The 57037-nt window shown below is 49.8% G+C and carries 56 protein-coding genes and 1 tRNA gene (2 of these 57 running past the window's edge); 32 read left to right on the forward strand and 25 right to left on the reverse strand.

Going from position 1 to position 57037, the window contains the following annotated elements:
• The 6 genes from ACOI06_RS02685 to ACOI06_RS02710 form a co-directional block, all read left to right on the forward strand.
• Nucleotides 1-300, forward strand: partial view of a YqgE/AlgH family protein gene (locus ACOI06_RS02685; protein ID WP_420660947.1) — the 3' portion only. 264 nt of this gene lie to the left of the window's left edge; only the last 300 of its 564 coding nucleotides appear in the window; the start codon falls outside the window, past its left edge; its stop codon occupies nt 298-300.
• A complete protein-coding gene (gene ruvX / locus ACOI06_RS02690; RefSeq protein WP_420660948.1) occupies nt 293-691 on the forward strand; it encodes a Holliday junction resolvase RuvX in 399 nt (132 codons plus the stop codon). The genes ACOI06_RS02685 and ruvX overlap by 8 nt, the downstream gene beginning before the upstream one ends.
• 149 nt (nt 692-840) lie before the next feature.
• A complete protein-coding gene (pyrR, locus tag ACOI06_RS02695; RefSeq protein ID WP_420660949.1) occupies nt 841-1362 on the forward strand; it encodes a bifunctional pyr operon transcriptional regulator/uracil phosphoribosyltransferase PyrR in 522 nt (173 codons plus the stop codon).
• 3 nt (nt 1363-1365) lie between these two features.
• Nucleotides 1366-2331 (forward strand): aspartate carbamoyltransferase catalytic subunit, encoded by a 966-nt coding sequence (locus tag ACOI06_RS02700; protein WP_420660951.1) that lies wholly within the window; start codon nt 1366-1368, stop codon nt 2329-2331.
• On the forward strand, nt 2328-3626 hold the full coding sequence (locus tag ACOI06_RS02705) for a dihydroorotase (protein WP_420660952.1): 1299 nt from the start codon (nt 2328-2330) through the stop codon (nt 3624-3626). Before ACOI06_RS02700 ends, ACOI06_RS02705 begins: the two co-directional genes overlap by 4 nt.
• Entirely contained in the window at nt 3623-4387 is a 765-nt protein-coding gene (locus tag ACOI06_RS02710; RefSeq protein ID WP_420660953.1) for a lysophospholipid acyltransferase family protein, read from the forward strand. Before ACOI06_RS02705 ends, ACOI06_RS02710 begins: the two co-directional genes overlap by 4 nt.
• A gap of 6 nt (nt 4388-4393) precedes the next feature.
• On the opposite strand, the gene ACOI06_RS02715 is transcribed toward ACOI06_RS02710, so the two are convergent.
• From ACOI06_RS02715 to mpl, 7 genes are read right to left on the reverse strand one after another with little or no spacing between them, the layout of a single operon-like run.
• Nucleotides 4394-5236 carry a symmetrical bis(5'-nucleosyl)-tetraphosphatase gene (locus ACOI06_RS02715; protein ID WP_420661022.1) on the reverse strand — a complete coding sequence of 281 codons (843 nt, stop codon included), beginning with the start codon at nt 5234-5236 and terminating at the stop codon, nt 4394-4396.
• A gap of 14 nt (nt 5237-5250) precedes the next feature.
• Nucleotides 5251-6441 carry an LPS export ABC transporter permease LptG gene (gene lptG, locus ACOI06_RS02720; RefSeq protein WP_420660954.1) on the reverse strand — a complete coding sequence of 397 codons (1191 nt, stop codon included), beginning with the start codon at nt 6439-6441 and terminating at the stop codon, nt 5251-5253.
• 9 nt (nt 6442-6450) lie between these two features.
• A complete protein-coding gene (gene aroE, locus ACOI06_RS02725; protein WP_420660956.1) occupies nt 6451-7329 on the reverse strand; it encodes a shikimate dehydrogenase in 879 nt (292 codons plus the stop codon).
• Nucleotides 7326-8258 (reverse strand): energy transducer TonB family protein, encoded by a 933-nt coding sequence (locus ACOI06_RS02730; RefSeq protein ID WP_420660957.1) that lies wholly within the window; start codon nt 8256-8258, stop codon nt 7326-7328. The genes aroE and ACOI06_RS02730 overlap by 4 nt, the downstream gene beginning before the upstream one ends.
• Complete coding sequence (locus ACOI06_RS02735) at nt 8239-10176, reverse strand: ribonuclease catalytic domain-containing protein (protein ID WP_420660958.1); 1938 nt, start codon at nt 10174-10176, stop codon at nt 8239-8241. Before ACOI06_RS02735 ends, ACOI06_RS02730 begins: the two co-directional genes overlap by 20 nt.
• A 13-nt stretch (nt 10177-10189) precedes the next feature.
• Nucleotides 10190-10789: a YqiA/YcfP family alpha/beta fold hydrolase gene (locus ACOI06_RS02740; RefSeq protein WP_420660959.1), complete on the reverse strand. Its 600-nt coding sequence runs from the start codon at nt 10787-10789 to the stop codon at nt 10190-10192.
• Complete coding sequence (mpl, locus tag ACOI06_RS02745) at nt 10786-12171, reverse strand: UDP-N-acetylmuramate:L-alanyl-gamma-D-glutamyl-meso-diaminopimelate ligase (protein ID WP_420660960.1); 1386 nt, start codon at nt 12169-12171, stop codon at nt 10786-10788. Before mpl ends, ACOI06_RS02740 begins: the two co-directional genes overlap by 4 nt.
• Nucleotides 12172-12296: 125 nt before the next feature.
• On the opposite strand from mpl, the gene ACOI06_RS02750 reads away from it, so the two are divergent.
• From ACOI06_RS02750 to ACOI06_RS02785, 8 genes are all read left to right on the forward strand, one after another.
• The gene (locus ACOI06_RS02750) at nt 12297-12851 is read left to right on the forward strand and encodes a TlpA family protein disulfide reductase (RefSeq protein WP_420660961.1); all 555 of its coding nucleotides are present in this window, start codon (nt 12297-12299) and stop codon (nt 12849-12851) included.
• A gap of 67 nt (nt 12852-12918) precedes the next feature.
• Nucleotides 12919-13377 carry a type II 3-dehydroquinate dehydratase gene (gene aroQ / locus ACOI06_RS02755; protein WP_420660962.1) on the forward strand — a complete coding sequence of 153 codons (459 nt, stop codon included), beginning with the start codon at nt 12919-12921 and terminating at the stop codon, nt 13375-13377.
• Between the two features lie 62 nt (nt 13378-13439).
• Nucleotides 13440-13904 (forward strand): acetyl-CoA carboxylase biotin carboxyl carrier protein, encoded by a 465-nt coding sequence (gene accB, locus ACOI06_RS02760; protein WP_420660963.1) that lies wholly within the window; start codon nt 13440-13442, stop codon nt 13902-13904.
• 2 nt (nt 13905-13906) lie between these two features.
• Nucleotides 13907-15253, forward strand: a complete 1347-nt coding sequence (accC, locus tag ACOI06_RS02765; protein ID WP_420660964.1) for an acetyl-CoA carboxylase biotin carboxylase subunit — start codon at nt 13907-13909, stop codon at nt 15251-15253.
• Nucleotides 15246-16202, forward strand: a complete 957-nt coding sequence (gene prmA / locus ACOI06_RS02770; RefSeq protein ID WP_420660965.1) for a 50S ribosomal protein L11 methyltransferase — start codon at nt 15246-15248, stop codon at nt 16200-16202. Before accC ends, prmA begins: the two co-directional genes overlap by 8 nt.
• Nucleotides 16199-17263 carry a zinc-ribbon and DUF3426 domain-containing protein gene (locus ACOI06_RS02775; RefSeq protein ID WP_420660966.1) on the forward strand — a complete coding sequence of 355 codons (1065 nt, stop codon included), beginning with the start codon at nt 16199-16201 and terminating at the stop codon, nt 17261-17263. Before prmA ends, ACOI06_RS02775 begins: the two co-directional genes overlap by 4 nt.
• A gap of 65 nt (nt 17264-17328) precedes the next feature.
• A complete protein-coding gene (locus ACOI06_RS02780; protein ID WP_420660967.1) occupies nt 17329-18264 on the forward strand; it encodes a carbohydrate kinase family protein in 936 nt (311 codons plus the stop codon).
• Nucleotides 18265-18327: 63 nt separating this feature from the next.
• Complete coding sequence (locus ACOI06_RS02785) at nt 18328-18831, forward strand: glycine zipper 2TM domain-containing protein (protein ID WP_420660968.1); 504 nt, start codon at nt 18328-18330, stop codon at nt 18829-18831.
• 128 nt (nt 18832-18959) lie between these two features.
• Here ACOI06_RS02785 and ACOI06_RS02790 read toward each other — a convergent pair whose 3' ends face one another.
• The 5 genes from ACOI06_RS02790 to yjgA all read right to left on the reverse strand — a co-directional run bounded on the left by ACOI06_RS02790 (nt 18960) and on the right by yjgA (nt 23095).
• The gene (locus ACOI06_RS02790) at nt 18960-19523 is read right to left on the reverse strand and encodes a YggT family protein (RefSeq protein ID WP_420661023.1); all 564 of its coding nucleotides are present in this window, start codon (nt 19521-19523) and stop codon (nt 18960-18962) included.
• A gap of 146 nt (nt 19524-19669) precedes the next feature.
• Nucleotides 19670-20041 (reverse strand): histone, encoded by a 372-nt coding sequence (locus tag ACOI06_RS02795; RefSeq protein ID WP_420660969.1) that lies wholly within the window; start codon nt 20039-20041, stop codon nt 19670-19672.
• 297 nt (nt 20042-20338) lie between these two features.
• Nucleotides 20339-21751, reverse strand: a complete 1413-nt coding sequence (gltX, locus tag ACOI06_RS02800; protein ID WP_420660970.1) for a glutamate--tRNA ligase — start codon at nt 21749-21751, stop codon at nt 20339-20341.
• 61 nt (nt 21752-21812) lie between these two features.
• Entirely contained in the window at nt 21813-22490 is a 678-nt protein-coding gene (locus ACOI06_RS02805) for an alpha/beta hydrolase (protein ID WP_420660971.1), read from the reverse strand.
• A 5-nt stretch (nt 22491-22495) separates the two neighbouring features.
• Complete coding sequence (gene yjgA, locus ACOI06_RS02810) at nt 22496-23095, reverse strand: ribosome biogenesis factor YjgA (RefSeq protein WP_420660972.1); 600 nt, start codon at nt 23093-23095, stop codon at nt 22496-22498.
• Nucleotides 23096-23170: 75 nt separating this feature from the next.
• On the opposite strand from yjgA, the gene pmbA reads away from it, so the two are divergent.
• The 4 genes from pmbA (at nt 23171) to argC (ending at nt 26817) form a co-directional block, all read left to right on the forward strand.
• Nucleotides 23171-24526 carry a metalloprotease PmbA gene (pmbA, locus tag ACOI06_RS02815; protein WP_420660974.1) on the forward strand — a complete coding sequence of 452 codons (1356 nt, stop codon included), beginning with the start codon at nt 23171-23173 and terminating at the stop codon, nt 24524-24526.
• 179 nt (nt 24527-24705) lie between these two features.
• Nucleotides 24706-25134 (forward strand): 50S ribosomal protein L13, encoded by a 429-nt coding sequence (rplM, locus tag ACOI06_RS02820; protein WP_420660975.1) that lies wholly within the window; start codon nt 24706-24708, stop codon nt 25132-25134.
• An 11-nt stretch (nt 25135-25145) separates the two neighbouring features.
• Nucleotides 25146-25538 (forward strand): 30S ribosomal protein S9, encoded by a 393-nt coding sequence (gene rpsI / locus ACOI06_RS02825; RefSeq protein ID WP_420660976.1) that lies wholly within the window; start codon nt 25146-25148, stop codon nt 25536-25538.
• Between the two features lie 214 nt (nt 25539-25752).
• On the forward strand, nt 25753-26817 hold the full coding sequence (gene argC / locus ACOI06_RS02830; protein ID WP_420660977.1) for an N-acetyl-gamma-glutamyl-phosphate reductase: 1065 nt from the start codon (nt 25753-25755) through the stop codon (nt 26815-26817).
• Here argC and ACOI06_RS02835 read toward each other — a convergent pair.
• Entirely contained in the window at nt 26796-28250 is a 1455-nt protein-coding gene (locus tag ACOI06_RS02835) for an amino acid permease (protein WP_420660978.1), read from the reverse strand. The genes argC and ACOI06_RS02835 overlap by 22 nt on opposite strands.
• A gap of 339 nt (nt 28251-28589) precedes the next feature.
• On the opposite strand from ACOI06_RS02835, the gene erpA reads away from it, so the two are divergent.
• Entirely contained in the window at nt 28590-28958 is a 369-nt protein-coding gene (gene erpA, locus ACOI06_RS02840) for an iron-sulfur cluster insertion protein ErpA (protein WP_420660979.1), read from the forward strand.
• 75 nt (nt 28959-29033) lie between these two features.
• Here erpA and ACOI06_RS02845 read toward each other — a convergent pair whose 3' ends face one another.
• Entirely contained in the window at nt 29034-30194 is a 1161-nt protein-coding gene (locus ACOI06_RS02845; protein WP_420660980.1) for an anhydro-N-acetylmuramic acid kinase, read from the reverse strand.
• 21 nt (nt 30195-30215) lie between these two features.
• Nucleotides 30216-31586 carry a peptidoglycan DD-metalloendopeptidase family protein gene (locus tag ACOI06_RS02850; RefSeq protein ID WP_420660981.1) on the reverse strand — a complete coding sequence of 457 codons (1371 nt, stop codon included), beginning with the start codon at nt 31584-31586 and terminating at the stop codon, nt 30216-30218.
• A 301-nt stretch (nt 31587-31887) separates the two neighbouring features.
• On the opposite strand from ACOI06_RS02850, the gene tyrS reads away from it, so the two are divergent.
• The 8 genes from tyrS to ACOI06_RS02890 all read left to right on the forward strand — a co-directional run bounded on the left by tyrS (nt 31888) and on the right by ACOI06_RS02890 (nt 38739).
• Nucleotides 31888-33069, forward strand: a complete 1182-nt coding sequence (tyrS, locus tag ACOI06_RS02855) for a tyrosine--tRNA ligase (protein WP_420661024.1) — start codon at nt 31888-31890, stop codon at nt 33067-33069.
• A 50-nt stretch (nt 33070-33119) separates the two neighbouring features.
• Nucleotides 33120-33755: a YbhB/YbcL family Raf kinase inhibitor-like protein gene (locus ACOI06_RS02860; RefSeq protein ID WP_420660982.1), complete on the forward strand. Its 636-nt coding sequence runs from the start codon at nt 33120-33122 to the stop codon at nt 33753-33755.
• A gap of 255 nt (nt 33756-34010) precedes the next feature.
• Nucleotides 34011-35255, forward strand: a complete 1245-nt coding sequence (gene glyA / locus ACOI06_RS02865) for a serine hydroxymethyltransferase (protein ID WP_420660983.1) — start codon at nt 34011-34013, stop codon at nt 35253-35255.
• Nucleotides 35256-35273: 18 nt separating this feature from the next.
• On the forward strand, nt 35274-35747 hold the full coding sequence (gene nrdR, locus ACOI06_RS02870) for a transcriptional regulator NrdR (protein ID WP_420660984.1): 474 nt from the start codon (nt 35274-35276) through the stop codon (nt 35745-35747).
• Nucleotides 35748-35786: 39 nt separating this feature from the next.
• Nucleotides 35787-36944, forward strand: coding sequence for a bifunctional diaminohydroxyphosphoribosylaminopyrimidine deaminase/5-amino-6-(5-phosphoribosylamino)uracil reductase RibD (gene ribD, locus ACOI06_RS02875; protein WP_420660985.1), 1158 nt, complete (start codon nt 35787-35789; stop codon nt 36942-36944).
• 43 nt (nt 36945-36987) lie between these two features.
• Nucleotides 36988-37623 carry a riboflavin synthase gene (locus ACOI06_RS02880; protein WP_420660986.1) on the forward strand — a complete coding sequence of 212 codons (636 nt, stop codon included), beginning with the start codon at nt 36988-36990 and terminating at the stop codon, nt 37621-37623.
• Nucleotides 37624-37765: 142 nt separating this feature from the next.
• Nucleotides 37766-37856 (forward strand) — tRNA-Ser (locus ACOI06_RS02885).
• Between the two features lie 547 nt (nt 37857-38403).
• Nucleotides 38404-38739 carry a hypothetical protein gene (locus ACOI06_RS02890; protein WP_420660987.1) on the forward strand — a complete coding sequence of 112 codons (336 nt, stop codon included), beginning with the start codon at nt 38404-38406 and terminating at the stop codon, nt 38737-38739.
• 32 nt (nt 38740-38771) lie between these two features.
• On the opposite strand, the gene ACOI06_RS02895 is transcribed toward ACOI06_RS02890, so the two are convergent.
• From ACOI06_RS02895 to ACOI06_RS02920, 6 genes are all read right to left on the reverse strand, one after another.
• Nucleotides 38772-39029, reverse strand: coding sequence for a hypothetical protein (locus ACOI06_RS02895; protein WP_420660988.1), 258 nt, complete (start codon nt 39027-39029; stop codon nt 38772-38774).
• Between the two features lie 345 nt (nt 39030-39374).
• Entirely contained in the window at nt 39375-41897 is a 2523-nt protein-coding gene (locus tag ACOI06_RS02900; RefSeq protein ID WP_420660989.1) for a DUF3987 domain-containing protein, read from the reverse strand.
• Nucleotides 41897-42202 carry a hypothetical protein gene (locus ACOI06_RS02905; protein ID WP_420660990.1) on the reverse strand — a complete coding sequence of 102 codons (306 nt, stop codon included), beginning with the start codon at nt 42200-42202 and terminating at the stop codon, nt 41897-41899. The genes ACOI06_RS02900 and ACOI06_RS02905 overlap by 1 nt, the downstream gene beginning before the upstream one ends.
• 145 nt (nt 42203-42347) lie before the next feature.
• Complete coding sequence (locus tag ACOI06_RS02910; RefSeq protein WP_420660991.1) at nt 42348-42533, reverse strand: helix-turn-helix transcriptional regulator; 186 nt, start codon at nt 42531-42533, stop codon at nt 42348-42350.
• Nucleotides 42534-42613: 80 nt separating this feature from the next.
• Nucleotides 42614-43309 carry a hypothetical protein gene (locus ACOI06_RS02915; protein WP_420660992.1) on the reverse strand — a complete coding sequence of 232 codons (696 nt, stop codon included), beginning with the start codon at nt 43307-43309 and terminating at the stop codon, nt 42614-42616.
• A gap of 1 nt (nt 43310) precedes the next feature.
• The gene (locus ACOI06_RS02920; RefSeq protein ID WP_420660993.1) at nt 43311-44579 is read right to left on the reverse strand and encodes a tyrosine-type recombinase/integrase; all 1269 of its coding nucleotides are present in this window, start codon (nt 44577-44579) and stop codon (nt 43311-43313) included.
• A 913-nt stretch (nt 44580-45492) separates the two neighbouring features.
• Between ACOI06_RS02920 and ACOI06_RS02925 the strand changes: the two genes are divergently transcribed.
• From ACOI06_RS02925 to ACOI06_RS02940, 4 genes are all read left to right on the forward strand, one after another.
• Nucleotides 45493-45831: a helix-turn-helix transcriptional regulator gene (locus tag ACOI06_RS02925; protein WP_420660994.1), complete on the forward strand. Its 339-nt coding sequence runs from the start codon at nt 45493-45495 to the stop codon at nt 45829-45831.
• A gap of 1 nt (nt 45832) precedes the next feature.
• Entirely contained in the window at nt 45833-47197 is a 1365-nt protein-coding gene (locus ACOI06_RS02930; RefSeq protein ID WP_420660995.1) for a type II toxin-antitoxin system HipA family toxin, read from the forward strand.
• Nucleotides 47198-47518: 321 nt separating this feature from the next.
• Nucleotides 47519-48526, forward strand: coding sequence for a Fic family protein (locus ACOI06_RS02935; protein WP_420660996.1), 1008 nt, complete (start codon nt 47519-47521; stop codon nt 48524-48526).
• A gap of 75 nt (nt 48527-48601) precedes the next feature.
• Nucleotides 48602-48817, forward strand: a complete 216-nt coding sequence (locus tag ACOI06_RS02940; RefSeq protein ID WP_420660997.1) for a hypothetical protein — start codon at nt 48602-48604, stop codon at nt 48815-48817.
• Between the two features lie 65 nt (nt 48818-48882).
• Here ACOI06_RS02940 and ACOI06_RS02945 read toward each other — a convergent pair whose 3' ends face one another.
• The 4 genes from ACOI06_RS02945 to ACOI06_RS02960 form a co-directional block, all read right to left on the reverse strand.
• The gene (locus ACOI06_RS02945; protein WP_420660998.1) at nt 48883-51156 is read right to left on the reverse strand and encodes a 2OG-Fe(II) oxygenase; all 2274 of its coding nucleotides are present in this window, start codon (nt 51154-51156) and stop codon (nt 48883-48885) included.
• A gap of 272 nt (nt 51157-51428) precedes the next feature.
• A complete protein-coding gene (locus ACOI06_RS02950; RefSeq protein ID WP_420660999.1) occupies nt 51429-52736 on the reverse strand; it encodes a cytochrome c in 1308 nt (435 codons plus the stop codon).
• Between the two features lie 12 nt (nt 52737-52748).
• Entirely contained in the window at nt 52749-53291 is a 543-nt protein-coding gene (locus ACOI06_RS02955) for a (2Fe-2S)-binding protein (protein ID WP_420661000.1), read from the reverse strand.
• A complete protein-coding gene (locus ACOI06_RS02960) occupies nt 53288-56224 on the reverse strand; it encodes a xanthine dehydrogenase family protein molybdopterin-binding subunit (protein ID WP_420661001.1) in 2937 nt (978 codons plus the stop codon). The genes ACOI06_RS02955 and ACOI06_RS02960 overlap by 4 nt, the downstream gene beginning before the upstream one ends.
• A 796-nt stretch (nt 56225-57020) precedes the next feature.
• On the opposite strand from ACOI06_RS02960, the gene galU reads away from it, so the two are divergent.
• Nucleotides 57021-57037 carry the start of a UTP--glucose-1-phosphate uridylyltransferase GalU gene (gene galU, locus ACOI06_RS02965; protein ID WP_420661002.1) on the forward strand. Its footprint extends 823 nt past the window's final position, so the window shows 17 of its 840 coding nt (coding positions 1-17); it begins with the start codon at nt 57021-57023; its stop codon lies beyond the right edge, outside the window.

A 57037-nucleotide genomic window follows, 5' to 3' on the forward strand; every position in this document is an offset into this window, starting at 1 on the left:
CCTGTGATGTCCTACAACTCTTCCTTGCATTTAGACGGTGATATCGGGCTGACTACATCGCGTGATGTGCTTGAAAACCTAGGCAAAGGCACTGGTCCGTCTGATTTGTTGGTGGCATTAGGCTATGCCGGCTGGGGAGCAGGTCAGCTTGAGCAGGAAATGGCTCAAAACGTTTGGCTTTCTGTCCCTGCAGACGAAGAGATTATCTTTAATCTGCCACCTGAAGAGCGTTATCCGACAGCCATGCGGTTACTTGGCTTTGACCCGGCGATGCTCACCGGCGAAGTGGGCCATGCCTGAATACACGGTACTTGCGTTTGACTTTGGTCGACGTAAGATCGGTGTGGCTGTTGGCAATACCTTATTGCGCCAAGCGCAACCGCTAGAGATTATTGACACTGAAGTGAAAGCACAGCGCTTTGCGCGCTTGGATGGTCTCTTGGCAACTTGGCAGCCGACCCAGCTCGTGGTGGGTTTGCCGCTCACGGCAGGAGGTGCAGAACAAAAAGCCACGCATGAGGCTCGTCGTTTTGCGAATCAGTTGCGAGGCCGCACGGGCTTGCCCGTTGAGCTTGTGGATGAGCGTTATTCCAGCATGCAGGCACAAGCGCACACCGGGAATGATCCCGATGATGCGGTGGCTGCAGCCATTATTTTGCAGCGATATTTCGACGGTTACACAGGATTCTGATTCGACCCTGAAAATTCCATGCAGAGTGGGCGTTGTGCGTCTAAAATTACGGCGTTTAACGTGGTTTACGTGGCAAATTGAGTACCCTCTGAGTGCGCGGTTTGTTTGCGACTCGTTTGCGCATTGCTGATAACTGAAGGATATCCATGGTGTCTATACCGAAAACAGATCAGAGCTTGCCTGATGCACAAGACTTGTATGAACGTTTGCGTCAGGCCGTTCAAGAAACCGTGCAATCGTTAGATGGACAACCGGTCCATTTGGTGGGCATTCATTCTGGCGGTGCTTGGCTTGCTCGGCAGATTCAGACGGATCTGAACTTGCCTGGTGAGATGGGGACGCTGAATATCAGTTTTTATCGAGACGATTTTGATCGTATCGGGTTACATAGCCAGACGGAGCCTTCAGAGATTAACTTTGCCGTTGAAAAAGCACATTTGATCTTGATTGACGATGTGCTCTACACCGGTCGCACGATTCGTGCCGCAATGAATGAGTTATTTGACTATGGTCGACCAGCCTCTATTCGCTTGATGGTGTTGGTGGATCGCTGTGAACGTGAATTACCCATTCAAGCCGATTTTTCTGCTTGGACGCCCGAGCAAGTCCCTGAGCAGGATTATGTGCTCGAACAGATGGATAGCGGCCAGTTCCGTTTGTTCTTGGAATAAAGGATGGTCATGCTAAAGAACAATCCCCAACTCAATCGACATGGTGAACTAACGCATCTGATCACCACCGAAGGTTTGCCCAAAGACATCATGACGCACATTCTGGATACAGCCAGCAAGTTTGTGCCGTTAGCAGACCGTGATGTGAAAAAAGTTCCCCTACTGCGCGGTAAAAGCGTTTTTAATCTTTTTTTTGAAAACTCAACGCGCACGCGAACCACCTTTGAAATTGCCGCCAATCGCCTGTCGGCCGATATTCTGAATCTCAATATCAATGCCTCATCGACTTCCAAAGGTGAGTCCTTGCTCGATACGATTGCCAATTTATCGGCAATGCAAGCTGATATCTTTGTGGTGCGCCATGAAGCCAGTGGTGCGCCGTATCTGATTGCCCAGCATGTTGGGCCAGACATCCACGTGATTAATGCGGGTGATGGACGCCATGCGCATCCGACTCAGGCGTTGCTGGATATGTACACCATCCGGCACTTTAAAAAAGCCTTTGAGGGTTTAACGGTTGCGATTGTGGGTGATGTCATGCATTCACGGGTGGCACGTTCAAATATTCATGCATTGACGACTTTAGGCGTGTCTGAAGTTCGGGCAATTGGACCTCTGACATTGCTGCCGAGCGGCCTTGAGCAAATGGGTGTCAGACCTTTTACCTCAATGGAAGAGGGTTTGCGCGATGCGGACGTGATCATCATGTTGCGCCTACAAAACGAGCGCATGCGGGGTGCTTTACTGCCTTCGGCACATGAGTATTACAAGCATTTTGGGTTAACTGAGAAAAAGTTGGCCTATGCCAAACCCGATGCGTTGGTGATGCACCCTGGACCCATGAACCGTGGCGTGGAGATCGCTTCTGAAGTGGCCGATGGTCCGCATTCGGTGATTTTAAATCAGGTGACATTTGGCATTGCCGTTCGCATGGCGGTGATGAGTATCGTTGCAGGAGCCAGCGAATGAGTCTTTTATTGACAGGAGGCCGGGTGATCGATCCGGCAAATGGTGTCGATGCCGTCATGGACATTTTGGTGCAGGACGGTTTGATTGCACAAATAGGTGACTTGCGCACGAAAGTTCAGGCCGAACGCGAGTTGGATGTGTCTGACAAGCTGCTGATTCCTGGTGTGGTGGATTTATGCGCACGTTTGCGTGAGCCGGGGTTTGAGTACCGAGGCACGCTTGAGTCGGAACTGACAGCAGCGATGTCTGCTGGGATCACTTCATTGGTCTTGCCACCGGACACCGACCCGTGCCTAGATGAACCTGGCTTGGTAGAAATGTTGCGCCATCGCACACGTCAGTTTGGTCAGGTGCGTGTGTTTCCGTTGGCCGCGATGACGGTGGGCTTGAAAGGCAAAAACATTACAGAAATGGGGCAGTTGACGGAAGCCGGGTGTGTGGGCTTTTCTCAGGCAGATCAACCCATTGAGGACAGCAACGTGTTGCTGCGAGCCATGCAGTATGCGCGCTCTTTCGGCCATGTTTTATGGTTAAGACCGCAGGATTTCTGGCTCAGTGGCTCTGGCGTGGCTGCCTCAGGTCCCTATGCGTCACGTCTGGGGCTTGCGGGTATTCCCGAGCAAGCTGAAACGGTGGCTTTGCATACGTTTTTTGAGTTGCAACGAGCCACTGGCGTGCGATTACATATCTGCCGACTTTCAAGTGGTGCGGGTGTTGAACTTGTGCGTCAAGCCAAGGCCTCGGGTTTGCCCGTGACATGTGATGTGTCCATTAACAACCTTCATTTGACGGATTGGGACATTGGGTTTTATGACAGTCGCTGCCGATTAGAGCCCCCTTTGCGCCATCAAAACGACCTCGCCGCACTGCGTCAAGGACTGGCCGACGGCACGATTGATGCGGTTTGCTCGGATCACACGCCAGTGGACGAAGATGATAAACAGAAGCCATTTGCAGAAGCCGAAGTTGGTGCAACCGGTCTGGAACTTCTGTTGTCGTTGACCTTGAAATGGGCACAGGACGACAAGCTGGATCTGTCCAAAGCGATTGCGCGACTCACAAATGGACCTGCTCAGGTCCTACATCAGTCCGGCCTGCAAGCGCCTGTGCTAGGTTCTCTAGCGGTGGGGAGTGCAGCGGATTTGGCGGTTGTGGATTTGAAAGATCACTGGATTGTGGGTCAACAAACTATTCGCAGTCAAAGCTGGTACACGCCATTTGAAGGATGGGAAATTCCAGCACGCGTGAGTGCGACGGTGGCACGCGGGCATTTAGTCTGGGAGCGCGACGCTTGAAACACTGGCGGGTTGGGTGGCGAACGTTTTGGCTTGCCTTGTGGGTCGTCAATGGACTCTTAGTGCTAGGCCTAGTTTTTCCACTGAGCCCGCTGTCGGTGCGTTTGGCGTTGAAACGTCAATGGTCGCGTGTGCTTTTGCATTTGTGCGGTGTTCGTTTGAAAGTCTCAGGCGAGCCTGCAGAACAGGGCGCAGCACTCTGGGTCATGAATCATGTGTCTTGGCTCGACATATTTGTGACCAATTATGTGCGTTCCACGACGTTTGTTGCCAAACAAGAGATTCGACACTGGCCTGTTTTAGGTTGGCTAGTGGCGGGTGCTGACACGATTTTTGTGCAACGAGGTTACCGGCAGGCTGTCCATCGTGTCGGTCTGGACATGGAATCGCGATTCTCACGAGGACAAACAGTCGGTTTGTTCCCAGAAGCGACCACATCTGATGGTTTTGATGTGTTGCCTTTCTATGCCAATTTGTTTGAGCCTGCTAAGCGCAGCGGTGCACCAGTGCAGCCAGTAGCCTTGCGCTATTACCATCGGGGCGTGCGTAGTGATTACGTGGCCTTCGTGGGTGAACAGACTTTTATGGACAACCTTTGGCGTGTTTTGGGAACGACTGGGGTCACGATTGAGTTGTTGTTCTTAGATGCCATGGACGCTGATGAGACAACGACTCGCAACCGCCATGAAATTGCCCTATGGGCGCGTGAAACGATACAAGATGCTTTGCGGGAATCCTGTAGTGATAGTGCGCGCGAATAGTGAAAATTAGTCTGCCACCGCAAAAGGATCACGGTGGGCTTGGCAAGGGATTTGAACCACGAGCCGATCATGCTGCCGAATAGCCGTGAGCTGTCCACCCCAAACACACCCGGTATCCAGACCGATCACATCGGGTCTCAGATATAAACCCAATGTTGACCAATGCCCAAAAACCATGGTGACAGTGCTCGTCTTACGATTGGGCATATCAAACCATGGAATCAGGGTGTCGCTGTGTGCTTGAGGTCCGGATTTGACGGATAAAGCCATGCGTGCATCGGGTGTACACATCCGTAATCGAGTTAAGGCGTTGATGATGACGCGTAGGCGTTTGGCGCCTGTGAGTCCTTTTTTCCAGTGATCGGGCTCATTGCCAAAGACACCAGACAGGGTTTCTTTCCAGTTAGGTGCTTGTAAAGCCGCTTCTACTTCAGCAGCGAGTCGGCGCGTCTTTTTAGGACCCCAGCAAGGCAGGACGCCCGCATGGACCATCAAATGGTCGTTTTCTAGATGAGCCAGTTTTTGGTGACGCAACCATTCAATAATCTCGGCTGCGTCGGGTGCATCAAGTAAGGGTTGGATGGTGTCATTTTTTCCGAGATGACGCACGCCTGCCGCGACGGCCAGAAAGTGTAAGTCGTGATTCCCTAAAACAACTTCGCACCGATCCTGCATGGCCATGATACGACGGATGGTTGCCAGTGACGATGGACCCCGATTGATCAGGTCGCCTGCAATCCAGAAACGCGCTTGCGGATCTTGTGCAATGCTGGGATGGTCAAGCAATGCGCACAGTGCTTCATCGCAGCCTTGAATATCTCCGATCATCCAGATTGAGGGGGTATTCATCGGTGGGAGATCACTCACAGGGAGGGTTCCAGCGGTTCAGCCCGAACGGGATCAGACAGTTTTTTAGATTCTTTGGGACCCAGACGTCTTTCCATCCGTAGTAGTGTGAAGATGGCGAGTATGAGCGCAATGCCGTTGGGTAGGAGCGCGGTGAGTATTGGGTTCCATCGATACAGTGTGCCGACGTTTAGTGAAAGCTGGCTAATCATAAAAAAGATTGTCCCCACCAGAATCCCGACAAAGATCTTACTGGCCACACCACCGCGTCGTATTTGCAGGTAGGCAATCGGTGCCGCAATAGAAAGCATCACCAAAATGGTAAATGGGTAAGCGAGCTTTCGCCAGAGCGCAACCTCTTGCCGATCTGTAGTGAGCCCGTTGGCTTTCATGTACTGGGTGTAGTCCCAGAGCGACAAGAGCGACATGCGTTCGGGCACCAAGATGCGCGCAACGAGTCGTTCTGGTGTCAGAGAGGACGCGAATTCAACAATCGGCTCTTGTGTCAGCATCATGAGGGGTTGATCTAAGGGCTTTGCTTCTGACAGGGACTGCATGGCATCGCTTGGCAGCTTATTGATCGTTGCGTCTTTAAGCTGAATGCGGTCGTTTTTAACAGAGGCTGTGCCTGCTTTCGTCAGCGTCAGGAATTTGCCTTCCGGATCAAATTCGTACAGCATGACATCACCGACGTCACCAGAGGACAAGAGCTGACCAATGTTGATGATGCGATAGCCACCTGTTTCTGTGGGCTCCTTGAACCAATAACCACTATTGAATCGCCCGCCCTCAACGCGACTTCGCATCATGAGGTTGGCTTCGCTATAACGGACATCAGCGGCTGGCGTGAGTACTTCGGATAAGAGCAAAGCAAATAGAATCACTGGAATCGACGTGATCCAAAGCATACGCAATAGGCGATAAGAGCTCATGCCTGAAACGCGTAAAATCGTGAGTTCGTTGCGCTGCGCTAAGCCCGCTAATGCAAGAACGGCGCCCACGAGAATACCGAGCGGTAAAAGCTCATAGAGACGACTGGGTAGCGCCAGTGTTTCCAAATAAAGTAAGGCACTCATTGGAAAGTTATCGCTCACCGTATCGAGCTGATCCACCAATGAAAAGAAGGTGAAAAAGCCCAGTAAGGCTACAAGCACAATGAGGCTAGAGCGATAAATCTCCCGGGCCAAATAACGACGGGCAGTGGACATAGTTGAAGTTTAACCGACTCGCCCTGAGAGTTCAGCACGGATGTGTGCAATCACAGGTTCTACTTGAGGGGTCGCGCCATTCCAGATCCGAAAGCTTTCAGCGGCCTGACAGACCAGCATGCCCAAGCCATCGCTCACGAGACGGGCTTGGCGTTGCTGACTGTCTTTTAGAAATGCAGAAAGTTCGCTGCCATACATCATGTCGTAGACCGCTGTGTGGGTTGTGATGGCCTGCTCAGGTAACACGAGGGTTTGCGCACCCAAACTGGTGCTGGTGGCATTAATAATCAGATCCCAGGGCTGATTGAGTTGATCGTCATCGAGTGTGCAGACTTGTAATCGAGCCAGATCATCCGGGTGACGCTTAACCCAGTCATCACGTAGTGTTTCGGCGCGTGCGAGAGTACGGTTGGCAATGCAGATAAGGGCGCAGCCCGTATCCAGCAATGGACCAAGTACACCGCGTGCGGCACCACCTGCCCCCAATAACAAGATGCGTTGGTCAGGGCCAAGCATATGCTGGCGTTCAAGATCCATCACTAAGCCCACGCCATCGGTGTTGCATCCATGAATCTGACCTTCTTCCATCCACAACGTATTGACGGCAGCGGCATCTTGCGCACGTGGACTTAGATGTTGTTTGCTGAGCTCATAAGCGGCTTCTTTGTGGGGGACGGTGACGTTCATGCCACGACCACCTTGTGCAAAAAAAGCGGTGACGTCCGTCACGAAGTTTTCTGGTTTGACATCGAGTCGGTCGTAAGTCAGTGCAATGCCGGTTTGTTTGCCAAACGCAGCGTGCACACTGGGTGAGCGACTGTGCGCAATAGGGTGACCAATCACCGCAAAAGCGGGAATGGCAGGGTTTGTGGAGTTTGTTGATTTCATGGAGCTCTCGTACTTAGCTGTCCAGGTTGAAAAGACCAGGTTCGGGTGATGACCAGCTGATCAATAGATTGTAGGAATTCAGGTGGAAAGGGTGCAAAAGGTGCGGCCAGTTGCAAAATTCGGCTCACCGCCTGATTGAGTCTGGGGTCGCTCGCAGGGCGGACAATCTGGCTTTCAATAACCTGACCTGTGGCATCCAGAATGACAGTGACTTGCACTTCACCCGTTGGGCGATCATCGTCTTGCCCCGGGTAATGTTCGGAGCCTGTGCGCTCAACGGCCTCACGCCAACTGTCGACATAATGGGCATACGGATTGGCAATGGCTGAAGGCGCATCGAAGTGTCGCCGTGGTCGAGCGTTGTAATGTTGAATGTCTTCCAGTATGGCGGCAATGCGAGCATTGAGTTCCACGGCTTGTTGATCCGTCGGATCGTTGCCTTGGACTGGGTCGGTTGGATCGATTTGACCTTCAGACAAATCCATCGGTTGTTGCCAGCTGGCATCGAGTTGCGTGAGTAGCTCGCTTTGAAGCGTTTCGAGTTGTCGCTTTTGTTGCGTCATGGCTTCAAGCGAGACGTCATGTGATTCTTCACCTTGCCGCGGTGCAGGATTAGAGGCCAAACCGCTTAGCTGGTCGCCACCACCTTCTAAGCTCGCTTGCGCAATCACATCGGGGGTCAGCGGATCATCGACATCAAATGTATTGATCATGACCACTTCAAGCTGGGGCACCACTTTGGGCACGGGTTTTGCAGCGGGCATGGCCCATGCCAGCAAAAGCGCATGAATCAATAATGAAAACGCAATCGCCCAGCGCAAAAAGTTTTGTGCCGGCGCCCTGAGCCAAGCTAACCAAGCCCAGCGTACAGTGGCAGATGTTGTGCGTGTGACCATGGAAGCGGCGTGCTTAGGTTGTTTGTGATGCATCGTCCACGGGCGCCTCGTCCGATTCTGTGACGGGTAACTCATGGGCAACCAGGAACTTGGCTTGAATCTCTAGCGTCAGCTCATCATGCTCGATGATTTCCACTTCAACCGGTGTGTGGCGCGGCAAGATCGGCATCCCCGAGACTTGAATTACCAAGGGTAGGCCATCGAGTCGGACCAAATCATCACGAATCACTTGACCAGTTAGGTGAGACTTTTGGTTTTGAACGAGCCAGCGTATGCACCAATAGCGCTCGATTTGTCGCTGAAAATTCTGCCAAATCCCGTGTTGTGCTTCAAACGCACTGATTAACGCGTAAAGGTCTGCATCACGCGGTTGATATGGTGCAACCAATGCCGCTGAAACGCCATGCTGTGCCAGTGCAACGAGTTGTCGTTGGTTGACCAGATCGACATAACGCCTCAGAGGGGAGGTGCACCAAGCGTAGTGCGTCACCCCCATGGCGTCATGCGGGAGTGCGTGCGTACTCATGCGCACTCGCATTCCTTGTTGTGATCTAAAGATTCCCGGTAAATTATGCGTATCCAGTAACCGTGCCCAAGTGGCGTTGGCCAAAATCATGTATTCCGAGACCATGAGATCCAAGGGGGCTTGGCGCTGTCTGGGTTCAATGCGCACTGGGGTGTTTGGATCGTCGGCTGGTCCATCGAGGTAGAAGCTGTAATCGATCCGGTCATTATTCTCTGGCTTGCCGCGTCGCTCATCGCGCACTGCGCTAAGAGCCTTGGAGAGCGTCCAGAGGGGGCGAAGAATCTCACCATAGGCCAAGGGTTGAGTAGGATCGTCGAGGGCTTCAGGGGTGACTTGTGCGTCAAGTTCGTTGTGTCGCAGGTTTTCTGTGACTGCAATGCGTTCAATCGCAACACGCTCTTGGCGGATTTCACCGGTTTGTGCGTTGGCTTGAACGTAAAGCGACAGAGCCGGAACGGGTTTGCCAGCCACTAAAGAATATGTGTCGATGAGAGACGAGGGTAGCATTGGGATTTTTTGTCCCGGCATATAGACGGTTGCCATGCGGGCGCGAGCCAATTCGTCTAGTTGGTTGTCGCGAATCACCGATAAAGCAGGTGCCGCAACGTGGATACCCACCTCAAGCCAGCCGTCTTCCAGTTCACGCACTGACAAGGCATCGTCAATCTCTGTGGTATTGACGTCATCGATGGAATAAGCCTGTACATCAGCCAGTGGCAGTGACTCAGGATCGAAATCCAAAGAAACCTCGGGAAATTCGATGCCTTTCGGAAAATTCGCCGCAAAAAAGCGCGCACGGTGTAACGCCAGTGCATTGGGCCAGGCTCCGCATGCCAACAATAGATCGTCAACGGATTGCCCAGTTTGTTGGCTGGCCAACTCAATGGCTTTCCAAGCTTGTGAGTTTTTATCGGGGCGTGTCACCAGCGTGAGAGGATCGCCATCAAAGTCTTCAGGTAGTACGCCTTGGGCGAGTTGCTCAGCCCAGTGTTGTTGTTGCGCCAGTTGTTTTTGTTTTTTCTCTTGAGCGGCCAGTGCAGCTTGTAAAATCTCTTCAGGTGCACGTCGATACAGACCTTTGCCTCGACGATGAAAGTAGATCGGTGCCTGGTGGACTGCCAAAAGTAGTGCGACAGTCTCCAGTGTGCTGGGCTTGTGGCCGTAATACTCTTGTGCGAGTGCTTGGATATCAAACTCATCTTCAGGTGCGACTTCCCAAAGAAACTCGATATCAAACTCTTCGCTCAACGGTTTGGCGTCATCCAGTAATGTTTGTGCGGGATGGTCATTAAAAGTGAATAAGGTATTGTTGCGCTTGATTTTACTGCGCTTGCCCGAAGGCATTTCAATGTGAAGGCTGCTGTCAGCCTCCGATTTAATTTCAGCGGCTTTGAACTGACCGCTCTCTTCAAAAAGTACAAACATGCAAGTCGCCTGATTATTTCTGAGTGTTGGCGTCAACAAACGCCATGACATCGGTAAGGTGTTGTTCGAAGTCGGACAGTCCGTGATCGCTGCCGGCGATGATTTTTTGTGGGCTCTGCGCAAACATGGCTTGCATTTCACGCCAGTTCAGCACTTCATCGCCTGTGGCGGCGATTAAAAAGTAGCGCTCAGGGCGTGTGATGTTGGGCACGACGAGGGCACGTAGGTTGTCTAGATCTTCGCGTGTAAAGAGGGCAGCTTCTCCCGTGTGGAAGTTGGTGAGTTCGCCCAAATACTTCTCTAGGTCGCGGTCGGCATGCACGGCTGGATTTAAAAGCACCGCACGGCAGCCCAGTTTTTCGGCCAGATAAATGGCGTAAAACCCACCTAAAGACGATCCGATAATTGTGAGCTGATCGGGTGTCGCGTCTGGGTGCTCACGCAATAGACGTTGCGCTTCATCGGATGCGATCTGAATGGCTTGGTCAGGCTGCACAGGTAAAGCGGGGCAAGCCCATTGCGACAGACGTCCAAGCGACGCTAAATGCTTGCGTAGACGCTGGGATTTAAATGACTGGGGTGAAGAACGAAAGCCGTGCAGATATAAAATCACGCGGTCTCCTGCGAAAAATGTTTTTTTAAGGAATCAAGCAACTTGTCGTGCGCTTGCTTGAAGCTGCCATTACTCATCATGACGATGTGATCACCTGGTTGTGCAGTTTGGGTGATGTCAGCAACCATCGTGTCGACATCGGTGTGTACAAATTGTCGATCACCCAAGGGCGCCAGGACTTTGTCAGCGTCCCATTGCAATTGATGCTTGCCACTGTGCTCAGCATAACAATACACAAGATCGGCTGTTTTTAAAGAGTCGGCCAGTCGAGTCGCCATGGCACCTAGTTTCATGGTGTTTGAGCGTGGTTCTAAGACGGCCAAGATTCGTTTGTCAGGTCCGAGCTTGGCTCGCAAGCCTTGTAATGTGGTTTCAATGGCACTGGGGTGATGTGCAAAATCGTCATACACCGTGATGTCTGCGATGACACCACGGACTTCCATGCGTCGCTTCACACCGCCAAATGTGTTCAGTGCCTGTAAAGCTTGGGCGGGCTCCACACCGATATGCGCAGCGGCGGCCATAGCGGCCAGTCCATTGTGTAGATTGTGCCGACCTGTGAGTGACCAGCGTAATGCACCAATTTCTTTTTCGCCTAGATAAATAACGTCGTCGCCTTCATGATTCTGTACAACGTGCCAGCTGTCTTTATGAAGAAAGCGCACCACTGGCGTCCAGCAACCCCGTTCGAGAACGCGCTCTAATGCCGAATCATCCGCGGGCACAATGATTTGTCCGGAGCTGGGAATAGTGCGAACGAGATGGTGAAATTGCGTTTCAATGGCGTTTAGATCAGAAAAAATGTCCGCGTGATCGAATTCAAGGTTATTCAGAATCGCTGTTCGGCTGCGATAGTGCACAAATTTGGAGCGCTTATCAAAGAAAGCTGTGTCGTATTCGTCGGCTTCAATCACAAAGTATCGATTGGCCGGATCAAAGTGAGCGGACACATTTAAATCGGGTGCGACACCACCAATGAGGAAGTTGGGTGCGTAACCGTTTTGATGAAGGATCCAGGTCAGCATCGCGCTGGTGGTGGTTTTACCATGTGTGCCAGCAACCGATAGAACGTGCTGGTTTTGTAGAACGTGTTCACCTAGCCATTGTGGACCTGAAATATATGGCAAGCCTTGATCGAGAATGGCTTCCATGAGTGGATTGCCGCGTGTCACGACATTGCCCACGACGAAGAGATCCGGCTTTAGGTTGATCTGATCCGCATCAAATCCTTCGATGAGATCAATGCCTTGCTCTTCAAGTTGTGTACTCATGGGCGGGTAGGTCGCTTGGTCACAACCTGTGACTCGGTGACCTGCTGCGCGCGCAATGAGTGCGAGACCTCCCATAAAGGTTCCGCAAATTCCCAGAATATGTAAATGCATGCCATCTCTCCTTGCGGGCCATTTTACCTGTAACGGGCAAGAACTCGCTGCCCATTCTATGTCTTGTCAAAAGCATATCGACAGGTTTCGTGCGAATTGTTCGGACACGGCGTTATGATGTCGGTATGAAACGAAGAACATGGATTGCTGGTTTGGTCGGTTTGGGGGTGCTTGGCTTTGGCGGCTGGGCGGCTTGGCGCTCAAGCGCGCATAAGGCACCACAAGCCAATCGCAGCCTAACGCCTAAAACACTGAGCCCTGAGGTTCAGACATTTTTTGATGCGCAATTGCCCGATCTGCAAAAGCAGCCTGTGTCGATGCGTGAGTGGTTAGGCACTCCGCTTGTCTTAAACTTCTGGGCGAGCTGGTGTGGGCCGTGCGTGCGTGAAATGCCGGCTTTAGAAACACTGTCGACAGAGATTCCGCAAGCTAAGGTGCTTGGTGTGGCCATCGATAGTCCAGACAATGTCACGAAGTTTCTTGACAAGATTCCTGTGACATTTCCGATTTATGTGGCTGGGCATGGCGGTATTTCATTAACAAAAGCATTGGGAAATACGCAAGGTGGTTTGCCATTTACGGTCTTGATTAATGCCGATGGCGAGCTGGTCGAGACGATTAAAGGCGAAATTAACCCTGAGGTTTTAGAGTCGAAAATCAAACAGATGTTGGTGTCTTGAAACAGGTGTATGTACAATTGGCGACAATTAACGTGTTTCGACACATTTTAAGGACTGGTTAATAGGTATGCTTCATCGCATCCTCGTGGTGCACGGTCCCAACTTAAATATGTTGGGTTTGCGTGAGCCTGAAATCTACGGAAGCCTCACTCTCGACGAGCTTAATCGCTCACTCGAGACGCTGGCGCGTTCCCTGAATATGGCGTTGACGACGTTTCAGGCCAACGGTGAAGGTGAACTTGTGACCCGTATCCAGCAGGCGCGTTCAGATGGAACCACCTGGTTGGTGATCAACGCGGGTGCTTATACCCATACAAGTGTGGCCATTCGCGATGCACTGGCCGCCATCGATCGTCCTTTTATTGAAGTGCATTTATCAAACGTCCACGCGCGCGAACCGTTTCGCCATCACTCCTACCTGAGTGACTTAGCACGTGGCGTCATTGCTGGATTGGGCGCAATGAGCTATGAAGCTGCGCTGCATTTTATTGCCCGGCAACCTACAGATTTGGAGGCCGTCGCCTAATTGCGGGCACGGTCATTGATCAACACAGTTACCTTACTGATCCCTCACGGAATACATACAATATGGATCTGCGCAAACTTAAAACGCTTATTGACTTGGTAGCAGAGTCAGACATTGCAGAACTGGAAATCACCGAAGGTGAGGACATGGTTCGCATCGTCAAGTCTGTTGCACCGACTGCAGTTGTCAGTGCCGCACCAGCGCCTGTGACTGTCTCGGTACCAGCTGTGGCCGCTGCAGCAGCCGTATCCGGTGCGGATGAGTCGCCCAACGCGGGTGGTGCTATCCCCGATGAAAACCTAATTAAAGCCCCAATGGTTGGCACTTTCTATCGTGCCCCAAGCCCAGGTGCCAAACCTTTTGTTGAAGTCGGTGACTCGGTTCGCGAAGGCCAGGCTCTGTGCATCGTGGAAGCCATGAAGTTGCTCAACGAAATCGAAGCAGACCGGGCTGGCGTCATCAAAGAAATTCTGATCGACAACGGTGAACCCGTTGAATTTGGTCAACCACTTTTTGTCATAGACTAAGCATGTTTGATAAAATTCTGATCGCCAACCGTGGCGAAATTGCGTTGCGCATTCAGCGGGCCTGCCGAGAGTTGGGCATTAAAACCGTTGTTGTGCACTCGCAAGCCGATTGCGATGCCAAATACGTGCGTCTGGCCGATGAGTCGGTGTGTATCGGACCCGCTGCTTCCAAAGACAGCTACCTGAATATGCCCGCCATCATCTCAGCCGCTGAAGTGACGGATGCGGCTGCGATTCACCCTGGATATGGCTTTTTAGCTGAAAATGCTGATTTTGCGGAACGTGTTGAAAAAAGCGGCTTTGTCTTTATCGGACCGACACCGGAATCAATTCGTATCATGGGCGATAAAGTCAGTGCAAAAAACGCCATGATCGCAGCCGGTTTGCCGGTTGTACCGGGTTCTGAAGGCGCTTTGCCTGACGATCCACAGGTGATTATTGAGACAGCCAAGCGGATTGGTTACCCAGTCATCATTAAAGCGGCTGGCGGTGGTGGTGGGCGCGGGATGCGCGTCGTTCACACTGAAGCGGCTTTGCTCGGTGCGGTCGCCACGACTAAAACCGAAGCGCTGGCTGCTTTTAATAACGCCGAAGTCTATATGGAGAAGTTCCTTGAGAACCCACGCCATATTGAGATTCAGGTGCTTGCCGATGGTGGACGTCGTGCCGTCTGGTTAGGTGAGCGTGACTGCTCTATGCAGCGTCGCCACCAGAAAGTGATTGAAGAGGCACCGGCTCCCGGCATTTCACGTAAACAAGTTGAGCGCATCGGTGAGCGTTGTGTCGAAGCTTGTAAGAAAATTGGTTATCGAGGCGCTGGAACCTTTGAGTTCTTGTATGAAAACGGTGAGTTTTATTTCATCGAAATGAATACACGTATTCAGGTTGAGCACCCTGTGACTGAGTTTATTACAGGGATTGACTTGATTCAGCAACAGATTCTGATTGCTGCCGGTGAGCCATTTACGTTGCGTCAACGTGATATTCAGTTCCGTGGCCACGCCATTGAATGCCGAATTAATGCGGAAGACCCCGTGAAATTCATCCCAAGCCCAGGACGTATTACGCACTGGCACATGCCAGGCGGACCTGGTGTGCGGATTGATTCACATGCTTACAACGGTTATTTTGTGCCTCCTTATTACGACTCGATGATCGCAAAGATCATCACGTATGGTGACACTCGCGAGCAGGCTTTGGCCAGAATGCGCACTGCGTTGTCTGAAACAGTGATTGAAGGTATTCAGACCAACGTCGATTTGCACAAAGACCTGATGGTTGATGCCGCCTTTGCACAAGGTGGCACCAGTATTCACTATCTTGAGAAGAAGTTGAGTAATCGTGCATGAGCTGATTCTCCATTGCAATGACCAACAGGTCGATGCGTTAACCGATGCATTACTCGAGGCCGGTGTGTTGAGCACCAGCGTTGAGGATGCAGACGTGGATACGCCTGATGAGTCGCCTCTATTTGGTGAGCCTGGCAGTTTGGCCCATGAACAAAAGTGGCCGAATTGCCGTTTGACGGTGCTGTTGCCAGCACAGTTAGAGGCGCAAGAACTGGTCACTGAAATGGAAGCTTTGTTATCGATCGATTTGACTGGATGGACAGAGCAAACGGTTGAGGATCAGGACTGGGTGCGCATGACGCAATCTCAGTTTGGTCCGATTGATGTCAGTGATCGTCTCATGATTGTGCCCTCTTGGCATCGTGATGAGCATGAGCAATTAATCCAAGCGTCAGAAGCTGACGCGGATAAAAACGCACCACAAAAAGTGGTGTTGGAGTTGGATCCTGGGCTTGCGTTTGGAACCGGCAGTCATCCAACGACGCACTTGTGTTTGCAATGGCTCAGTGAGCATTTGCCGGTGGGTGCCAGTGTGCTGGATTATGGCTGCGGTTCTGGCATTTTAGCGATTGCCGCACAGCGCCTAGGTGCTGGCGATGTCTGGGGTGTGGACATTGATGAGCAAGCGGTACAAACCACTGAGCTTAATGCACAGATTAACGAAGCCAAGCTGAAAGTCGGTTTACCTCACGCATTACCTGACGTTCAGGAGGGTGGTGTTTTTGATGTGGTGGTTGCCAATATTTTATCGAGCCCACTGAAAGTGCTAGCACCTTTGCTATCGGCCCGTGTTGCGCCTGGTGGACATTTGATTTTGTCAGGGGTTCTGGCTGAGCAAGCGCAGGACGTGGCAAGCTTTTACGCCCCCTGGGTGTCTTTGTCGGTCTGGCGCACGCTAGATGGCTGGGTGTGTCTAGCGGGTCAGCTCGAAGGACGGTCCATGGCATGAGCTTGATCACGCGTTGCCCGAAATGCCAAAGTGGCTTTGCGGTAACACCGGATCAGCTTAAACAGCATGACGGTTTGGTTCGGTGTGGACAGTGTCGACATGTCTTTGATGGATATGACGGCCTTCAAGGCAGTGTGCCAACGCTGACACAACAGATTGGCTCTGCTCAGGCGTCATCGGAAGAGCCTATCACTGAGAGCCCTTTAGAGCACATCCCTGAAGCTCCCCCTGAGACCCCGATTATCCCCCCGATTGAGTCGCTTCCAACGCACACGGATGCTGTAGGTACGATAGGCGCTGCCCACGCGACTGATTCAGAAACATCTGAATCCAGTGATATTCAGATTTTTAGTGCGATCCGACCTGACAATCTGTCAGCGTCCGCGACTGCTATCTATGCTGAGGATGAGCCATATCTAGGTTCATCGAGTTTTGAAGAGCCGCTCAATGACGAGTTTCAGGACAGTGATGAACCTTTTCAGGTGATGGGCGAGTCACGAACGCGTGGCGATGATCCGTCTGCAGTCGGTTGGCAAGAACCCGAGTTTTTAGACGATGAAGAGTCCATGTCTTGGGGCGCTTGGTTTCTCTGGACTGGTTTGTCTGTGCTTTTGGTGTTTGTGCTGGTGTTCCAGTTACTGGTGTACTTCAGAAATGATCTCGTGACTGCATATCCGCAAACCCGACCTTTGTTAGTGTGGGTGTGTAAGCCAATTGACTGCGAAGTTAATTATGTGCGGCGCATTGATCGCATTGTGATTATTGGATCGTCTTTGCAGCAAAGCCCTGAAAAACAAGCCAATGACCAGCTCAATATGGCGCTTAAGTTGACGATGCAGAATCGCAGCACAGATCCACAGCCCTGGCCACATCTCTTGTTGTCACTGAGCGATGCGTCAGGCACTGTAGTCGCTAAGAAAGTGATCCCTCCTTCTGAATATTTACCACAATCGCAACCGGCGCAACCGTTTTTAGCTCGAGAAGAAGTGGTGCTGAACTTGGATTTAGACGTGACAGGGCTTAGCGTGAGTGGATTTGAAGTTGAGAAGTTTTTTCCATGAATTTAAATAGATAAACAACCGAAGAATCCGTTGTTTGACTCTGCTTGAAAAGGATTTGTTCAATCATGACACAGGAAGTTTTAATTTGCGGTTCGATGGCGTTTGATACGATTGCCGTATTTGATGGTCGTTTTAAAGAGCATATTCTCGCTGATCGCATTCACATGTTGAGCGTGTCCTTTTTAGTGCCGCAGATGCGTCGTGAGTTCGGGGGTTGTGCTGGCAACATTGCATACAACCTCAAGATGCTAGGTGGTGCGCCTGTTCCTGTGGCGACCATCGGTGAAGATGCGGTTGATTATTTGGATCGTTTTAAAGAAATGGGGATCGAAACTCGTCATTTGCGGGTTGTGCCACAAACGTTCACCGCACAGTGCTTTATCACCACGGACCTGGATGACAACCAGATTGCAGCATTTCACCCGGGTGCTATGGAGCATTCGGCTGACAATGAAGTCAACGCTCAGAACGCTGCTTGGGCGATTGTGGCACCTGATTCCAAAGCGGGAATGATGGCACATGTTGAGAAACTCGCTAAAACACAAACGTCTGTGATGTTTGACCTCGGGCAAGCAATGCCGCTCTTTAATGGCGAAGAACTTCTTGAAGTCATCAAACAAGTGGACGCCTTGGCGCTCAATGACTATGAAGCCAGTGTAGTGGAAGAAAGAACTGGACAATCAATCCAAGAGCTTGCAAATAACCTACAAGCGATTGTTGTGACCCGCGGTTGCGAAGGCGCCGATTTGTATACGGCGCAAGGTAAACAGTCGATTGCACCCGTGCCTGCGACGGAGATCGTCGATCCAACAGGTTGTGGTGATGCACATCGTGCGGGTTTGTTGTTTGGTCTGACACAGGGCATGGGCTGGGAAAAAGCGTGTATGCTTGGTAATGTCTTAGGATCGATCAAAATTGCTTCTCGAGGTCCTCAGAATCATGTTTTTACGCGCGATCACATTGAGGCGCTTTTACAAAAAACTTATAACCAGTCTTTGTAAAATAAAAGATTGTCACGTTGTCGTGACGGTTATTTTGACTTGATGTCACAGGAAGGAGAAGGAATGAACACAATCATTTCAGGCGTCAATCGCCGTTCAGTTAGATTGTTTGGCGCTGTGGTTGTTGTAGGCGCAGCTGCGCTGACCGTATCAGGTTGCCAAACACCCAGCTCGTCAGCCAATGTGTATACGCACGGACAAGCGCAAGCAGAACAAGTTGTGCGTATGGGTACGGTGGTTTCCGTGCGTGCTGTCACGATTCAGAACGATCGTAGTAGCGGCGTTGGCATGGTGGCAGGGGGTGCGTTAGGTGGTGTTGCAGGAAGCGGTGTTGGCGGTGGTACAGGTCGTAATCTGGCAATCGTCGGCGGTGCTTTGCTGGGCGCACTAGTTGGTGAGAAAGCAGAACAGTATGCAGGTAGGAGCGATGGTCTTGAAGTGACCGTTCGCTTGGATAACGGTGAAGTTCGCGTGATCGCGCAAGAAGCCGACGTGCCATTGAGAGCAGGTCAGCGTGTTCAGGTGATCTCGGGTGCCGGTCCTGTGCGCGTTGTGCCCGCAAGCTAAATCCTGTGGTTAAGTCATACAAAAGTTATAAAAAACAGGCTGTTCTTCATCTCTTGGTCAATCGAGGATGAAGAACAGCCTGTTTTCTTTTGTGTAGATTGTCTGCTTAAACACCAAAGATGATTGGCTTAGACACCAAATATGGAGTAGCTAATGCGATTGAGCGACATCATGACGATTTGGGCAAGAATCAGCAACACGAGCGGCGAGAAATCCAGACCGCCCAGGTTTGGCAAAATACGGCGTATTGGCTCCAACAAAGGGGCCATGAGCGTGCGTAAAACAGGCATGATGGGTGCCATCGGATTAACCCAAGACAAAATAGCCTGAATCAGCGTTAACCAGATCACCAGATTCAACATCCAGCGCAATGCTGTAAAGACAGCTGCCCCTAGCGCTGGCAAGACCAGAAACAAAGGCGGCAGAGTCAATGTGCTGACTGTCCACATCACAATGAGATAGACAAATGCACTGAGATAAGCCCCGATGAAGCTCGCAAAATCAATGGAGCGCGTTGACGGCAAGATGGTGCGCAAGGGTTTACACAACCACTCTGTGACTCGAAATATGAGTTGAGAAAACGGGTTAAACGGATGAAACCGAATCGCGTACAACCAGCCGCGCGCTAAAAACGCGATGCCTAAAATAGTGAAACCGATTTCGATAAGGAATTGCAAAATTTCGCTGACCATGGTTGTTACAAAATCTTCTGTGATGGCATATGACGCGGCATTGTCGCATGAATGCAGCCGCACGCCCTGAATTCACCTGACGGTGTTTTTGTCAAGTGAATACGTATCAAGCGTCGCTTGTGATGTGTGTGTAAGCACCCCATCAGTTAAGGTCTGGAGTTTGTGGGAAATGGCCAGGATGCCACTGGATTAATGTCAGTTTTTGCGCTCTTTGCAGCTGTTTTACTGACTTTCCTGGCCGTGGTTTTAACGGCTGCTTTGGCGGACGTTTTAGGTGCTGCGGTGGGTGCTGTCGTGACAGTTTTTTTGGCTGCGACTTTCCTGACGACGGCTTTTTTAGCAACTGCTTTCTTTGTGGCTACTTTTTTAGTGGCCGTTTTTTTGGCAGCAACTGCCTTTTTAGCGGCAGTGGCTGTTTTGGTTGCAGTTGTTTTTTTAGCAGCGACTTCTTTGGCGGCTTTCACAGCTTTTGTTGCTTTTTTTGCGACTTTTTTAGCGGCTTTCTTGGCTGTTGCCATGATATCTCTCCTATTGCGATGTGCCAGCGACGACTCAGCGCAGTTTCAGAATGCAGGGACTTGCAGGGACAAAATCACAGGCACGCAAAGTGAGCTGAGACATTTCTGGCACAGCATTTATTGCGCACACACCCTGTATATGTTAGCGGGATATTCTCAGAAAGCCTATCTTATTCAAAAAATATGTGTTTTGGCGGTTGAAAATGCCGTTTTTTGAGGGTTTTAAGTGGAATTTGATCGATCTGGCATGACTGTGGCTTTGTGTCATGCCAGAATCGAGGGTTTGTGCCTTAAGACTTACTTTAAGCCTAGCTCTAAACGTTCGACGACGCGTTCACGGCCCAGAAGTTCTAGAACAGCATCGATTGCTGGGGTCTGTGGTGTCCCTACAATCAATAAACGCAACGGAATGGCAAGTTGTGGCATTTTGAGTTCGTGCGCACTGAGCAACTCTTTGATGAGAGCTGATAAGGTTTTACGATCCCAGGCGCATTCTTTAGCGCGAGCCAAGAAATCAGCCAATGCAACGCGCGCCGGATCTGTGATGTGCTTTTCAATGAGCGCCGGATCGGGTGTAGCAGGGTCTGCACAAAACAGAAGGCATGCATCCGCCAGTTCGACAAGGGTGTGTGCACGGTCACGTACCAGAGCAATCGCATCAACTAAAGAGACGCGCTCGGGATCAGCACCCAAGGCACGAAGTCTAGGTTCGATGGCTTTTGCGAGTCGTGTGAGGTCTGCCTGACGGATGTAATGCGCATTCACCCAATTGAGTTTTTGTGGATCCCACTGTGAAGCAGAACGTGACAGGTTCTTACCATCAAACCAGCTGATCATCTGCTCACGACTAAAGATTTCCTCGTCACCATGACTCCAACCCAGACGAGCCAGATAGTTCACCATAGCTTCTGGCAGATAGCCGTCGTCGTCATATTCCGTCACACTCACAGCACCGTGGCGTTTTGAGAGTTTTTCACCATCAGGTCCCAGAATCATGGGGACATGCCCATAGACAGGGAGTGTGGCGCCCAGTGCTTTGAGAATATTGATCTGACGTGGGGTGTTGTTGACATGATCGTCGCCCCGAATCACGTGTGTGATACCTGAGTCCCAATCATCGACAACGACGCAAAAGTTATAGGTCGGCGTGCCATCAGGCCTTGCGATGATCAGATCATCCAATTCGCTGTTGGCGATGCTGATTGTGCCTTTGACCAAGTCATTCCAGCTGGTCACCCCATCCAATGGTGTTTTAAAGCGCACCACGGGCTGGCGGTTTTCAGGGATGGCAGGCAATGTTTTGCCGGGCTCAGGGCGCCAGGTGCCGTCATAGCGAGGTTTGAGTCCGAGCTGACGGGCTTTTTCGCGCATCTGATCGACCTCTTCAGGGCTGCTGTAGCAGTAGTAGGCGTGTCCGCTTGCCAGTAACTCTTGAACCACTTCGCGATAACGCGCCATGTTCTGCATCTGGTAGTAGGGGCCTTCATCTGCGTCAAGTCCGAGCCAATTCATGCTGTCCAAAATGGCTTGAACCGCATCTTCACTTGAGCGTTCCACATCTGTGTCTTCGATTCGTAGAACGAAGTCGCCGCCAAAATGTCGTGCGTACGCCCAAGAAAATAATGCCGTGCGTGCACCGCCCAAGTGGAGATATCCTGTTGGGGAGGGTGCAAAACGTGTTCTTACACGGCGATCGTTGGTGGTGTTCATAGTTTGTGTAGTGTTCTTAAATTCAATAAACAGTGGCCGCTAAGCGTGATTGCGCCTAGTCTTACTTTTGGTTCTGAAGGAGGATTTGTTCCAGGAACTGGTTAATGTCATGGACCTCCTCTGGGCAGACACTGTGTGGCATGGGGTAGGTGTGCCAACGCACATCATAGCCGTGTCGATCCAGTTCATCTCGAGTTGCCAGGCCACGATCAATGGTCACCATGGGGTCATGGGTGCCATGCGCCAGAAAGATCGGTGTTTTCTGATTGGCAGGCGACCAGTGTTGCGGGGCAGTTTTGGCCAGTGGTAGGTAGCCAGACAAACCAATTAAGCCTGCGAGTTTTTCTGGGTAACGAAGCCCTGTATGCAGCGTCATCGCGCATCCCTGAGAAAACCCAGCGATCACAATCCGGTCTGTTGGGATACCGCGTTCATTTTCTCGTTTGATTAACAAACGGATGGCTTCTTCTGAAGCGAGGATGCCTGCTTCATCTTCCTGACGATTGGGGCCAGGCATAAAAATGTCATACCAAGAAGGCATGCGCATGCCGCCATTGATCGTCACAGGCTGGTGGGGGGCATTTGGAAATACAAAGCGAATGGGCAATTGGCGTGTGACATTTAAGGCTGGGACCAAGGGTGCAAAGTCATTGCCATCAGCGCCCAAACCATGCATCCAAATGATGCTGTGAGTTGGGTTCGGTGCGGTTTCGATTTCAATACAATCCAGAAGTTCCAATGTACTTACTCCGAGGAAAAAGTGGTGTCGTCTGTTGCAGGCTTAGCTGCGTGAGCGGCTTTAATCGCCTGAAACAGGGCGCGATAGTGTTTGTGCTGAGGTTTGACGTTGGTTGCACCTTCAGCACGAATCTTGTCATTACGGGCTTGTTCCTGACGGGCAGCCCGAATGATTGAACGGATGACTTGTATTTCAACCTGAGGGTGTGTTTTGAGCCATGCGGTCAATGCTTGATCGCTGGCGAGTAACTGATCACGCTCATGTTCAATTTGATGCAGGTTTTCAGTGGCGAGTGTGCCATCGCGATTCAGTGATTCTAAACCAGCAGCAAGTGCTTCATGCGGTGCTTGGCGCATGAGTTTGCCGATGTACTGAATTTGGCGCCGGCGCGCCTCGTGGCTATTGAGCCGTTTGGCCAGTTTAATCGCATCTAGTAGCTTTTCATCGAGTTGTAACTGTTCGTTTAAAACCTTTAGATGCTGGTCGCTAGCCAGCACGAGTTGTTTGCCGAGCTCTTGTAGAGCATGCATTTCTCGTTTGACTTGTGACTTGCTAGGGCCAAAATATTCTTCGTCAGAGACGGGTTGATCGTTGTGATCCATCATGTATGTGCCAAGATTAAGGACAGGACTTCGTTATCATACAAATCTTTTGCCATTGACTTCAGGATACTAAATCGCATGCAACCAATGTCTATTGTTGAACAGAAGGCCCAGTTTGAAGATCTGGTCACGCAAGCACTGACTTACGCCCGCTCCTTAGGAGCGACGGATGCGACCGCTGAAGTCTCCAAAGGGCAGGGTTTGTCGGTGTCGGTACGGATGGGCTCACTGGAAACCGTGGAGCAGACGCGAGGCGGTGCCTTGGGCGTGACTGTCTATGCTGGTCAGCGTCGCGGTAGTGCCTCCACATCGGATTTTTCTCGTCAGGCGATTGAGCAAACCGTTGAGGCGGCTTGGAGTATTGCCCGCTATACAGCAGACGATGACATGGCAGGTCTGCCAGACGTTGAAGATCTGTTTTTAGAGCCTGCCATTGATTTGTCGCTCTACCACCCTTGGTCGGTGGAGGTTGATGAGGCAACCGAGATTGCGTTGAAAGCCGAGACGGCAGCACGGGATCTGGATCCGCGGATTGCCAATACGGAAGGCGCCAGTGTGAGTACGGGTGAATCTCAGTTTGTACTTGCAAACTCCCGTGGATTTATGAATGGTTACAGCACGACACGACATAGCATTAGTGTGGTCCCGATTGCGGGCCGTGGTGATGGGATGCAACGTGATTTTTGGTATTCGAGCCAGCGCAATGCCAAGGATCTTTCGGATCCTGTACAACTGGGTCAATATGCCGCTGAGCGGGCGCTGTCTCGTTTAGATGCACGTCGTCTCTCGACTCGACAAGCGCCGGTGATTTTTGAAGCGCCCTTAGCTTTGGGTTTGCTGGGCGCTTTGACACAGGCGTTGAGTGGGGGTGCCTTATACCGAAAAGCGTCATTTTTGGAGGGCTCTCTGGGTCAGCAGGTGTTGGCTGATCACATCTCAGTCGATGAGAACCCGTTTATACCCGGCGCATTTGGCAGCAGTTTGTTTGATAACGAAGGTGTCCGTACCCGCGCTCGACAGGTCATTTCTGCCGGGGAAGTGCAGAATTATTTTCTCTCGACGTACACGGCTAAAAAGCTGGGTATGCGAACAACTGGTCATGCGGGTGGTTCTCACAATCTGGTGTTGCGTTCTCGAGACACTCAAGCACACCATACGTTAGATTGGATGCTCAAGGAAATGGGGACAGGTTTGCTGGTGACCGAATTGATTGGTCAAGGTGTGAACTATGTCACTGGTGACTATTCTCGAGGTGCGTTTGGTTATTGGGTTGAAAACGGTGAGATCCAGTATCCAGTTGAAGAAATTACCATTGCGGGCAATCTGAAAGAGATGTTTTTGCGGATGGCTGCAGTGGGGAGTGATGAATTGATCCGAGGTGGCAAGCGTACAGGGTCCATTCTGATCCCTGAAATGTCGATTGCCGGCACCTGATAGGCTGATAATTGTTTGTTGTGATATTCGGCTAAGTGTGTGGTACTATTCGAAGTTACCTTAAAAACCACCTTTTTGAGTGGGCGGAGCTACGGGCGGACGATAACGTCTTGGGGTCCGATTAAGGTCGATTGGTGGCGGGATTCCCCTGCCACGTTTAACTATATTGGAATCCAATCATGAAAACTTTCGTGGCAAAGCCGCATGAAGTTAAGCGTGACTGGTTCGTGATTGACGCAAAAGGCAAGGTGCTTGGACGTGTGGCCAGCGAAGTCGCACGACGCCTGCGCGGTAAACACAAACCTGAATACACGCCTCACGTTGACACGGGCGATTACATCGTGATCATCAACGCTGCTGACATCGCGGTCACAGGTAAGAAAGCAACTGACAAGATTTATTACCGTCACACCGGTTACCCGGGTGGTTTGCGCGAGACCAGCTTTGAAAAGCTGCAAAAGCGTCATCCAGGTCAGGCACTGCAAAAAGCGGTCAAAGGCATGTTGCCCAAGGGTCCCCTTGGCTACGCCATGATCAGAAAGCTGAAAATCTATGCTGGCGAAGAGCATCCGCATAGTGCGCAGCAGCCCAAACCTCTTGACTTTTAAGGATGTCGAACATGATTGGTAACTGGAACTATGGTACCGGCCGCCGCAAGACGTCAGTGGCTCGTGTCTTTATGAAGAAAGGTACGGGTAACATTGTTGTTAATGGCAAGCCTGTCGATGAATTTTTTGCGCGCGAAACCGGTCGTATGATCGTGCGCCAGCCGCTGACTCTGACAGAGCACCTCGAATCGTTTGATTTCAAAATCAACGTGCACGGTGGTGGTGAGAGTGGTCAAGCGGGTGCAATCCGTCACGGTATTACACGTGCATTGATTGACTATGACGAAACATTGAAGTCTGCCTTGTCACAAGCAGGTTTTGTGACACGTGACGCACGTGAAGTGGAACGTAAGAAAGTCGGTTTCCACAAAGCACGTCGCCGCAAGCAGTTCAGTAAGCGTTAAAAGCAGAATCTGGTCGTTCTCCCGATCAATCTGCGTTGCACGAAGCCACCCTCGGGTGGCTTTTTTTTCAATAGATGTCTTGGGCGAACATTTTGTGAGAGCTCTCACGATATCCTTATGCGCAACGGCGTTGCTTGAAGTCTCCAATGGCTGACGCGCTAGAATGAATCACTACCCATACCCATTTAAATCTTCCATCAGAGGTCAAGCGCAAATGAGTAAGCGAGCAGAACCTGTCATTAAGGTTGGTATTGTTGGCGGAACCGGTTATACCGGCGTGGAATTGTTGCGTCTGTTGTCGCAGCATCCGCATGTCGAAATCACAGCCATTACATCGCGCTCGGAAGAGGGTATACGTGTGGCGGACATGTTCCCCAACTTACGTGGTCATGTGGATCTTGCGTTTACAACACCTGAAAATGCACCGTTGACTTCGTGTGATGTAGTGTTTTTTGCGACACCGCATGGTGTGGCCATGAGCCAAGCTCAAACGCTACTCGATGCCGGCGTACGGATCATCGATCTGGCAGCTGACTTTCGTCTGCAAGATACGGGTGTTTTTGAAAAGTGGTACAAGATGCCACATGCGTGCCCAGACATTCTGGCAGAGTCTGTCTATGGTTTGCCCGAGCTGCAAACCCAGAAGGTTCGCGAAGCCAAGGTGATTGGCAATCCAGGTTGTTATCCCACCACTGTGATCCTGGGGCTTGCGCCATTGCTTAAGCCCAATGTGCTGATTGACACAAGCAATATCATCGCAGACGCCAAGTCGGGTGTGACCGGCGCTGGTCGTGGTGCCAGTGTTGGGACGCTCTTTTCAGAAGTCAGTGATAGCTTTAAAGCGTATGGCGTCTCTGGCCATCGCCATCACCCTGAAATCACCGAACAAATTAAAGCACTGACGGGACAAAAGGTTCAGGTCACGTTTGTGCCACATCTGGTGCCTATGGTGCGCGGTATGTTCACAACACTGTATGTGAATCTGACACCTGAAGCACGTGAGATGGACTGTCAGGCGTTGTATGAGGCGTTTTACGCCGATGCACCGTTTGTTGACATGATGCCAGCAAGCGCTTTGCCTGAAACACGTAGTGTGCGTGCGTCCAACATGTTGCGTATCGCATTACATCGTCAAGCGGACAATCCGGATCGCTTGATTGTCTTGGTGGTGCAAGATAATTTGGTGAAAGGTGCGTCTGGACAGGCAGTTCAAAACATGAACTTAATGTTCGATCTGCCTGCAACCAGTGGTTTAGATCAGGTTGCGATTTTGCCCTGATTTGGTTCAGTGTCTGTTGTCCCGATCTCCTCAGGTGTCTGGAGGTTGGGGCGACCACAAACTGACCAGATGATCAAAGCAAAACACAGCCAACCTAGAAATGCCAATTGAACCGATAAGTCTAGGCTCAGAATCAGATATAGGCAGCAAGCAATGCTGATGACCGGTGTCAATGGGTACAGCGGTACACGAAACCGCCCCGGCATAGTGGGGTGTTGTTTTCTTAAAAGGATGAGCGAGATTGCAACCGCAATAAACGCACCTAATGTGCCGATGCTCACCATCCCCCAGAGTAGCTTTGTCGGTACAAAGCCAGCGACTGGTACAACGAGTAACGTCGCAGCAAACACAGCCTGCCTTGGAATACCCTGTTTCGTATCGAGTTGTGCCAGTTTTCGCGGTAACAGACCGTCTCTGGCCATGGCAAAATAGATTCTGGAAAGACCGTAGAGTGCCACGAGTGTGACGCTAAATATGGACAAGACTGCGCCTGTCGACAAGATGATTGAGCTCATCGGTGAGTGGGTGACAGACAATAAGATTTGCGACAATCCAGCCGATTGCGTGGCAAAGGCCGTAATGGGTTGAGCCCCCAGACTGCAGATCGTAATCAGAACGTAAATAATAGTCACGATGACCAGCGCGCCTAGGATGGCCAGTGGAATGTTGCGATGGGGTCGAATGGCTTCTTCGCTGGCCGTGACAATCGAGTCAAGCCCCACAAAACTAAAAAAGACAATTGCTGCTGCTTGGCTGATACCGCCTATACCGTACGGAATAAATGGTTCAAAATTCTCGCCATGAAATGCCGGAATAACAGCGATCGCAAAAAGTGTCAGTAAGCCGATTTTAAGAAGTGTGAGTACAGCGTTAATGGTGGCCGATTGACGTGAGCCTCGTAAAAGCAGAGTGGCACAGAGGATCACCATTACCATGGCAGGATAATTGCCGTAATGCGGTAGAGGATCTGCTGGTGTGGGTGCTTGAAATGCAGAGATGCTCCAGACAGCAGGAATCTGCCAGCCGGTCACTAGACGTAAGGCTTCATTCAGATAATGGCTCCAGCCGACAGCAACTGCAGCGGCTGCGACACCCCACTCAAGTACAAGGCACGCGCCAACCAGAATCGCAAAGCCCTGACCCATGGTCATGTACGCGTAGGTGTAGCAGGAGCCTGAAACAGGGATGGCGCTCGCAACTTCTGCATAGCAAAGAGCCGTTAAGCCTGCTGCCATGGCGGCAATCAGAAATGACAGAATGATGGCTGGACCCGCCATAGGTGCAGCTTCAGTGAGTACAAAAAAGATGCCAGTTCCCAGTGTGCTGCCGATACCCATGAGTAGTAGTGACGCGAGACCAATGGTTCGGGTTAATTCATGACCAGTCCTGGCTTGTGATTCGGGGAATGGTTTTTTGAGTAAAAAACGACGCATACAAACATTTCCTGGTATCGAAGTGAGCGGTTAAAGCCGCGATGATCTTAGGCGAGCTTTTAGCCAAGGTTTATGGTCTACTAAAACTAAGTTTTGTTTTATTATATGGGAATTTGATTAAACCATTGGTGGCGGCTGAGACGGGAAATTAGCGATTCCTGCTGATACTCTGCCCAACGAGTCAAGTCGGCACTGTGGAGGATGACCGTGATGTGGTTGGGGGTAATCCCCGATAGTTGCATAAAATCGTTTATGATCACGTCATGTAAAGGTCCGTTTAAGGACAGCAGCTTAGACTAAAATGAGCTGTTAACGATCATTGATGTCAGGAGTACCATCATGAGCAGTGTGAGTGAAACTGTTGATCTGCAGGCGCCACCGCCACCAATTATGTTTACAGATTCAGCCGCTGAAAAGGTGCGCGATCTGTTGATTGACGAAGGTAATTCGAACCTGAAATTGCGCGTATTTGTGCAAGGCGGGGGTTGCTCCGGGTTTCAGTATGGATTTACCTTTGATGAGGACGTGAACGAAGATGACACGTCTCTAGAAAAGATGGGTGTTCAGTTATTGGTCGATCCGATGAGCTTCCAGTATCTGGTGGGCGCCGAAATTGACTACAAAGAAGATCTGGAAGGTGCGCAGTTTGTGATTCGCAATCCAAACGCTGCAACCACATGTGGATGTGGCTCGTCGTTTGACGTGTAATTGATCACATCGAATCTACTTTTTAGCATCTTCAGTGGCCGTGGGTGCGTTCACCCGTGGCCATTTTTTCCTTTTTTATGCAGGCCAACGTGCGCCAGGGACGCGAGGTCCTTGTGCACCTGTCACATCTGATAGTGCAATGGCAATCCGATGGTGGTGGCTCCATGCGAGCCATGCAAAGGCCATCGCTTCCATGTCCTGACTAGCCACACCGAGTTCATCGGTGGGCGTTACATGAATGCCCAGCGTTTTAAAACGATCCATGAGTGCCGTGTTGTGCACACCACCGCCGCAGCCGTAGACGTGTTGAATGGGTGGCTGGATGTTGAGCTGTTGTAAGGCGTCAAAAACGGTTTGCGCTGTGAGTTGCTGTAGGGTGGCTTGGACGTCCTGTGGTGAGAGCTGATTTTGAAATGGAATCAACGTTTGTTGTAACCAATTCAGATTGAAGAGATCGCGACCCGTGGACTTTGGGGGTGGCAGTGACAACCAAGGCTGCGAAGCGATAAGTGCGTTCAGCAAAGATTCAGAGACCTTGCCTTGTGCACCCCATTGTCCGCCACGATCAAATGGTTCACCTGTATGCAATGCGCACCAGGCATCCATTAGCATGTTGGCTGGGCCGGTATCAAACCCGCGTACAGGCGCATTGGGTTCAAGAATCGTGACATTGGCAATGCCACCCAAGTTCAGAATGACACGTGTTTGCTGATCTCCAAACAAATACGAATGAAAGGCCGGTACAAGTGGTGCGCCTTGGCCGCCTGCTGCAATGTCGCGAGACCGAAAATCTGCAATCACATCAATTTGGGTTAATTCAGCTAATCGAGCTGGGGCGTTGAGCTGGATGGTGTATTGCAAATCAGGTTGATGGCGGATGGTTTGTCCATGTGCACCGATAGCGATGATTGCGTCAGACGTGTAATTGGTTTGTTGCAGTAGTTTGTGAACAGCACGGGCATAGAGGTCGGCTAGTGCATTGCTGATAAGCGCAGCTTGATGAAGTTCATTCGATTGCGGTGTATGTAGTTCGAGTAGTTGGGCACGTAGCTGGGGCTCAAAAGGCTCATGCCAGCGTGCGATCACATAAGGTCGCTCGTATGCCGTCTGAGTTTGTAATGATGGGTGTGGAAGTCTGGCTAGAACAGCATCGACGCCGTCTAGACTAGTGCCAGACATCAGACCGATATAGAGCTCGGTCTGATTGTCTGGAGTGGACTGCAGATTGCCGCGCATGACGTGTCTGGCGCGTCTGTTTTAGCGAAATGCGACTTTCAGGATATCTGGATTGTCTTTCTGCAAAGTGGCCAATCGCTCAATCTGCGTGCGCAGTGGCTCGATGGCGGCTGTGAATGCTTTGACTTGTTGCTCTTCAAGTGCAATCACTTCAGGCAGTTTGATGCCATGGGGATCAATTGGCTTGCCGTTGACACGGAACTCATAGTGCAGATGGGGACCCGTTGCCCAACCAGTTGATCCGACAAATCCGATCACATCACCTTGAGAAACGCGATCACCTTTTTTAAGGCCTTTTGCAAAGCGACTTTGGTGAGCGTAAAGCGTTGTGATGTTGTTGGGGTGACGCAAGATGATCGTATTACCGTATCCGCGCATGCTTGATATCGCTTCAACGACACCGTCTGCACTGGCACGAATGGGTGTACCGCTGGGTGCAGCCAAGTCGACACCATTGTGGCTGCGCCATTTGTTGTGGATCGGATGCTTGCGCATACCAAAGGTCGAGCTCACACGTGTAAATTTGATGGGGTTGCGCAAAAATGCGCCTCGAAGGTTTTTACCTGTGGCGTCGTAGTAACCACCAGACTGATTGCCTTCGGCATACCAGTAGGCTTCTGATTTACGGCCTTTGTTGATGAACTCCACTGCCAACACACGACCAGCGCCTGCGGGGCGACCTTCGTGATAGCGAGTTTCATAGATCACACGAAATTGATCGCCTTTGCGCATGTCACGCATGAAGTCGATCTTGTCGCTCAGAATCTCAGCCATCTGAATGGTCACGCCATCTGGAATGCCGGCAGCGTCAGTGGCTGCAAACAGGGAAGATTCAATGACACCGAAGCCCACTTGTGTTGAGGATTCGGTTTGTTTGGAGACTTCTTTAGCCTCAAAATTCTTTTCTGCGGTTTTGCTGATTTCCAGATACTGAGTTAGGTGTTCGCCTTTGTTTTCAGTGCCGGGTGTATGGTAGTAACGAACCCAACGCAGACCGCCATGGCCGTCGTGAGCGGCTTGAACTGTACGGCCAGGCACGAGGCGGTGACCGGCGCGTGCGTCTTTATTCACGTTGATGAAGTGAATCAGGCCGTCTTCAGAAACGCCAAGGCGGTTGAGCACAGCCGCGATGGTATCGCCGGACTCAATGCGGGTTTCTGTGAAAAATGTATCGACTTCAGCTTCTGTGCTCACGATGGGGGTGGTGTCACGTAAGGACACACCCATGACATCAGACACGAGCATTCGCGAAACTGGGGCTTCACCCGAAGGTTTGACCATGGCGACTGCGCCAGCTGCAACCAGCATGCCGCCGACCATAGAGCCAAGTATGAAGCGTGTAGGAATGCGAGAGCGGGGTGTCGTATGATTGGGTGTTGACTTTGTTTGCATGGGCATACTCATTGTGGCGAGTCAGAAAAAAGGAAAACCACGACACCCGTGCGGTGTCGGAAGTCATGTATCCAAAGCTGTCATAATGTTAGCCTAGTTTTTAAATGAATAACCTTAAGTGATGTTCTGATTGACATATTATGCTCAGAGCACCAGCCAGAAGGCTTTTCGGCATGGCCAGATTTGCCGAGTGATTGATTAATAGACTATGAACACGATCCCTGAAAATAAAATCTCATCAAACCGTCAGACTGAGCGCGAAGCGCCCAAATACCCGATTACTGATCGTGTTCGGGAAAGTATGGCGATTGTCCTGCGCGGCTGTGACGAGTTGCTGGTGCCTGCTGAGTTTGAACAAAAGCTTGCCCGCAGTGAAGCCACCGGCGAGCCACTTCGAATCAAGTTGGGACTAGACCCGACAGCGCCCGACATTCACTTGGGTCACACCGTTGTGCTCAATAAGTTGCGCCAATTACAAGATTTGGGGCACACGGTTATTTTTCTGATTGGTGATTTCACCTCCATGATTGGGGACCCATCCGGTCGTAACGCCACCCGCCCACCACTGACTGCGGCGCAAATTGAAGAAAACGCCAAAACGTATTATGCGCAAGCCAGCATGGTGCTTGATCCTGAGCGTACAGAGATTCGTTACAACTCTGAATGGTGTGATCAGTTGGGTGCGCGCGGCATGATTGAACTCGCCTCAAAACACACCGTTGCCAGAATGTTGGAGCGTGAAGACTTTACGCAACGCTATCGCCAAGGTGTGTCGATCTCGATTCATGAGTTTTTATACCCACTGATGCAGGGTTATGACTCTGTGGCATTGAAGTCCGATTTGGAATTGGGCGGCACCGACCAGAAGTTCAACTTACTGGTGGGACGTGAGTTACAACGAGAGTATGGTCAAGAACCTCAGTGCATTTTAACGATGCCATTGCTTGAGGGAACTGACGGCGTTGAAAAGATGTCCAAGAGCAAAGGGAATTACATTGGCATTAGCGAGCCTGCAGAGCAGATGTTCGGTAAGCTGATGTCAATCTCGGATGAATTGATGTGGCGTTACTTTGAATTGTTGTCATTTCGCTCGCTTCAAGACGTAGAGGCTTTAAAAGAAGCTGTTGAGCAGGGACGCAATCCGCGCGATGTCAAAGTGGAGCTTGCGCTGGAAATTGTGGCACGCTTCCATAATGAGGAGGCTGCGCAGGCTGCATTGGCTGCTTTTGAGGCAAGGTTTCGCGATGGTGCGATCCCCGAAGATATCGATGAAGTGAGTTTAGGGCCTGCCCCGATGGGTATCCTGAAGGTGTTGCGCGAAGCCAATTTGGTGAGCTCTGGCTCCGAGGCCCAGCGTAATGTTCAGCAAGGCGGTGTTCGCGTCGATGGTCAAAAGGTCGAAGATCGATCCTTGAGCCTCGAGCAAGGGACCTATGTCGTGCAAGTCGGCAAGCGCCGATTTGCCAGAGTTACGATCGAGTGAATTTAGATAGACCACTCGATTTGTCAGGTGTCAATGTATTGGAGGGTTGTATGAAAGTCACCAGTCAGTCGTTTGAAGAACGGGGTGTGATCCCGGCGCGTTATGCATTCGGCAAGATTGATCCGCAGGCCCATATCGGGTTGGCCGACAATATCAGCCCGCATCTGGCTTGGGACGCTGTGCCTGAGCAGACCCAGTCTTTTGTGGTGGTGTGCCATGATCCGGATGCACCAACCGTGGGGGATGACGTTAATCAGGAAGGGCGTTCCGTCAGCGCAGATTTGCCCAGAGCAGATTTCATTCACTGGGTGCTGGTGGATATTCCAGCCGATCGGCGTGAGTTGAAGGAAGGTGAGTTTAGTCAGACAGTGACACCACGTGGTAAAGGTGGGCCGCTCACGATTCAAGAAATGCGCCAGGGCTTGAATGACTACACCAGCTGGTTTGCAAATGACCGAGATATGTCAGGTGACTATTTTGGGTATGACGGACCTTGCCCGCCTTGGAATGATGAACTTGTGCATCGATACATTTTTACCGTCTATGCGTTAGATGTAGACCGTGCACCCGTTGAAGGAACTTTTACCGCTAAAACATTGTTGGAAGCGATTCAGCCACATGTGCTCGGACAGGGCAGTATCACTGGGCTTTATACCTTGAATCCGGCGTTGGTGCCCGACGAATAACGTTTTAAGATCAGGCAGTTGATTCCAGCCGACGGTGCGAGTGGCTTTTAGAGCCTGATCTCGCTTTAAATTGTGTTTTTGATCGAACCCCAATGGTGTGTTCCGTAGGGGTTTGACCCAATAGCCTTGACGAAAGCGGTACAATCGCACACCTGAAACCCGACAAGTCCGCCAGTTTGGTGTGAATGCCATTGGAAATGGGCTTGTTTTCTAATGCCTTGCCGGCTGCCTCCAAACCTTGCAGGAATTGCACACATGTTCGATCGAAATCAGACGCTTGACCGCGTGGACCCACAAGTCTGGGATGCTATTCAGAAAGAAGACCGTCGTCAGGAAGAGCATATCGAGTTAATCGCCTCAGAAAACTACACCAGTCCAGCGGTGATGCAGGCGCAAGGCTCGCAGATGACCAACAAGTATGCCGAGGGCTATCCTGGCAAACGTTATTATGGTGGCTGCGAATTTGTCGATATCGTCGAAGATCTCGCAATCGAGCGTGCCAAAGAGCTCTTTGGTGCTGAAGCAGCGAACGTGCAGCCTAACTCTGGTTCACAAGCCAACCAGGGCGTGTACATGGCCATGCTCAAGCCCGGTGATACCGTGTTGGGGATGAGTCTGGCAGAAGGTGGTCACTTGACACACGGTGCCAGTGTGAATGCCTCTGGCAAACTGTACCGTTTTGTACAGTACGGCTTGGATGCCAACGAAGTGTTGGACTATGACCGCGTCGAAGAGCTCGCTAAAACAGAAAAACCCAAGATGATTGTGGCCGGTGCGTCAGCGTATTCCTTGCGCATGGATTTTGAGCGTCTGGGTCGCATCGCACACGAGAATGGTGCGCTGTTCATGGTGGACGTTGCCCATTACGCCGGTCTGGTTGCCGGTGGCGCATATCCCAGCCCCGTGCCTTATGCAGACTTTGTGACATCGACAACCCACAAATCATTGCGCGGTCCTCGTGGTGGCTTGATTTTGATGAAGTCAGAGTACGAGCGTGCCATTAACTCAGCGATTTTCCCAGGTATCCAGGGTGGTCCGTTGATGCACGTCATTGCCGCCAAAGCCGTTTGCTTTAAAGAAGCCTTGCAGCCAGAATTTAAAGATTACGCCAAACAAGTCATTGAAAACGCTCAAGCGCTTGCCGACACATTGGTTAAACGCGGTCTGCGGATTGTGTCTGGCCGTACAGAAAGTCACGTCATGCTCGTGGATCTGCGCGCTAAAGGCATCACCGGTAAGTTGGCTGAAGAAGCACTGGGTGAAGCACACATCACAGTCAACAAAAACGCCATTCCAAATGATCCAGAAAAACCATTTGTGACCAGCGGTGTCCGTTTGGGTACACCTGCGATCACGACACGTGGTTTTGGGATTGAAGAAACCGTGTTGACAGCAAATCTGTTTGCAGATGTCTTGGATAACCCACACGACCAGGACAATCTCCTGAAAGTACGTGAACGTGTCCATGCGTTGACATCGGCTTTCCCGGTTTACAAGTAATTCATAAGGCAAAACAGGATGAAATGTCCTTATTGCAGGCATAACGCGACATCTGTCGCTGATTCGCGAGAGACAGAAGACGGCGAAGTGATTCGTCGTCGCCGTCGTTGCGAGCACTGTGACAAGCGTTTCACAACCTATGAACGTGCCGAACTGGCCATGCCGATTGTGGTTAAACGCAACGGCGTGCGCCAGGAATATGACGCCAGCAAATTAGAAGCCAGTCTTAAGCTTGCCTTGCGCAAGCGTCCAGTGAGTACCGATGAAATCGACCGAGTCGTTCATCGCATTAATGAGCAACTCCTAGTGAGTGGTCAGCGTGAAGTCAGTACGGAAACCATCGGTGGCTTGGTCATGGATGAGCTGAGCCGTCTTGATAAAGTGGCTTATGTGCGTTTCGCCTCGGTTTATCAAAGTTTTGAAGACATCGGCGAATTTATCCATGCCATCCAAGCCATGCAAACACCCAAATCGGGTGGCGCATCGGATTAAGTGGTGAGCAGGGTGTCTGAGTCAAACTTCGAATCAGACATGGATGTACGCTGGATGACGCAAGCGCTGTCATTGGCGCAAAAAGCACTTTATATCCCATCCCCCAATCCTAGAGTTGGCTGTGTGATCGTGCGCGATGAGCAAGTTTTAGCGCAAGGTTCCACCCAAGCAGCCGGTCAAGCCCACGCAGAAGTGATGGCCTTACGTCAGTTGAAGTTACAAGGTTTGTCTGCCCACGGGGCGACTGTCTATGTCACGCTTGAACCTTGTAGTCACACAGGTAAAACGCCGCCTTGCGTTGAGGCATTAATTCAAGCACGTCCGCAGCGTGTCGTCATTGCCCATGTCGATCCAAATTCCAAGGTGTCGGGACGAGGTGTTCAGGCTTTACGCCAAGCAGGCATCGAAGTTGAGGTTGGTGTTTGTGCAAAGCACGCACTGGAAGTGAATCCAGGCTTTTTGTATCGCGCTTTATTCGGTTTGCCCTATGTCTGGTTAAAGATTGCGGCGTCCTTGGATGGTTACACCGCCACGCAAACAGGACAGTCGCAGTGGATTACGGGTGAAGCAGCCAGAGCCGATGGTCACCATTGGCGTGCACGTAGTTGCTTGGTTTTGACGGGCAGTGGGACGGTGAAAGCCGATAATCCGCAAATGAATGTGCGCGCTGTACAAACAGATCGCCAGCCATTACGTGCTGTGATTGATGGACGTCTGGACATTCCACTGCACTCAAAATTGCTACAGACGCCAGGATTGATCATTTTTACAGCCAGTCAATCTGCAGACAAGGTAGCTGCGATGACCGAGCGAGGTGCCAAGGTTGTGTATCTACCTGCACAAACAACCCAAGCTCAAGATACGCAACGCGTGGATTTACCCAGTGTCATGCGTTGGCTGGCTGACCATGAGATCAATGAGGTTCATGTGGAAGCCGGTGGTCGATTGAATCAGGCATTGTGGCAAGCTGGGTGTGTTGATGAGTTGCTTGTCTACATGGCGCCGATCCTGCTTGGTGGTGGTGATGCCATGTTGCAAGTTGAACCCGTTTTGTCTTTAGAGACCGTCAAAAGATGGACGATGTTGCAGGCAAGCACAGTGGGTACAGATGCCAGACTTCGATTAAGAAACCCACAACGTTGGCAACAGCTCGAAGCGCATATTCAAATGTTAAATGAACAGGTTCTCAGCGCTTAAATCGAGCGTATTGGGATCGTGTTGAATACAGGAATCTTAGAAAATGTTTACAGGAATTGTGGCAGCTGTCGGTGAAATTCAATCAGTAGAACCGATCGATCAAGGACAACAAGACGCCGGTGTGCGCTTACAGGTGGATGCTGGCGAATTGGATTTACATGATGTCAAAATCGGTGATTCCATTGCACTACAAGGTGCGTGTATGACAGTGACCACACTCACCGATCGTGGGTTTACGGTCGATGTCTCAAGAGAAAGCTTGAATCGTACTGTCGGTCTTGAGCAACCAGGCCCTGTGAATCTGGAGAAAGCATTGTGCGTAGGAGACCCCTTAGGTGGACACATCGTTTCCGGGCACGTAGATGGTTTGGGTGAGGTTGTTGCATTTGAGCAGGTGGGCGAATCACACCGTTTGGAGATTGCGGTGACCGGCGATCTGGGCGCTTACATGGCGTACAAAGGTTCAGTTGCGATTAATGGTGTAAGTCTGACTGTGAATCAAGTGCAGGACAAAGGTCAACGAACCCATATCGAGATCAACCTGATCCCGCATACAGTTCAGGCAACGACATTGAAGAATTTACAGTCCGGCTCTCCAGTCAATGTGGAAGTCGATACCATTGCGCGTTATGTACAGCGGATGTTGCAGTTTGAGAAGAGTCGTCCGGCTTCTGTTTAAACGAGAATACGCATAGCAGAAAATCAAAGAACTTGGTAAAACACGGGCTAATCGAAGGCGTTTTACCTAAATTGCGCAGAGTCTGTTAAACTCATGCGCTTACAGTTCAGTTTGTGCAGTTCCTGTATAGATTGAATAAATAGGACGGGTGGCCGAGTGGTTGAAGGCGCACGCCTGGAAAGCGTGTATACGTTCATAGCGTATCGAGGGTTCGAATCCCTCTCCGTCCGCCAAAGATTTTACTAAGCCCTTGATTTATCAGGGGTTTTTTTTACGTCTAAAATTCTATCAGGCCACTTATCAGGCCAAATGTTTTTACTTCGGGCTGTTTTGCCTACACATTAAAAAACCCCCATTGCTGGGGGCGTTGAGTGCTGCCAGTCGTAAAAGTTTTACGACCGAAAAAAGTGCCCACCACGTACGCGCCTGTGAGCTATCATTAATTCCCCGTAATTGCGGGTATTTAGTGTCCTATCACGTACGCGCCCGTGAGCTGCATTATTGGCCTCCATTTTTTTATGGGGGGCGGCTTATGTTAAACACCCTTAGCCAAGCTGGTGGGGTGGGGGTTATGGTTCGTTGAATTTCCACCATCGCGCACGCGCATAAGCGTCCATAATTTCCATACTCGCGTGCGCCTGCGTATACGACAAAAAATTTCCACTATCACGTTTTTTATAGTCGGAAAATTGCTACCGGGTTGACTTGCAACTAAGGTACAGATAACTTTAATGTGCTGATAGGTCAGTGGTCACACAAAACGAATCACAGGAACTTCATATGAATTTCACCAAACTTTTTTCAATTGCTTGTATCTCTATGTTGCTGGCGGGTTGTTCCCCATCAATGATGGTAGCGGTTTCGCCGGAGTCAACAATAGAGTTAATGAAAGGCGAGGGTAGTGTGCAGAGATCTCCTGAAGGCCAAACCACTTTCAGATACCTGATTCATGAAATCGCTTACTCCGACTACACGCCAGAACAAATGCAAACCCAAGCCGAGTGGCTTATCTCTAATTGGGTCGGCTCAGAAGACATTTGCCCCTCTGGATACACGATCAATTATCCACCAGAAAGAGTTCAACGAGTGATTGTCTACACGGGCGCTTGCAAATAATTATCTGAGCATTGCTCCATGCGATATTTCATCTAACCAGATGGTGTGTCGTAATGTGGTGCCCGTCTGCGCTCTATCCGTTCCTGTCGCGTCCAATAATCAGGACGCTTAGCCGCTTCACCTAATAGCAAACGCTCCAATACACGCCCCCCACATTCGGACGGTTGACGCTCTTTTGCGATTAGCTCGTTTAACTCCTTACTGGCATAAAAGCTAAGCCGTCTAAACCCGTGCTGCTCCATCTTGGCGCGGTACTTTTTTAATCGTTCTGCATTGGTTGTCTTTGTCATGCGTTGCTGCTCCTAAATAATGTTGCTGGTTGTTTATGTTTAGCCACGCTGGGGGTATTGGGGCAGTTGGGGTATCTGGGGCATCGCCTACCCCAGCTCTTACCCCACCAAAACCCGCATATCTAAAGGCTTTGAGCCTGTTTGGGGTAAATAGGAGGGGGGTACTATGTATGCGGTTCTTAGCCTTTCTTGGTGTGTAAAAAAGAGAATATAAAAAACATAGGGGGGGTAGTACTATTTACCCCAATATGCCCTAAAGCCTTTATTCATGCCGTTTAGTTTGGGGTAAGGTCTGGGGTATCGCTTACCCCAAATACCCCAACCACCCACCAGTTTGGCTAAGTTTTAATGCATCTTGTACACGGTTTGGGGTTTCCCTCCTATGGTTTCCTGTGTAGCTGTTACCACCTCAATATCTACTAGGCGTTGTAAGGCTTCGTTTATATATTGGGTTGGCTTGCCTGTACTTTTAAATATAGTGCGGTTCTTTAGGCTCTGAGCAATGGCGCGGGCTGTTATTGGTTTGTGCTTACTCTCCAAATACTCTGCCAATGCGTCCATGTAACTATCACGCCCAATAATGCCGTTAGCTTCTAAGGTGTGTATTAGCTGCTCCAGTGTCACCTTTACTACCTCGATAGCCATCGTTACGTATTTATCATGAATAATATAGTGTGGTTCCCAATATAGGGTGTCTGGTGTAACTAGCTCTAGGCACTCATCAGTCATATGCAAAGTAGCTGCTATTTTCATTACTTGCATATCCACCTTACCAGCCGCGCCGCGTAGTAATGGGTGGCTGTACTTACCATCGTCAGCAAGTAAAGGCTCAACCTCAAGCCTAAGGGCTTTAATAGCTGCCCAGCCTTCGGAGGTAATTTTTAAGGTTGGTAAGGTATCAAGGCCGCTGTCCTCTTTCGAGTATTGCGCCACCGCCAACCTAACTAAATTACTAGCCATCTGCTCATATTCTAGGGTTGTCGTCATTTCGTGATATTCAAGCAAACGGTCGCCTAATAGGTTGGGTTCGTTCCATAGCAAAAAGCGCTCAACCACGCCTTGCCCTTGGCTACCCTGCACGATTTTACGGGCTGTACCCTCTTGGGCCATTACAGTCACGCCGCCAAAAACATACCCCTTAAACCCCTTCCTAGTCACCCTAGCCGAGCTAAAGTATTCACCAGCAAAGCCGTTTAACACTAAGCCGTTATTGTTATTGCCTTCACCATATGTAAGCCCTAATAGCGTATCAATAGCAGCTTGTTCGTCCCCTACTACGCTAAATAAGCCCTTGTTGTTTTCTGCTATTTGCTCCATGGCTTCGGGCGTTGCATTACTTTGGAATAAATCTAAACATGGCACAAATTTAGGCTCATCTTCGCCTGCGTCTTTAGCCATTTCTTGGGTTTTTTCAATAAACGCTTTATTGGCTTTTTTAAGCTGCTTTAGTAGTGGATCTCTAAAACCGTTTATCGCATAGCTTTTACCGGTGCTGGGTGGCTGCTCAACTGCAATATATAAACCCGTTGGCACTCTGCCATAGCCCCTACGCTCTACGGCTCTAGCCCCTGCCACCATGCCACTAACCACGCCTAAGCCAGCCAAACAAACGGTATCGGTTGGCATCTCCACAGTTAAGGCTAAGTCCTTAGCCCGTCTGCCTATGGCGGTATCTTTGATAATGTTATATATGCGCTCTTGGTTTCGTTTGTTTCTGGGCTGCTCTGGTACTTTTAAGTCTTGTTCCACCACTTCAAAATCTACGGGTAGTTTAGCGTCTCTTTGGCGCTCCAGTTCTGCCATGTGTTCACGCTGTCTAGCTTTTTGTCCATCTGCATCTAAGTTATTAGCTTCGGCTGTAATCATTGCAGCAAAATCATTGTTATATTTGAGCGCGCAAAGCATAGCCGCTGCATCTAAACTATGTCCGTCATGGTTGTCACTAGACAGGGGGCAATCTGCACCATGGTGTGAGTAAAACCGCCCGTTGCTTAGGATTACACCGCCTGCCATTTTTGTGCTGCTGTGGGGGCTTAGCCACTTTTTGCCGCGTTGCTTATGCCCGTACGCCTCAAGTAAGCCCTCTACTGTGTAAGCACTATTGATTAGCTCCACAATGCCACCATCACCACCAGATAGGCTAAGGCGTGGTTTTAATGGTGCTGCTTCGGCTTTGGCTTGGCGTTCTGCTTCGTATTGTTCGTAACGTGCTACGGCTGCCTTGTATAGCTCGCACTGAGGGGTTAGAAAACCACCACCTAAGCCTATAGCGTCACCATGGTAGGGTAAGCCCTCCGTATTGCTGTTAGGCTCGTAAAACCCTTGGTATCTACGCCCTTGAGCCGCGTCAAACCCTAGCATTAGGTTCAAACCAGTGGTTACGATATGGTACGTTTCGCCGTCCACCTCTCTATCCAATGGAATAACTATTTTGTAATTGTTGGGGTGTTTTGGCTTACCGTTTTTATCTACCGTGCTGCCGTGGCTGCTTGTTGTGAAGTGGAATAAAGCGCCTTGATAACCATACTCTATAGTTAATGCAAAAAGCGTATCTTCTATGCTTTTTTCTGTACCATCAGCATCAATAATTGCAGCCCCGTATTTAGCATGTTCTGCTGCTTCGGCTGTTTTGCCTGTAGCTGAATGGGGGGTTATAAGACGTAATCTATTCTTAGCCTTGCTGGTTGGTTCTAAGACCATAGAGCCAAAATCAATAAGATTGATTAGCTTGCTTGGCGTTTTGGCGCTGTGTGTTGTGTATAGCCCTAGCTCGTGGTCTGTGCCGTCTAATGAAAGTAGCGCTGGCTGGTTCCCAATACCCGCAAACGGGTTATCAGCATCGCTATAGGTAACGTTTTTTGTATCCATTACTGAACGCCCCCCACTGTGCCACCTAGTGAAAGCACGTTTGCTTGCGCCATGTCTTTAGGAATTGTTTTTAGTTTGTGCATCTGCTTTGCTAATAACTTTTCTGCACATGGGCTGCAAACTTGGTAGCCTACCAATCCAAGATGTGTTTGTGGGTTGTACTCTACAACGACAATACGGCGGCGCGTCTTATCATTAATGGGCGTTTTGCACTCAAAGCACGAAGTCTGCTTTTTGCTAAAAAACGTCCTTTCTAAGCTCGCTTTGTCTTTAACGATATCGCCTAATGTTTGTTTGTTTTTCACAGCAAGCCCCCCATTTCCAATAGCTGGGCTAGGCAATAAAGAGCCACTAAGCCAGCAAAGGCTTTTAATAGGGGTTGTGCGGCTAGTTTGGTATAATAAAGGTGCTTGTTTAGGCTCTCATTGCTTTTAGTGATGGGGGCTTTTTTCACTGTTGCGCCCCCTCTAACCAGTTTTCTATTGCGGCAATATCATATAAAACAACGCCGCCGCGTTTTAATGGTTTTGGAAAATCTGGGTTTTGCGCCCAACGCCATAGCGTCATTGCGCTTATAGAAAAGTGCTCGGCTACTTGTTTTGGTCTGGCTTTTGGAGTGCTTTCAGTGGTAACCATGTTTTAACCTTTAGCTGGTTGTTAATCATGGTTACTACTTTATTTATCTAAAGCAAAGGCTACCCTCTTGCTTTGGCTTTTTATTCTGCTTTTTTTAAGGCGTTTCTTATTGTTTGTGTGGAAGTCTTAAAACGCTTGGCAAGTATGCTTACCTTGTTGTGCTCTGGTACCTCCAACTTATCGTACTCTTTCTTTACCTCATCAGGGTTAACCTTCCGGTTCTTGCCGCCGCCTTTTCTGCCGCCGCTGCCACTGCCTTTATGTACGTGCGTGTAAACATTCCATAGCGCCATCAAAAAACCTAGTGATAACGCATCATTTAAAGCCGCTTCATGCTTACCTTCTTCTATCAATATGGGTATGTCAGTGGCCAAAACCAACATTCTTGCCGCCATATCTTCAAAATCATCTCTTCTATAACCTAGCCGTTTTTCGATATGAAAATCTAACCTGCTCCAGCCAGCTACTTTGTCAGGCTTTTCCATTTTCCATGTGCCATCAGGCCATTTATAAACACAATAGCTGTTAGGCAGGCCTTTTTTTTCTAAGTATGTTTTTGATGTGTGATAGGCTTCGTTTACAGTATTTTCCCAGCCTCCAAAGGAAAGTACCTCATTCCCTGCATTGTTTTTAGTTATGCGCCATGGTTGGCTTTCTTTTGCTGCCATTTGCTTTTCATTTATAAAATCAAGCAATTCTTTAGGCCTGTGCAAAGGTACTTTTGCTATGGTTTTTTTTGAGTAACCTCGGCCTATGGTTTTCTTTTCAATGGCCATATCAAGCCCCCCTTCTTAACTGAATCACCTTAGCATCAGCCGCTTGCGTTACATAATTGGCCCATGCTTGCATCAGCTCGCGGCGGCGCTCTAGTAAGTCCCCGCGCCTATATGCTCGCTCTACAGCGGCTCCTACAGTGTGTGCTAAGGCCATCTCAACTACGATATTCTCAAAGTTTGTATTTTCAGCTGCCCAATCTCTAAAGGTGGATCTAAAGCCGTGTACTGTAATAGTACGGCTATCGCTATCAATCCAGCCTATACCATCATCTTTGTGCTTGCGTTCATGTAAGCCACGTACTTTCATAGCCATGGCCATAGTACTAATGGGCTTGCCTATAGATTGCCCCTCAAAGAGCAACCCGCTCTGGACGCGGGGTAGGGTATCCAGTAGCTCAAGTGCTTGCTTACTTAATGGCACGCGGTGGGCTTTGCCGGCTTTCATGCGCTCTACTGGCACCGTCCATATAGCAGCATCTAAATCTATCTCTTGCCACTGCGCCCCCAATACTTCACTTGTACGTAATCCAGTTAGTATGGTGAGCTTTAGGGCTTGAGCGCTTGTATCTGTATGGTTGGCCACTTCCTGCCAAAATGCTTTTACTTCACGCCAATTAAGAGCGGCATGATGCTTAGGGCGGGGGGCGGTATTGGTTAGCAATAGCTCAAGGTGGCCACGCCATGCAGCTACATTCTCGCCGGTGCGTAATTTACGGGCTTTTGCCGCGTTTAACACCAGCTCTATACGATTACGTACCCTACGGGCCGTCTCATGCTTGCTTGCCCATATAGGGCGTAATATTTCTAATATGTGCTCAGTCGTTACGTCAGCTGGCGCTAAGTGGCCTATTACTGGGTAGGCATAGGTAGCCAGTGTGTTAGCCCATTGCTGCGCGTGCTTGGCATTTTTCCATCGTGGGCGCTGGGCTTCTATATAGTCGTTTGCCACCATCTCAAAGGTAAGGCTTTCTTTCGTTTGCTCAATAGCCGCTTGTTGCCTTACCTCTAAGGGGTTTTTGCCTTGAGCTATTAGCTGTTTTTGCTCAGCTAGGCGCTGGTTAGCATCTGCTAGGTTTATATCACTTGCTGAGCCTAGCCCTATACGCTGGCGTTTGCCATCAATCATATAGCGGTAAATCCACGAACCCGCCCCCGTACCGTTAACAGATAAGTAAAGGCTGTTACCCGCGCTGTACTCCCCCTTTACGCCATCTCTTAATAGTTTGCTTACGCCCCTTGCTGTACTGGCTGGTGGTTTTCTCTTACTCATGCTTTGCCCTTTGTTTTTATCAGGCCAAATATCAGGCCAAATGTTTCGCTATCAGGCCAAATATCAGGCCAAATATCCATAATAATGATAGCTATGTTTTGATATAACAGATAATACCATAAGCTACTAAAGCCTTATAGTACAAGGGTTTACATTGTTAGCTGTTGGGGGTTTTTGATAGGGTTTGGTAGCTACCTTTGGCTGCCTCTCCGTCCGCCAAGAATTCTTACAAAGAGTTTAAAGATCAAAAAACCCGCACCAGTAACAGGTAGCGGGTTTTTTGTTACCTCATGTGTTTAGGACTGTATATAGCCTGACACCCGATTGGGGTATCTCTTGAAGCTTTTCGAAAAAGTATCCTCGTAGGGGCAGTTCTATCCGATTTTCGGACAGTCGATTAAGCTGCATCCGATGAGGGAATATGATGGTCAAAAAGCAATTGGATATTCCGATCAATTGTGACCGATTAGTCCGGTGTCGTTAATCACCGATTCCGATGATTGTGAGCGCATTGTTGGTCACCGACGGGATCAAGCGTGATTTTCATCATCAAAGAAGCATTTTTGCCTTCCCTATTTGCTGCGAGGTGTCGCTGTTGTGCGTCTCTATCAGGCACGGAATTTCTAACACCCAGTGACAGATCAGCGCTAGGCAGCTGAAATTGAAGAGATGGAAACAACTTAAACTCAGGTGAAAATTGTCCGGCTCAAGGGGTCCGCCTCTTACAATGTGTTTCAAAAGCAATCAATGAAAATCTCTTGTTATAAATTCAAATTGATTGAATCTGATCGTGTACATTATCTTAGTTAAGGTCAATAATCAGATACAAAACTTCATAATTTCTCTTGACTTTAATTGTATGATTTCTTGATAATTAGAAGAGATTTCTTTTGGGTGATTAATTGAATTCAACATGAAACGCGATGATTCCCTGACACTTACTCCTGCGCAAATACAGGAAGCGTTGATGCTAGGTCGTCAGCTAGCAAGACTACGTAAAGCGGTCAAAATGACGCAAGATGAAGCGGCGTTACGGGCAGGGTTATCGCGCCCTACAGTTGCCCGTATCGAAGCAGGGACAACCAATCGAACGCTGTCTCAAATTCTCCGTTATCTGGATGCGCTGTCCCCAGGCGCATCCTTGACTGCTTTGTTAACGGGAGAAATCCCAGCGCTTAAGCATCAGCTCGATACTCTCCAACCACGGCGTGTTCGTAAGTCGCAAGCTGACGATTCTTTGCTTGATTTCTGATATGACTAACTTTCCAAATGAGCCTGATTCACTGGCTGTTTTTGCACATGTTGCGCAAAGATGTGGTTCCAAGCATCAGCATGGATTCGTGCCTGCAGGATTACTTCAACTCACTGGTGAAGTGCAGCAGTTCGGCTACGGTAAACGCTATCGTGAGCGTAGTTACGCTGTGGAAATTGATCCAATATCTTTACCGTTAGCGACCTCTAATGGATTTGTCTTTCCCCACGGTGGATTAAAGGAATTTGGTGGGATTCGTGATGCTGCCCCTGATTCGTGGGGACGCAGAGTGATCGAAAGTATGTTGAAAGTTCCAGCAAAAAGCCTTCCCGAGTCCATGTATTTGTTACACGCAGGTAGTGACCGAGTTGGTGCGTTAGATGTTCGCCAAGATCTTCAATCTCCTGCCGGTCCAGCGCTTGGAGTTACTGTTGATCTTTCGTATTTACTACAGGCAGCTGCGATGATTGAAGAAGGGGTTGAAATTCCAGCTGCTTTGCAGCCGTACTTCAATGGTATTTCAAGCGCAGGTGGAGCACGTCCCAAAGCGAGTGTGCGTAGTGCGGATGGGTTGCTCTGGTTGGCCAAATTTCCATCCATCACTGATCGAGGACCTCGTAATGCGGTGCTCGAAGCGGGTGCTTTAGAAATTGCTAGACAGAGTGGTATTCAGGTGCCATCTGCCTATGTTGAAATGGTGGATGATAAAGCAGTGTTGATGATTCGTCGGTTTGATCGGTATTGGGCTGCTCCTGGGCAACCTTTGGCGCGTGGTGAGCGTGCCATGGACACAGTGCCGAGACTGGGGCTCACTGAGGGTCGAGTAGGGCAATGCACGGCGTTGACCTTGATTGGTTGTCAAGAGTCGGAGTCTCATACTAAGTCTTATGCTGATATCGCCAAGGCTATTCGCACGTATTGCTTGAAAGATTGTATAGCTGCTGACATCGAAGAGCTCTATGCTCGAATGGTGCTCAATATTTTTCTCACAAACGATGATGATCATTTACGCAACCATTCTTTTAGTTATGACGATGCAAGCAAAGGCTGGCGCTTAAGTCCACTTTATGATGTGGTGCCGCGGGCTCAGGTTAGTCGATCACGAAGATTACATTTAGACATTGGACCCAAAGGTAAAGACGCCACGTTAGATAATGCATTGGCGTCATTTCCAGCTTTTTTTCATAATGAATCAAAAGCATTGAGCGTCATGCACCGTGTATGGTCGGCAGTTCGAGGATGGAAGAATCTGTATGAGCAGCATGGTGCTACTCAGTCAGAGTTGGACTATTTGTCTTCAGCTATTCGATCTTTGAGCGATGTGGCTAGTTCCGCTGTGGAGACCAAGATTCGACGAGCTCAATGAAAAATGGCAATCTCGTCGGTATTTAGCATGGATGATTATCGCGATTAGGCGTGAGAGCAGGCGTGCGCAGCAGCGTCACCACGTGGTGACGCTGCTGCCTGACAGCCCACAAGTATCGGCTAACTGAAAGGAAACGAAATTACAGCAAATTTGGGACTTGACTTTGGGCCAAATAAATGCGGTTAACCAAGCACAATCAAGGGCTCATTAAATACGTTAAATCCGCGGGTCTTCAGACTGTAAAACGGTTTGGTGAAATGCAGCGCAACAAGGCGTAAACTACACAAATACGCCTTGTGTAGACCTGCTTTAGGAAGTTTTGTGAGTTACCAGCCGCCTTTAATCTCGACACCTAAGATCCTGAATTTGCTTGGTCAAATTAATGATCAGCTTGGACGAAATGCTGAGCGTAATTCTCAGACGCAGACTTTTAGGCTTAGGCGAGCTAATCGAATCCGAACTATTCAAGGGTCCTTGGCCATCGAAGGTAATAGTTTAAGCATTTCACAAATCACGGCTCTGCTTGAAGGCAAACCGGTGATTGCACCGCCTAAAGAAGTTCAGGAGGTTAAAAACGCGCTGGCTGTTTACGAGCGTTTTGCTCGATATAACCCCAATAGTGAGCACGATTTACTAGAAGCGCACCGTGTGCTGATGGCTGGCCTAGTGGATGAGATCGGGCAATATCGCAGAGGCGGCGTTTGTGTGCTTAAAGACCGAACTGTCGTCCACATGGCACCGCCCGCTAGCCAATTGCCTCGATTAATGGCGCAATTATTTAAATGGTTGGATACAACGGACTACCCAGCCTTAATTACGAGCGCTGTTTTTCATTACGAGTTCGAATTTATCCATCCTTTTGCGGACGGGAATGGGCGGATGGGGCGACTCTGGCAAAGTTTGATTTTGGCAAAGTGGAACCCATTATTTGCGAATTTACCTGTTGAGAGCTTAGTGCACGCCAATCAAGTTGGCTACTACCAAGTCATAGCGGACAGCACTGATCTAACAAATTGTGCCCCGTTCGTGGAGTATATGTTGGATGCCATTCTGAAAACGCTGGAAGAGATGAGTTTGGGTGATGAGTTGGGTAATAAGTTGGTTAATAGCTTGGGTAAAAACTTGTCGCACATTCAATTGTCTATCCTTAGACTGTTGCTTCAAGAACCCCGCATGACGTTAAAGGAAATGGCTGTGCAGATCGGAGTGAGCACAACGACGATTGAGAATAATCTAAAGAAATTACGTGAGCAACAATTGATTCAGCGTGTTGGTAGTCGCCGAGGAGGGCATTGGGAGTGCCTTTTCTCGTTCGAGCTTGTTCTGTGAAAGAAAGCCAAAAACCTTTAAGATCAAGACTGACGTCCAGTCTTTGCTCGATTTAATGGTGCCATCTATTTCATCATGCGCTGCGATCTTAAAATCCGTAAAGTCAAAACACCTTCGAATGCGACGGCAGTACAGATTATGCGCTACCAAAATGGTGGTCGAGAAATTATCCAGCATATCGGCAGCGCCCACACAGATGAGCAGCTAGAAGCATTGTTGCTGAAAGCCCGCAAGTATGTGCATGATCATACCATCCAGCCCAGCTTGTTCCCCTTAAATCCGGAGTCATGATTTTTGCTAAGAAGTTGGTTTGACATTTATTCCAGCTTTGGTCATTAACGTTCACCCCGTAACGATCAATCATCGTTTTGTTCATGCCAAGCATAGGCTTCATCAAGCGCTTTGCGTCGTGCCGCTGATCGCTCAAAAAGCTGTTTGGTTTTGGTAAGGATCAGTTTGTGTGGGCTTCCCGTATTGACTACTTCATAGGCAATGGGCATGTCAAGCTTATCAATCCAGTCGCAAATCTTCTCACGATGACGCTTGGCCAAAGGCCAGATAAGCTTTGTTTCAGAAAGGCTGTATAGAAACTCAGTCAAGATTTCACGACCAGTCCCAAAGTATTCATGTTGTGTCGAAATAGACCAATCATTCGGTTGTCTGGGTTGTCGAGCCAATTCTCGACGAAGACGCTCTGCGCAGTTTTCTCTAGCTTTTGTGAGTTGGTTCCAGATAGGGAGATTGTGTGCTTGTTGCAGTAAATCGTGCACGACCAACGGATCGGCTTGCGGTGATGATAAATCGTCGTTCACTTTGGTGATTAACACATCGTCTTGAGTTTGCGAAATAGCCTTTAGAAGTAGAGCTAGAAGTTTGTTGGCATCCGGATGTGTGTCGTGTACATAGTTGTCCCATGCATATGAACGTTGATCCAGTCTGCGCAAAGCCTGCAAACCCCACATCTGACTTAGAAATGTTTGGATCTGTGAACGGGCTAATTGTGTCGCTTTGTCTGAATCATTGCGTTCGTTTAACGCAGCGAGCAAAGCAGGCAGTGTGATCTCCACCCAGTCCTTTAAATCATCGTCATCATAAGAAGGTTTGAACCAGCGCTCTGTCTCATCTGGACTGAAATGGATCTCATGTTTATCGAGCACATTCAAGTAATCTTGGACTGCTTCTTCTGAAAGATGCACAAAACTCAGAGGCTGCAAAAGTGACAAGGCTTCTTGGCGATCGGGGATGTGGGCTGCAATGGTGAGCAGATTGCCACAGGCCAGTTTGTTTGCAGCATTGAATCGCCAATGTGAAGCATCTAGTTTTCGTGCTTTGAGTAATTGCAGATACGACATGGCCAGATCGTATTGCTCGGTTCGTATTAAACGGGCGATCTCTTTAAATCCAGCTGCAATATTTGATTTTGCCAACAAAATGAAATAATGACTGCGAGGCCATATGACAACGGCAGCACGGTGATACCAGTAATCGGCTGTATTGCCAGCATTGCCGGTGTAGCCTTCAACATCCATCTCAAATGGCTCAAAGTCGTCGGTTGGAATCACCCAGCAGAGCTCGTTGTCATCGACATCGTGATAGGTTTCGTCAATTTTGTGGTCATCCGCATCACGTAAGTAATGGAGCGTGATTTGACCGTCAATGAGACATTGTTTGTCGAAATCATCCGTATAAGAAGCGTACCTGCCATAGTGTCGGTCGTAAGGGTCAAAAGCAGGTTCAATCGCCCAAGTTTCCTGCACTTCTGCTTGAGCCAGGGCAACGTCTGCATCCAATGCTTTAGCCGCTATAGCCAAAGCCCTTGCACGAAGACGATCGACTCCTTTGAGATGAGACCAGCGCAGGCTGTGTTCGGTATATTCAAAATCCATAAAAAAGACCAATCGATCTTTTCCTTGTGAGGGATCAAAGTAACTCTGTAAGGCTTTTGTGAGATCAGTGATCAGCTTTGGATCCAAGGCTTGAGTTGTATTCACGCGTTCAGGCGCATCCAAAATCAGCTTGTAAGTCAATACAACGCGGTAGCCTTCTTCCACAACCTGTGCTTCATGCTCACAATCGGCGTAAAACGCCACAAAATTCAGTGCCGTTTCGGATCCTTTGGAGCGTAAGGTTTTGTCTTGATGCTTGACGGTAAATACACCTCCGGTAAACACAGACGGCAGTGTGACCGTTAAGGTTGCCAGCATGCCAGGTGCTTTTTCTGAATCCTGGTGAGGTAAGAAAAACTGATTGGGACCATAGATGAGAAGTTTGTCGAGTTCAGCACGAAGCTTGCCGTGATCTGGCATGCATAAATCAGTGTGAATTTTCTGTAGCGCTTTAGTCAGAACTTGATGCCATTTCTGATTGGTAAAGCTGACTTCTGACGCAGAGATTTCCCATGTGTCGCGTACGTTCAAGTCAAGCACCGTGTCTTCGCCCAGACCGTATTTAGCCGGTTGGGCAATGGCACAAAGCCGATGCGCTGTATGAGGTGTAATAGGGAGTTCTATGGGTCCCAGACCGTTCACCAGAATACCTGGATCGCACGCTCGCTCAAACTGTGTTGCAAACTCTGGTTGAGCGGGTTGAATGCTGGCCAGTAGATCGATGATTGTCGGCTGTGTGGTCATATTTTCTTAAAAGCTTAGCGTTACGTTTCGAAATGGTGAGACCACCAGAAGCTAAAAGCCGTGGTCTTGGTTTTACGTCAATCAAAACGGCTACTTTAAGCGCTTTGCGGACTGAAATACGAAACGTTCTGATGGTTACTTAAAGTATGCGCTTTTGCTGACTAAGAAGGAGAACAGTCGTTAGAAATCTTGTGCGATTGCTTGCCTCATAAAAAAGCCCCTGATTGAAGGGTAACCAGGGGCTGTAACGGTGTCCAACTTAGAGGTTGGTTTTACTGCACCGCTCTATCGAGTGCTTTCACCTCTTCGACAGTCACTGGTGTGGCTTGACCACCCCATTCGGCACGTACCCAGGTGGCCAAATCTGCAATCTCTTCATCACTCAAGCGATGTGCAAAAGGTGGCATGGCGTACATGCGTTTATTGCCTGTGAAGTGCTCCGTTGGAATTCCATTCAAGACCACGCTAATCGTGTCTTTGGCGCTATCCATGGCGATAATGCCGTTGCCATGTAGCGCAGGTGACACATTGGGAATGCCTTCACCTTGCATACCGTGACAGCCGGCACAGGCCGCCATGTAAGTGTTGCGACCAATCATCATTTCACTGTCAGGTGCGGGTTGCGCAGCTTGTGGCAGGGGCGCAGGGGCTGCACTGGGTTTAACAATGTTGCCCTTTGCATCGGTCAGTAAGTAGGTGGCAACGGCTTTGACATCGGTGTCATCCATGGCGCTGGTTGAGAAGTGCGTGACCGTGTGCATGCCCGCAAAGCTTGTGCCTTGAGGTGCAATGCCTGTTTGCAGGTATTGCGTGAGAATGTCTACATCAAAACCACGCTTGCCCAGCATTTCAGGTGTGATGTTTGGAATGTCCAGTCCATCAATGTTGCCACCTTGGAGTGGACGATCAAACTCGGTCCCCATCATGAAATTCATGGGGGTGTGACAGGCTGCACAGTGTGCCAGTCCATTGACAAGGTAGGAGCCGCGATTCCAAAGCTCAGAGCGATCTGGATTGGTGGTGAACGTGCGATCTGGGAAGTTCAACAACGTCCAGAAGTTCACAAAAGGACGAACGGGTAACTCAAATGCACCAGTATTGGGTTTGTTGGGCACATTCATGGGTTCGATGCTCATCAGATAGGCATACATGGCATCGATGTCGTCAGGCGTTGTGATGTGTGTGAACACATAGGGCATACCTGGGTATAGGTTGCGGTCTCCGGGGGCGATCCCATCACGCATGACCCGATGAAAGTCTTCACGGGTGTAATTGCCAATACCGTGAGTTTTGTCGGGTGAAATGTTGGTGGAATGTAAGGTACCAAAGGGGGTGGCGATAGCAACACCACCCGCTGCCTGTGGTCCGGTGACCTGCGAGTGACAGCCCATACAGTCGCCGGCTAAAACGAGTTCCCGACCTTTACCAACGAGTTGCTCCATTTCGTTGGCAGACATGGGTTTGAGTGCCTGAGGTGCGACGCTCGATGTTCTGAATGCACCAAATACGACGGCCAGTCCCCAGACAATCACCAATAAAAACAGTATCAGAATACTGTTACGCAAACGATGTGTTTTCATGTGAGAGTCCCTTTAATCGATGACGCAGCCTGGTGTGTCGAGCGCGACTTTGCGTACAGCTTCGTAATAACGAACGTATCCTGTGCAACGACAAATATGGTCGTTTAAGCCTTGTTCAATCGCAGCTTCCAGATTTTCTCGTTTGACAGGTTTTCGTTTGAGCTCGTCAATGAGCACGGTTGCGCCTGTCACAAAGCCGGGGGTGCAGTAACTGCACTGAAAGGCAAATAAATCAATAAATGCTTCTTGAATCGGGGTCAGTTTGGTCACTTCGCCATTCGCATCGTGCTTGGCATGTCCTTCGATGGTGATGATTTCGCGGCCATCGAACATGTGTGCGCCGTAGACACAGGTGCGAGTTTGGGTTTTGATGCCATCTTTAATTTCAATAACAGTACAGGCATGGCACACACCTTGCCCACATCCAAAACGGGTACCCGTTAGATTCAGGTAGTGATGTAAGAAGTCGACCATTGGCATCCCGATTGGAACATTAATTGGGCCGACTTTTTGACCATTGACGGTCAATGAGATAGGTTTTTTTTCAAGTGTCATGATGCCAACGCCTTTTGAATCTTTTCTGCAGTCCAAGGGAGCTCATAGAGCCGTTTGCCAATTGCGTGTGCAATGGCATTGCCTGTGGCTGAAATGACGGGAAGCGCAACGACTTCGGCTAGTCCTTTGGGCGGTGATGTTTCTGTCAAAGGGGGAAGGTATTCGGCTGTTTGTGACCAGACAGCGACATCTGTGGCACGAGGTAAGGTATACCGGTTGAAGTTCCAAGTGCCATCGCCCGGCCCGTCTTCGTACATGGGAAACTCTTCCATGAGAGCTTGACCAATACCCATGGCCAGCCCACCTTGTTGTTGACCAGAAACCAGTGCAGGGACAACGATTTTGCCTGGATCAAGCAAAGTATTGAGGCTCAGGATTTTGGTTTCTCCGGTAAACGTATTGACGTCGATTTCAACTAAACAGGACGCGGGTGTGTAGGTGGTGACACCCGCATTGCTACGCTGAGTAGGTGGGAACATGACCCGTGAGCGTTCAATGAAATCGTAACCACCGGTGGTCATCCGTTTTTTCAACGCCTCGGGTGCACCTTCACCATATTTCACGGCCAAGGCATCGAGTGGGAGGGTGCGTACGCCGTAACCCGGAATATCAAAGTCTGCAGTCGCCCATTGCCAGCGGCTAAAGCAATGCACGGCGACACCTGTGATTAAACCCATTTCATGGGCTTTTTTCGCAAGCTGGGCAAAGCTCAGAGTCGACATGCCACCGCCACCAATACCACCCGGGACGGCACGCAGATCAGCGTGAGTCATATAACCACTGGCAAGCTCTCCACCAGAACCACCTTCGCTCCATAGCGCCTTGGCTGCAGGCCAGATGGTGTACTCCAACAGGAAGTTTGCAGCCTGTCGTGTCCCAAAACCCACAAAATAGACGCTGTTCGAAGCACTCATTGCGGGTAGGAAGTCAGGCACCCAGTAGGGGTTTTGTGACAGCTTGTCTTCATCCTCTTGCGAGGTGGTGAAAGCTTCAAAGTTACTGACTAACGGTAATTCAGGGAACTTAGTGAGTGCGAATTGAGCCACATCAGGCACTTTACCCAGAATGTCGCTAATCATGATTTGCTGAGCTGTGGTCGCACCTGTGCCGATTTCTTGCGCACAGTGACGCATGATTAGGCGACCATCAGGTTCAAACTCAAGCACTAGAGCACTGGAGTCAGCCCCTGTGCCGTAGTCTTTCTGCACTTGTGCAAACCCAACTCCATATTTGTGACCTGGGTTGGTTGCGTCATACTCGGCTTTTTTGCGATCTTTGTTTAGCCAGATTGGGTGCTTGGCGGCTCTGTCTAGCATTTCGGCTAAACGCGGATCGCCCAGTTGCACCGCGCCTTGTGTATTGGGGTATTGCGGCATGAGCACATTTTTACGGCGCAATGCAATCGCGTCCATACCCAGTTCCTGGGCTAGCTCATCGACCATCAGTTCAGTCATGGTCATGCTTTGTAAGGTACCGTAACCGCGCATTGAACCCGATTCGACGGCGGGTGTTGCAAAGGCGGCTGCCGCCAAGTCAGATTTGGGGAAGTAATAACAGGACTGAGCCGCTGTGGCACAGACTTGTGCCACGCTAAAAGAGAAGTTGGCGCGACCACCACCATTGAGATCGTAATAGCCTTTGATGATCTCAAACTGACCTGTTTTGCGGTCAGCTGTGATCGTGACATCCATTTTGGCAGGGTGGCGCTTGATCCCCATTTGAAACTGCTCGTAGCGGTCATTGGCTAAGCGCACAGGCAAGCCATCCCCATAGAAACAGGCCGCAATGACGTAAAACGGAAAAATAGAATGATCTTTGGAGCCGTACCCCACGGTAGTGCCAGACAGAATTTCGATGTGTTCGACTGGGAATTTCTTGTTACCTTTCACCATGTCGGCTGCGACGCGAGCCACTTCATAGGGTGACTGGGCAGCAATAAGAAGGTGAAGGGTGCGAGTTTGTGGGTCATACCAAGCGTTGCCGTTGTCGGGCTCCATGGCGCTGGGTTCAATGGCTTGCGTAAACCCTTGGCGATTGAGCACGATTTTGTCGGGATTGTTGCGTGCAGCCTCAATTTCATCGGCGAAAGCAACCGTGATATCCATCCCTTCACGCATGGCGTCACCCGTCTCTAGCGCCACGACTTTCGGGTCGCGCTCCCCACCGCCACGGCGATGTTTGCCTTTGACGGAGGCTGGAATGAAAGGATTTGCGGGATCTGGATCAGCAGGTGGCCAGACGACTTGATTGTCTTTGAAAGCACCCCAGATCACAGCGTTTTGAACCGCGGAAAAGACGTCTGGCGAAGTCGGTGTCTCACCGCCTAAACGGACATAACGCGCCGCGCCGTAATTGGAGGGTAAGGTCGATGGTCCGTCTTCACCGTAAACCACAACATCTTTGTCAAAGCGTAACTGGCGTTTGGCGGCCTCAAACTTCTCAAAATCTTTGTATACCAGCAAAGCGACTGGATGCCCGTACATGGAGGCGTTGGTGCCTTGTGGAACCAGAAAGTTCAGCCCATAAAAACCTACGCCCAAGTCGACGGGTTCTGGCACGTGCACACCATCGGCCTTCAAATCATCGTGATAGAGAAGGCGGTCAGGCTGTAAATCTGGGCCTAGGCCAGACAGGTTGACTTCCTTAAAGATTTTATCGATGCGGGTGGCTTTAATAAAAAAGGCATGGGCTTGTTCTTTGGGCCAACCGGGGAGATCTTGTGAGCGATAGTCACGTGCAAACACTTTTTGGCCTGTGACTTTGCGAATCGCATCCCAACGATATTTGGCCTGACCATCATCCCCAACCCAAGTGGTGGGTTGGGCGCCGGAGTGCACCTCAATGGCGTGCGCAAAAGGTAAGCGTCCGAATGTAACGGTGATGCCCGCAAAAGTACCTAGTTTTAGAAAACCACGTCTTGAGATTTCGATCATAGACGGTCCCTGTTAAGTGGGTTGTATACAGCAGAGCTTGCTTATGAGCCTTGATTGGTTTCTTTAAAAACGCATCGTCAGAGTTGATCTACAAACATCTGACGAAGCCCGTCAATTCATGGCGTTTATATGAAGCATAGTTTAGTTACGCGGTTTTGGCTATTCTAAAAACAAGAAAAACTAAGAACGTCAGCAATAAACAGGGATGCTCAGTATTGGTGATGCTTCAGATCAACTCTGTAGACAAAATTTTTCTGATGACGTGTTTTGCTATTGGATGGGTTGTATTGGAATGTCAGTAGTGTGGTGAATGAGGGACAGTTTTATGCATCATCGAGGCTGAGCGGCAGTGTCATGAAAGTCTATGGGGCAAAAGATATCAAGGTTTTACTTAAAACCAGTAGTACCTTTGATTTCACGGTGAATCAAAAACTCCTATGATGGCGATGAGTCTGCGATGATCCGAAGTTACGTCACACTGCAGATGCGATCATTAATTTGCCGATTGCTAATCGCTATACTGGGCATGCCTGAAATAGACTACGTCTATAGTTCTGTCGATACTCGGCAGACGTACGGGCTTAAGTTAGGAGGCTGAGTTACGTGCGGTGGCTTTTAAAAATATAAAAAACAAAACTTTTTGGTTCTGAGATGCTGCGGCAGAATGCAAGCTTCTTTGCAGGTGGCGGGATTACTTTTTGGAGTAGTGTGACTGTAATTCAGTGTAGAATGCGGTGTATCAATTTAGTATGCGTTTAAATATAATATACAAAGAAGAGAGGGAGTTTTAAAGGATATGCGCCCTATACGTAA

This window comes from Orrella sp. 11846, from assembly GCF_048820935.1.
Classification (GTDB): Bacteria; Pseudomonadota; Gammaproteobacteria; order Burkholderiales; family Burkholderiaceae_B; genus Algicoccus.

Excerpts from the sequence above, each read along its gene's own strand:
- ruvX (WP_420660948.1), top strand. The coding sequence starts at position 293 with ATGCCTGAATACACGGTACTTGCGTTTGACTTTGGTCGACGTAAGATC.
- ACOI06_RS02700 (WP_420660951.1), top strand. The coding sequence starts at position 1,366 with ATGGTCATGCTAAAGAACAATCCCCAACTCAATCGACATGGTGAACTA.
- ACOI06_RS02705 (WP_420660952.1), top strand. The coding sequence starts at position 2,328 with ATGAGTCTTTTATTGACAGGAGGCCGGGTGATCGATCCGGCAAATGGT.
- ACOI06_RS02715 (WP_420661022.1), bottom strand. The coding sequence starts at position 5,236 with ATGAATACCCCCTCAATCTGGATGATCGGAGATATTCAAGGCTGCGAT.
- lptG (WP_420660954.1), bottom strand. The coding sequence starts at position 6,441 with ATGTCCACTGCCCGTCGTTATTTGGCCCGGGAGATTTATCGCTCTAGC.
- aroE (WP_420660956.1), bottom strand. The coding sequence starts at position 7,329 with ATGAAATCAACAAACTCCACAAACCCTGCCATTCCCGCTTTTGCGGTG.
- ACOI06_RS02730 (WP_420660957.1), bottom strand. The coding sequence starts at position 8,258 with ATGCATCACAAACAACCTAAGCACGCCGCTTCCATGGTCACACGCACA.
- ACOI06_RS02735 (WP_420660958.1), bottom strand. The coding sequence starts at position 10,176 with ATGTTTGTACTTTTTGAAGAGAGCGGTCAGTTCAAAGCCGCTGAAATT.
- mpl (WP_420660960.1), bottom strand. The coding sequence starts at position 12,171 with ATGCATTTACATATTCTGGGAATTTGCGGAACCTTTATGGGAGGTCTC.
- ACOI06_RS02750 (WP_420660961.1), top strand. The coding sequence starts at position 12,297 with ATGAAACGAAGAACATGGATTGCTGGTTTGGTCGGTTTGGGGGTGCTT.
- aroQ (WP_420660962.1), top strand. The coding sequence starts at position 12,919 with ATGCTTCATCGCATCCTCGTGGTGCACGGTCCCAACTTAAATATGTTG.
- accB (WP_420660963.1), top strand. The coding sequence starts at position 13,440 with ATGGATCTGCGCAAACTTAAAACGCTTATTGACTTGGTAGCAGAGTCA.
- accC (WP_420660964.1), top strand. The coding sequence starts at position 13,907 with ATGTTTGATAAAATTCTGATCGCCAACCGTGGCGAAATTGCGTTGCGC.
- ACOI06_RS02775 (WP_420660966.1), top strand. The coding sequence starts at position 16,199 with ATGAGCTTGATCACGCGTTGCCCGAAATGCCAAAGTGGCTTTGCGGTA.
- ACOI06_RS02780 (WP_420660967.1), top strand. The coding sequence starts at position 17,329 with ATGACACAGGAAGTTTTAATTTGCGGTTCGATGGCGTTTGATACGATT.
- ACOI06_RS02785 (WP_420660968.1), top strand. The coding sequence starts at position 18,328 with ATGAACACAATCATTTCAGGCGTCAATCGCCGTTCAGTTAGATTGTTT.
- ACOI06_RS02790 (WP_420661023.1), bottom strand. The coding sequence starts at position 19,523 with ATGGTCAGCGAAATTTTGCAATTCCTTATCGAAATCGGTTTCACTATT.
- ACOI06_RS02795 (WP_420660969.1), bottom strand. The coding sequence starts at position 20,041 with ATGGCAACAGCCAAGAAAGCCGCTAAAAAAGTCGCAAAAAAAGCAACA.
- gltX (WP_420660970.1), bottom strand. The coding sequence starts at position 21,751 with ATGAACACCACCAACGATCGCCGTGTAAGAACACGTTTTGCACCCTCC.
- yjgA (WP_420660972.1), bottom strand. The coding sequence starts at position 23,095 with ATGATGGATCACAACGATCAACCCGTCTCTGACGAAGAATATTTTGGC.
- pmbA (WP_420660974.1), top strand. The coding sequence starts at position 23,171 with ATGCAACCAATGTCTATTGTTGAACAGAAGGCCCAGTTTGAAGATCTG.
- rplM (WP_420660975.1), top strand. The coding sequence starts at position 24,706 with ATGAAAACTTTCGTGGCAAAGCCGCATGAAGTTAAGCGTGACTGGTTC.
- rpsI (WP_420660976.1), top strand. The coding sequence starts at position 25,146 with ATGATTGGTAACTGGAACTATGGTACCGGCCGCCGCAAGACGTCAGTG.
- argC (WP_420660977.1), top strand. The coding sequence starts at position 25,753 with ATGAGTAAGCGAGCAGAACCTGTCATTAAGGTTGGTATTGTTGGCGGA.
- ACOI06_RS02835 (WP_420660978.1), bottom strand. The coding sequence starts at position 28,250 with ATGCGTCGTTTTTTACTCAAAAAACCATTCCCCGAATCACAAGCCAGG.
- erpA (WP_420660979.1), top strand. The coding sequence starts at position 28,590 with ATGAGCAGTGTGAGTGAAACTGTTGATCTGCAGGCGCCACCGCCACCA.
- ACOI06_RS02845 (WP_420660980.1), bottom strand. The coding sequence starts at position 30,194 with ATGCGCGGCAATCTGCAGTCCACTCCAGACAATCAGACCGAGCTCTAT.
- ACOI06_RS02850 (WP_420660981.1), bottom strand. The coding sequence starts at position 31,586 with ATGCAAACAAAGTCAACACCCAATCATACGACACCCCGCTCTCGCATT.
- tyrS (WP_420661024.1), top strand. The coding sequence starts at position 31,888 with ATGGCGATTGTCCTGCGCGGCTGTGACGAGTTGCTGGTGCCTGCTGAG.
- ACOI06_RS02860 (WP_420660982.1), top strand. The coding sequence starts at position 33,120 with ATGAAAGTCACCAGTCAGTCGTTTGAAGAACGGGGTGTGATCCCGGCG.
- glyA (WP_420660983.1), top strand. The coding sequence starts at position 34,011 with ATGTTCGATCGAAATCAGACGCTTGACCGCGTGGACCCACAAGTCTGG.
- nrdR (WP_420660984.1), top strand. The coding sequence starts at position 35,274 with ATGAAATGTCCTTATTGCAGGCATAACGCGACATCTGTCGCTGATTCG.
- ribD (WP_420660985.1), top strand. The coding sequence starts at position 35,787 with ATGGATGTACGCTGGATGACGCAAGCGCTGTCATTGGCGCAAAAAGCA.
- ACOI06_RS02880 (WP_420660986.1), top strand. The coding sequence starts at position 36,988 with ATGTTTACAGGAATTGTGGCAGCTGTCGGTGAAATTCAATCAGTAGAA.
- ACOI06_RS02890 (WP_420660987.1), top strand. The coding sequence starts at position 38,404 with ATGAATTTCACCAAACTTTTTTCAATTGCTTGTATCTCTATGTTGCTG.
- ACOI06_RS02895 (WP_420660988.1), bottom strand. The coding sequence starts at position 39,029 with ATGACAAAGACAACCAATGCAGAACGATTAAAAAAGTACCGCGCCAAG.
- ACOI06_RS02900 (WP_420660989.1), bottom strand. The coding sequence starts at position 41,897 with ATGGATACAAAAAACGTTACCTATAGCGATGCTGATAACCCGTTTGCG.
- ACOI06_RS02910 (WP_420660991.1), bottom strand. The coding sequence starts at position 42,533 with ATGGTTACCACTGAAAGCACTCCAAAAGCCAGACCAAAACAAGTAGCC.
- ACOI06_RS02915 (WP_420660992.1), bottom strand. The coding sequence starts at position 43,309 with ATGGCCATTGAAAAGAAAACCATAGGCCGAGGTTACTCAAAAAAAACC.
- ACOI06_RS02920 (WP_420660993.1), bottom strand. The coding sequence starts at position 44,579 with ATGAGTAAGAGAAAACCACCAGCCAGTACAGCAAGGGGCGTAAGCAAA.
- ACOI06_RS02925 (WP_420660994.1), top strand. The coding sequence starts at position 45,493 with ATGAAACGCGATGATTCCCTGACACTTACTCCTGCGCAAATACAGGAA.
- ACOI06_RS02930 (WP_420660995.1), top strand. The coding sequence starts at position 45,833 with ATGACTAACTTTCCAAATGAGCCTGATTCACTGGCTGTTTTTGCACAT.
- ACOI06_RS02940 (WP_420660997.1), top strand. The coding sequence starts at position 48,602 with ATGCGCTGCGATCTTAAAATCCGTAAAGTCAAAACACCTTCGAATGCG.
- ACOI06_RS02945 (WP_420660998.1), bottom strand. The coding sequence starts at position 51,156 with ATGACCACACAGCCGACAATCATCGATCTACTGGCCAGCATTCAACCC.
- ACOI06_RS02950 (WP_420660999.1), bottom strand. The coding sequence starts at position 52,736 with ATGAAAACACATCGTTTGCGTAACAGTATTCTGATACTGTTTTTATTG.
- ACOI06_RS02955 (WP_420661000.1), bottom strand. The coding sequence starts at position 53,291 with ATGACACTTGAAAAAAAACCTATCTCATTGACCGTCAATGGTCAAAAA.
- ACOI06_RS02960 (WP_420661001.1), bottom strand. The coding sequence starts at position 56,224 with ATGATCGAAATCTCAAGACGTGGTTTTCTAAAACTAGGTACTTTTGCG.